This window comes from Micromonospora sp. R311 (assembly GCF_056780015.1).
In genome coordinates this window covers 1-43867 of sequence record NZ_JBSWCE010000047.1, presented here as the reverse complement: position 1 = coordinate 43867, position 43867 = coordinate 1, and the positions used below count along the sequence as shown (strand labels likewise).

General features: G+C 73.7%; 40 protein-coding genes. 16 read left to right on the top strand and 24 right to left on the bottom strand.

Going from position 1 to position 43867, the window contains the following annotated elements:
• Positions 1 to 73: 73 nt before the first annotated feature.
• The 6 genes from AC1WTP_RS30265 to AC1WTP_RS30240 all read right to left on the bottom strand — a co-directional run bounded on the left by AC1WTP_RS30265 (position 74) and on the right by AC1WTP_RS30240 (position 4676).
• Positions 74 to 652, bottom strand: a complete 579-nt coding sequence (locus AC1WTP_RS30265; protein ID WP_481652652.1) for a hypothetical protein — start codon at positions 650 to 652, stop codon at positions 74 to 76.
• A gap of 44 nt (positions 653 to 696) precedes the next feature.
• The gene (locus tag AC1WTP_RS30260; protein ID WP_481652651.1) at positions 697 to 1488 is read right to left on the bottom strand and encodes an SDR family oxidoreductase; all 792 of its coding nucleotides are present in this window, start codon (positions 1486 to 1488) and stop codon (positions 697 to 699) included.
• A complete protein-coding gene (locus AC1WTP_RS30255) occupies positions 1485 to 2486 on the bottom strand; it encodes an LLM class F420-dependent oxidoreductase (RefSeq protein WP_481652655.1) in 1002 nt (333 codons plus the stop codon). The genes AC1WTP_RS30260 and AC1WTP_RS30255 overlap by 4 nt, the downstream gene beginning before the upstream one ends.
• A gap of 124 nt (positions 2487 to 2610) precedes the next feature.
• Positions 2611 to 2940, bottom strand: a complete 330-nt coding sequence (locus AC1WTP_RS30250) for a nucleoside triphosphate pyrophosphohydrolase family protein (protein WP_481652650.1) — start codon at positions 2938 to 2940, stop codon at positions 2611 to 2613.
• Between the two features lie 126 nt (positions 2941 to 3066).
• Positions 3067 to 3735: a response regulator gene (locus tag AC1WTP_RS30245; RefSeq protein ID WP_481652649.1), complete on the bottom strand. Its 669-nt coding sequence runs from the start codon at positions 3733 to 3735 to the stop codon at positions 3067 to 3069.
• A complete protein-coding gene (locus AC1WTP_RS30240) occupies positions 3732 to 4676 on the bottom strand; it encodes a sensor histidine kinase (RefSeq protein WP_481652648.1) in 945 nt (314 codons plus the stop codon). The genes AC1WTP_RS30245 and AC1WTP_RS30240 overlap by 4 nt, the downstream gene beginning before the upstream one ends.
• Positions 4677 to 5044: 368 nt before the next feature.
• On the opposite strand from AC1WTP_RS30240, the gene AC1WTP_RS30235 reads away from it, so the two are divergent.
• Together AC1WTP_RS30235 and AC1WTP_RS30230 are read left to right on the top strand one after the other, a co-directional pair.
• Positions 5045 to 6028, top strand: coding sequence for a hypothetical protein (locus AC1WTP_RS30235; RefSeq protein WP_481652647.1), 984 nt, complete (start codon positions 5045 to 5047; stop codon positions 6026 to 6028).
• Entirely contained in the window at positions 6025 to 6900 is an 876-nt protein-coding gene (locus tag AC1WTP_RS30230) for a DUF1028 domain-containing protein (RefSeq protein ID WP_481652646.1), read from the top strand. The genes AC1WTP_RS30235 and AC1WTP_RS30230 overlap by 4 nt, the downstream gene beginning before the upstream one ends.
• 119 nt (positions 6901 to 7019) lie before the next feature.
• Here AC1WTP_RS30230 and AC1WTP_RS30225 read toward each other — a convergent pair whose 3' ends face one another.
• Positions 7020 to 7688, bottom strand: coding sequence for a maleylpyruvate isomerase N-terminal domain-containing protein (locus tag AC1WTP_RS30225; RefSeq protein ID WP_481652645.1), 669 nt, complete (start codon positions 7686 to 7688; stop codon positions 7020 to 7022).
• Between the two features lie 132 nt (positions 7689 to 7820).
• Between AC1WTP_RS30225 and AC1WTP_RS30220 the strand changes: the two genes are divergently transcribed.
• Positions 7821 to 8279: a YbhB/YbcL family Raf kinase inhibitor-like protein gene (locus AC1WTP_RS30220; RefSeq protein ID WP_481652644.1), complete on the top strand. Its 459-nt coding sequence runs from the start codon at positions 7821 to 7823 to the stop codon at positions 8277 to 8279.
• Positions 8280 to 8282: 3 nt separating this feature from the next.
• Here the strand turns inward: AC1WTP_RS30220 and AC1WTP_RS30215 are convergent, their stop codons facing one another.
• Positions 8283 to 9170 (bottom strand): phosphatase PAP2 family protein, encoded by an 888-nt coding sequence (locus AC1WTP_RS30215; protein WP_481652643.1) that lies wholly within the window; start codon positions 9168 to 9170, stop codon positions 8283 to 8285.
• 136 nt (positions 9171 to 9306) lie between these two features.
• Between AC1WTP_RS30215 and AC1WTP_RS30210 the strand changes: the two genes are divergently transcribed.
• The gene (locus AC1WTP_RS30210; RefSeq protein ID WP_481652642.1) at positions 9307 to 10020 is read left to right on the top strand and encodes a DUF3159 domain-containing protein; all 714 of its coding nucleotides are present in this window, start codon (positions 9307 to 9309) and stop codon (positions 10018 to 10020) included.
• 282 nt (positions 10021 to 10302) lie between these two features.
• Here AC1WTP_RS30210 and AC1WTP_RS30205 read toward each other — a convergent pair whose 3' ends face one another.
• The gene (locus AC1WTP_RS30205; RefSeq protein ID WP_481652641.1) at positions 10303 to 13203 is read right to left on the bottom strand and encodes a glycoside hydrolase family 48 protein; all 2901 of its coding nucleotides are present in this window, start codon (positions 13201 to 13203) and stop codon (positions 10303 to 10305) included.
• Between the two features lie 951 nt (positions 13204 to 14154).
• Here AC1WTP_RS30205 and AC1WTP_RS30200 point away from each other — a divergent pair.
• Positions 14155 to 15648 (top strand): GH1 family beta-glucosidase, encoded by a 1494-nt coding sequence (locus AC1WTP_RS30200; RefSeq protein WP_481652640.1) that lies wholly within the window; start codon positions 14155 to 14157, stop codon positions 15646 to 15648.
• Between the two features lie 105 nt (positions 15649 to 15753).
• On the opposite strand, the gene AC1WTP_RS30195 is transcribed toward AC1WTP_RS30200, so the two are convergent.
• The 3 genes from AC1WTP_RS30195 to AC1WTP_RS30185 form a co-directional block, all read right to left on the bottom strand.
• Positions 15754 to 16179 carry a roadblock/LC7 domain-containing protein gene (locus tag AC1WTP_RS30195; protein ID WP_447136264.1) on the bottom strand — a complete coding sequence of 142 codons (426 nt, stop codon included), beginning with the start codon at positions 16177 to 16179 and terminating at the stop codon, positions 15754 to 15756.
• Positions 16176 to 18671 carry a sensor histidine kinase gene (locus AC1WTP_RS30190; RefSeq protein WP_481652639.1) on the bottom strand — a complete coding sequence of 832 codons (2496 nt, stop codon included), beginning with the start codon at positions 18669 to 18671 and terminating at the stop codon, positions 16176 to 16178. Before AC1WTP_RS30190 ends, AC1WTP_RS30195 begins: the two co-directional genes overlap by 4 nt.
• A gap of 99 nt (positions 18672 to 18770) precedes the next feature.
• Positions 18771 to 20153, bottom strand: a complete 1383-nt coding sequence (locus tag AC1WTP_RS30185) for an FGGY family carbohydrate kinase (protein WP_481652638.1) — start codon at positions 20151 to 20153, stop codon at positions 18771 to 18773.
• A gap of 253 nt (positions 20154 to 20406) precedes the next feature.
• On the opposite strand from AC1WTP_RS30185, the gene AC1WTP_RS30180 reads away from it, so the two are divergent.
• A complete protein-coding gene (locus tag AC1WTP_RS30180) occupies positions 20407 to 22368 on the top strand; it encodes an anthranilate synthase family protein (protein ID WP_481652637.1) in 1962 nt (653 codons plus the stop codon).
• A gap of 85 nt (positions 22369 to 22453) precedes the next feature.
• On the opposite strand, the gene wrbA is transcribed toward AC1WTP_RS30180, so the two are convergent.
• Positions 22454 to 23071, bottom strand: a complete 618-nt coding sequence (gene wrbA, locus AC1WTP_RS30175; protein ID WP_481652636.1) for an NAD(P)H:quinone oxidoreductase — start codon at positions 23069 to 23071, stop codon at positions 22454 to 22456.
• A gap of 143 nt (positions 23072 to 23214) precedes the next feature.
• On the opposite strand from wrbA, the gene AC1WTP_RS30170 reads away from it, so the two are divergent.
• Positions 23215 to 23703, top strand: a complete 489-nt coding sequence (locus tag AC1WTP_RS30170; RefSeq protein ID WP_481652635.1) for an N-acetyltransferase family protein — start codon at positions 23215 to 23217, stop codon at positions 23701 to 23703.
• A gap of 186 nt (positions 23704 to 23889) precedes the next feature.
• Here the strand turns inward: AC1WTP_RS30170 and AC1WTP_RS30165 are convergent, their stop codons facing one another.
• The 3 genes from AC1WTP_RS30165 to AC1WTP_RS30155 are packed head-to-tail and all read right to left on the bottom strand — an operon-like array spanning position 23890 to position 25463.
• Complete coding sequence (locus AC1WTP_RS30165; RefSeq protein ID WP_481652634.1) at positions 23890 to 24258, bottom strand: DUF3037 domain-containing protein; 369 nt, start codon at positions 24256 to 24258, stop codon at positions 23890 to 23892.
• Entirely contained in the window at positions 24255 to 25013 is a 759-nt protein-coding gene (locus AC1WTP_RS30160) for a HipA family kinase (RefSeq protein ID WP_481652633.1), read from the bottom strand. The genes AC1WTP_RS30165 and AC1WTP_RS30160 overlap by 4 nt, the downstream gene beginning before the upstream one ends.
• Positions 25014 to 25070: 57 nt before the next feature.
• The gene (locus AC1WTP_RS30155) at positions 25071 to 25463 is read right to left on the bottom strand and encodes a hypothetical protein (RefSeq protein ID WP_447136272.1); all 393 of its coding nucleotides are present in this window, start codon (positions 25461 to 25463) and stop codon (positions 25071 to 25073) included.
• Between the two features lie 207 nt (positions 25464 to 25670).
• On the opposite strand from AC1WTP_RS30155, the gene AC1WTP_RS30150 reads away from it, so the two are divergent.
• Together AC1WTP_RS30150 and AC1WTP_RS30145 are read left to right on the top strand one after the other, a co-directional pair.
• Entirely contained in the window at positions 25671 to 26735 is a 1065-nt protein-coding gene (locus tag AC1WTP_RS30150; RefSeq protein WP_481652654.1) for a winged helix DNA-binding domain-containing protein, read from the top strand.
• Positions 26736 to 26924: 189 nt separating this feature from the next.
• Positions 26925 to 27671: a YsnF/AvaK domain-containing protein gene (locus AC1WTP_RS30145; protein WP_481652632.1), complete on the top strand. Its 747-nt coding sequence runs from the start codon at positions 26925 to 26927 to the stop codon at positions 27669 to 27671.
• Between the two features lie 51 nt (positions 27672 to 27722).
• Here the strand turns inward: AC1WTP_RS30145 and AC1WTP_RS30140 are convergent, their stop codons facing one another.
• The 4 genes from AC1WTP_RS30140 to AC1WTP_RS30125 form a co-directional block, all read right to left on the bottom strand.
• On the bottom strand, positions 27723 to 28931 hold the full coding sequence (locus AC1WTP_RS30140; protein ID WP_481652631.1) for an ABC transporter ATP-binding protein: 1209 nt from the start codon (positions 28929 to 28931) through the stop codon (positions 27723 to 27725).
• Between the two features lie 8 nt (positions 28932 to 28939).
• On the bottom strand, positions 28940 to 29776 hold the full coding sequence (locus AC1WTP_RS30135) for a carbohydrate ABC transporter permease (protein ID WP_481652630.1): 837 nt from the start codon (positions 29774 to 29776) through the stop codon (positions 28940 to 28942).
• A gap of 1 nt (position 29777) precedes the next feature.
• Entirely contained in the window at positions 29778 to 30776 is a 999-nt protein-coding gene (locus AC1WTP_RS30130; protein WP_481652629.1) for a carbohydrate ABC transporter permease, read from the bottom strand.
• A gap of 76 nt (positions 30777 to 30852) precedes the next feature.
• Entirely contained in the window at positions 30853 to 32139 is a 1287-nt protein-coding gene (locus AC1WTP_RS30125; protein WP_481652628.1) for an ABC transporter substrate-binding protein, read from the bottom strand.
• Positions 32140 to 32372: 233 nt separating this feature from the next.
• Here AC1WTP_RS30125 and AC1WTP_RS30120 point away from each other — a divergent pair, with 233 nt between their 5' ends.
• From AC1WTP_RS30120 to AC1WTP_RS30100, 5 genes are all read left to right on the top strand, one after another.
• Positions 32373 to 32951, top strand: a complete 579-nt coding sequence (locus tag AC1WTP_RS30120) for a DsbA family protein (RefSeq protein WP_481652627.1) — start codon at positions 32373 to 32375, stop codon at positions 32949 to 32951.
• Between the two features lie 273 nt (positions 32952 to 33224).
• A complete protein-coding gene (locus tag AC1WTP_RS30115; RefSeq protein ID WP_481652626.1) occupies positions 33225 to 33926 on the top strand; it encodes a VOC family protein in 702 nt (233 codons plus the stop codon).
• 187 nt (positions 33927 to 34113) lie between these two features.
• Positions 34114 to 34545 (top strand): RusA family crossover junction endodeoxyribonuclease, encoded by a 432-nt coding sequence (locus AC1WTP_RS30110; RefSeq protein WP_481652625.1) that lies wholly within the window; start codon positions 34114 to 34116, stop codon positions 34543 to 34545.
• A 46-nt stretch (positions 34546 to 34591) separates the two neighbouring features.
• Complete coding sequence (locus AC1WTP_RS30105) at positions 34592 to 34867, top strand: hypothetical protein (RefSeq protein WP_447136281.1); 276 nt, start codon at positions 34592 to 34594, stop codon at positions 34865 to 34867.
• Between the two features lie 155 nt (positions 34868 to 35022).
• On the top strand, positions 35023 to 35457 hold the full coding sequence (locus tag AC1WTP_RS30100; protein ID WP_481652624.1) for a TIGR03668 family PPOX class F420-dependent oxidoreductase: 435 nt from the start codon (positions 35023 to 35025) through the stop codon (positions 35455 to 35457).
• A gap of 66 nt (positions 35458 to 35523) precedes the next feature.
• Here AC1WTP_RS30100 and AC1WTP_RS30095 read toward each other — a convergent pair whose 3' ends face one another.
• The 4 genes from AC1WTP_RS30095 to AC1WTP_RS30080 form a co-directional block, all read right to left on the bottom strand.
• The gene (locus AC1WTP_RS30095; protein ID WP_481652623.1) at positions 35524 to 36435 is read right to left on the bottom strand and encodes a TIGR03619 family F420-dependent LLM class oxidoreductase; all 912 of its coding nucleotides are present in this window, start codon (positions 36433 to 36435) and stop codon (positions 35524 to 35526) included.
• A gap of 928 nt (positions 36436 to 37363) precedes the next feature.
• Positions 37364 to 38074, bottom strand: coding sequence for an HAD family hydrolase (locus AC1WTP_RS30090; protein ID WP_481652622.1), 711 nt, complete (start codon positions 38072 to 38074; stop codon positions 37364 to 37366).
• 52 nt (positions 38075 to 38126) lie between these two features.
• Positions 38127 to 38834 (bottom strand): TetR/AcrR family transcriptional regulator, encoded by a 708-nt coding sequence (locus tag AC1WTP_RS30085; protein WP_481652621.1) that lies wholly within the window; start codon positions 38832 to 38834, stop codon positions 38127 to 38129.
• A gap of 84 nt (positions 38835 to 38918) precedes the next feature.
• Positions 38919 to 41624 (bottom strand): MGH1-like glycoside hydrolase domain-containing protein, encoded by a 2706-nt coding sequence (locus AC1WTP_RS30080; protein ID WP_481652620.1) that lies wholly within the window; start codon positions 41622 to 41624, stop codon positions 38919 to 38921.
• A 42-nt stretch (positions 41625 to 41666) separates the two neighbouring features.
• Between AC1WTP_RS30080 and AC1WTP_RS30075 the strand changes: the two genes are divergently transcribed.
• Both AC1WTP_RS30075 and AC1WTP_RS30070 read left to right on the top strand, forming a co-directional pair.
• Positions 41667 to 43598, top strand: coding sequence for an amylo-alpha-1,6-glucosidase (locus AC1WTP_RS30075; protein ID WP_481652619.1), 1932 nt, complete (start codon positions 41667 to 41669; stop codon positions 43596 to 43598).
• A gap of 138 nt (positions 43599 to 43736) precedes the next feature.
• Positions 43737 to 43867 (top strand): glycogen/starch synthase (locus AC1WTP_RS30070; protein ID WP_481652653.1); only part of this gene is annotated, 131 nt, incomplete at its 3' end.

Sequence of the window (43867 nt, the reverse complement as noted above, 5' to 3'; positions counted from 1 at the left end):
CAACAAGACCGGCGCACCCGTCACCCGGTCACTGATCGCCTACGACCACTGACCGGGATTCGGAACTACTCGTCTAGGCCTTCACCGTCGAGGTGGCACCCGGGCGCGAGGCGTCGTGGGCGGGATCACCCGCCGATCTTCCCGGTGCCGTCGCGCGAACGTCGTCCCACGTCCACACCGAGCGAAGCCCGATCGCGTCGTGTCCCGACAGTTTGCGCGTCGTCGCCAGGTACCGTGCGGCGAGTTGGCCGAGGGCCTTGCGTTCCTCGCGGTACTCGTCCCTGGTCCAGCGGCGGGACATGGCACATTCCCAGAGTCGGTCGACCTCCCGGTCGAGGCTGGGCACCAGGGCGGTGCCGGCCGGCGAACCGACGAGCAGCACGGCGTACATGGCGCTGTTCCAGGCGACCGTCGCCTCCCGGTAGTGCTCCATCGCGGCCGACGCCTCGTCGCTCCGCTTGTCCTCCAGGTAGGCGAGGTTCATCAGGCGCCGGACCAGGGACTGGAGCGCCGACAGCAGGTCGATCGCTGCCTTCAGCTCCGCGTCACGTCGCCACCGGGTCCGATCGTGCCGGACGGTCGCCAGAGCCACGAGCAGCCCACCGGCGATCGCGAGCACACCCCCCACGAGTGAGCCGAGGACAGCCTCCATGGCGTCCAGTGTGCAGCCGCGACACAAGGCGGGCGACGACGCCCTCAGGCGCGCAGGCGGCGGACGAGTTTGCGCAGGCCGGCCTGCCAGCCGTCGGGATCCTCGGCGCGGCGGCGGGCGTATCCGGCGACCTCGGGGTGCGGCAGGATGAGGAAGCGCTCCTCGGCCAGCCCGGCGATCACCGCGTCGGCGACGTGGTCGGGGGTGAGGATCGCGCCGGACGCGGCGATCACCCGCGCGCCGAGGTGGCCGGCGGCCAGCCCGTCGGCGAGCATCGGGGTGTCCACCCCCTGCGGGCAGAGCGCGCTGACCCGCACGCCCTGGTCCCGGTAGGTGACCGCGAGCCACTCGGCGAAACCGACCGCGGCGTGCTTGGTGGCGGTGTACGGGGCGTCGCCGACCGCGGTCAGCACGCCCGCCGCCGAACACGTGGCGAGCAGGTAGCCGCCGCCGCGGGCCAGCATCCCGGGCAGCACCGCCCGGGCGGCGTAGACGTGGGCGAGCACGTTCACCCGCCAGGCGCGCTCCCAGTCGGCGTCGGGCAGTTCCACTCCGCCGCCGGTGGCCACGCCCGCGTTGGCGCAGAACAGGTCGATCCGGCCGTACCGCCGCTCGGTGTCGGCGACCAGCGCGCGGACCTGCCCCTCGTCGGTGACGTCGAGGGCGGCGGGGTGGGCGACCGGGCCGATGCCGGCGGCGACCGCCTCGGCCGCGTCGGCGTCGAGGTCGGCCACCACCACGGCGGCGGCGCCCTCGGCGGCGAACCGGCGGGCCAGCGCGGAGCCGATCCCGCCGGCCCCGCCGGTGATCACGGCGATCCGGTCGGTCAGGTTCATCTCCGCACCTCCCGCCCGCCGGCCGCCGGGACCGGGGCGGGGCCGAGCCGGCCGATCAAATCGGTCAGCGCGGCCGCGCCGCCGGCGGTCAACTCGGGCGTGGGCAGCAGCGCCAGCACCGGCACGTCCACCCCGGCGTCGGCGTAGCGGGCGACCTGGTCCCGGCAGTGCTCCGGTGAACCGTGCAGCACCAGCGCGTCGACCACCTCGTCGGGCACCGCCGCGCCGGCGCCGCGCCGGTCACCGGCCGCCCAGGCCCGCCACATCGGCCCGAGCACCTCCTCCCGGCCCAGCCAGCGGTGGAACTCGGCGTACGCCGGGACGGTGAGGTAGCTGGTGATCAGCCGGCGGCCCAGCGCGCGGGCGTGCGTGGCGTCCTCGGTGGGGCAGACGAAGATCCGGGTGACCACCTCGAAGCCGGCCCGCCGCTCGCCGACCTCGGCGAGCGCCCGGGGCACGTCGTCGGCGGCCAGCCAGTTGAGGATGACCCCGTCGGCCTCGGCGGCGGCCAGCCGCAGCATGCCGGGGCGCAGCGCGGCGAGCAGGACCGGTGGCGGCACGGCCGGTGGCCGCTCCAGGGCGAACCGGCGGACGGTGAAGGTGTCGAACACCGCGTCCACGGTCTCCCCGCCCAGCGCGGCCCGCAGGAAGCGCAGCACGTCCCGGGTCCGCCGGAACGGTTCGGTGAACGGCACGGCGTTCCAGTCCCCCACCACCACCGGCGAGGAGGCGCCGATGCCGAGCGCGAACCGGCCGGGCGCGGCCTCGGCGAGCGCGGCGGCGCTCATCGCGAGCAGCCCGGGGCCCCGGGTGAACACCGGGGTGATCGCGGTGCCCAGGCGCAGCCGGGGCTGCCAGGCGGCGGCGAGCGCCAGCGGAGTGAACGCGTCGGCGCCGTTGACCTCAGACGACCAGACGTCGGTGAACCCGGCCTTCTCGAGGACGGCGTAGACCGCGGCGTGGTCGGCCAGCGGGATCCCGCCCAGCGGCACCGTCATTCCCCATCGATTCGTCACCGGTCGATCGTGCCCGCTCGCCGCGACCCGGATCAAGATTCCGCTCGCCGGTTTCCCGCTTGCCGGACGGCACCGCGGCTTGACGACCACATAGACGAACCCCGGCTCAGCGGTTGTCGCCGCTGCCGCCGAGCACCCCACGGCCCTGGCGGCTGGCCAGCTTGGCCAGGTTGGCCGTCGCGATGTCGTCCAGCGACAGGTCGAGGTAGTCGGCGAGCACCGCCACGTACCAGAGCACGTCACCGAGTTCCTGGGCGATGTCGGCCCGGTCGATCCGCGACTCCTCGCTATCGAGGTCGCGGACCCACTTCTTGAACTTCTCGGCGATCTCACCCGACTCGCCGACCAGCCCGAGCACCAGGTGGAGCAGCTCGTTCCTCTTGTCACGTGGGGCGGCGGTACGGAGGGCCCCACGCTGATACTCATCCAGGTCCATGGCCGGCCAGTATGCCTCCCACCCGACCGGCCGGGCCCGACTACGGCCGCAGGAAGGCCGCCGGCGAAAGCACAACCGCGCGATCTTCTGCCTGGCCGTGGGCCGGAATCATGCGGTGGGCCAGGATCAGTCGAGCAGGCCGGCCTGGTGGGCGAGGATCGCCGCCTGCACCCGGTTGGCGAGGTCCAGCTTCGCGAGGATCCGGCTGACGTGGGTCTTCGCCGTCGCCTCGCTCATGTAGAGCGTGGCTGCGATCTCGGTGTTCGACAGACCGCCGCCGACAGCGACCAGCACCTCCCGTTCCTTGTCCGTGAGCACGGCCAGCCGCTGCTCGGCGTCGCTGTGCCGGTCCGGCGTCGGCTCGGCGAATTTCCGGAGCAGCCTGCGGGTGATGCGTGGGGAGATCATCGCGTCGCCGCGCGCTGCGCTGCGCACCGCGGCGAGCATGTCGTCGGCCGAGGCGTCCTTCAGCAGGAATCCGACGGCGCCGTTGCGCAGCGCGGTGTGCACGTACTCGTCGAGGTCGAACGTGGTGAGCACGACGACGTACGGCGGCGGGTGGAGCCGGGCCATCCGCTCGGTCGCCGTCAGCCCGTCGCCTCGGGGCATCCGGATGTCCATGAGCACGACGTCGGGCTGGAGCGTCCGTGCGAGGGCGACGGCCTCGACGCCGTCGGACGCCTCGCCCGTCACCGTGATGTCGGGTGCCGCCTCCATGATGGTGCGCAGCATCGCACGCACCATCCACTCGTCGTCGACGAGAAGAACCCTGACCGGACTGATGGGAGAGGTCACCGCTCCTCCCCCCGGGAGATCGGCACCTCGGCGATCACCTCGAAGCCGCCGTCGGAGGTGGGGCCCGCGGTGAACTCGCCGCCGACCAGCCGCACCCGCTCCGCCAGCCCGAGCAGCCCGTGGCCGCCGACCGGCAGTGAAGCATCGGTGACGTGCCGCCCCCGTCCGTTGCTGACCGACACTCGCAGCAGTTGCGGGGTCTGCTGGATGCGTACCCGGGTCCGTGCTCCCGGTGCGTGCTTGTGCACGTTGGTCAGCGCCTCCTGGACGAAGCGGTAGGCCGTGTGGTCCACGATCAACGGGGGCCGTTCTCCCGCCGGGTTCGCCACGTCGAGGGTGACGGGGATGCCGATCCGTCGGGACTCCTCGATCAGGCCGTCCAGATCGGCCAGTCCCGGCTGCGGACTGAGCGGGGCCTCGTCGTCGTTGCGCAGGACGGCCACCAAGGAGCGGAGTTCGGCGAGGGCCTCGCGTCCGGTCGCTCCGATCTGTTGTCCGATGGTGACGGCTTCCTCGCCCTTGGCAACCTCCAGCGCCGTGGCCTGCAGCACCATCAACGAGACCCGGTGCGTGACCAGGTCGTGCATGTCACGGGCGATCTGAGCCCGTTCGTCGCTTCGGGCGCGGGCAACGCGCTGCTGCTGCTCACGTTCGATGCGTTCGGCCCGCTCCCGGATGCGTTCCACCAGTTCGTGCCGGGTGCCGACGTACATGCCCAGAAGCGCCGGCGCGACACACACCGCCATGCTGATCGGAATCGCACCGTCGGCTCCGGCGAACTGCCAGATCGGGATGCCCACGAGGACAGCGGATGCCAGCGTACCGGCGGTGACCTTGGGCCATGCGGTGGTGCGCTCGGCGAGCGTGTACAGCGCGACCGCGACGGCCGTATGAGCTGGCACGAGAGCGTTCGCCAGCAGTGATCCCGCCAGCGCGACCACCGGGAGCCTGCGCCGCCACCCGGTCAGCAGCCCGACTCCCACGGCGAGCGGGACGCCGAGCCAGAGCGGCGGGAGGCGGTCGTCGAGTCCGGCAAGAGTCGGCCCGAAGAAGTCGGTGCCGAACTCGCCTGTCGCCGTGAACACCGCGACGACGAGCGCCACTGCCGTGTCGGTCACAGGGCGGCGGGACCAGGGCACCGCCGGGTGCGGGTCGTGCGCAGTCATCGTGCTCCAGGCTAGGCACTCCCGCTGGTGTGCCGCGTCAGCAGAAAGTTGTACCCGACACCGGGGAATCTCGGCCGATCCAATGATCCGCATTCCCGGATCGGCCGACGTCCGGGCACGCGACGACCGGCAACGCTGGTCGCATGGTCATCCAAGAACGGCTCGGCCGGTGGCTCGGCCCCAGAAACCTGCAGTTCGCCTTCGGGGTCTTCGCACTCCTCGCGGGGGCCTTGATCGCACTGCGGCAGGACGCCCACCATCCCCTGTTCCAGACTGCCGGGACAGCGGGGTACGCAGTTGCCGCGGTGCTCTCCTTCGGGACCTGGTACGCGCTCGGCCGCGCGGCGGGCGCCGGCCGGGCCCGGCGGATCCTGATCGTCTTCCACCTGCTCTTCATTCCCGCGCAGTTCCTGTTCCTGCTCGCCCATCAGCTGCCGTGGCTCGGCATGCTGCTGTCGGCAGTGATCACGGTCGGGCTGAAGCCGCGCTTCCCCCGGCTCGGACGGATGTCGCGCAAGGTGTGGCTGACGCTGCACATCGGCATCGGCGTCGGCTGGCTGGGCATCTCCCTCGCGATGCTCACGCTCTCCGTCGTCGGGGTCACCACCGACAGGCACGAGGTGCGGCATGGCGCCTACGTGCTCATGGACACGTTCAACCTCGCGCTGGCGATCCCGAGCGTCTTCCTCGCGATCATCACCGGTGTGGTGGTATCGCTCGGCACACCCTGGGGGCTGGTCAAGCACCGCTGGGTACTCGCCAAGTTGATCATCGCGCTCAGTCTGCCGGTCCTCGCCACCTTCGAGGGCCCGTGGATCGACGAACTGGTGGCGCGCAGCGAGGACCCGGTTGCCGAACCCGGCGGCACCGGAATCCTGCTGGTCGGCGCCATGGCGCTGTTCCTCGCCCTGCTCTGGACCGCGACGATCCTCTCCGTCTTCAAACCCGGCGGCAGGACGCGCTGGGGGCGCGGCGAGCACCCGCGAGGGCGGCCCTCGGAGACCGCCGTGGCAGTGGGCACCGTTCAGCCGGTCGCCGACAGCCCGCCGGCGGCGGCGACCCCGCCGTCCAGAGCATCCAGAACCGCCGATGCGTACCCGCCAAGAAGCGCTAGCCTCCACGCGTGACCTTCTCGATCGTCGCCCGCTCCGCCGACGGCCGCCTGCACGGCGTGGCGGTGGCCAGCAAGTTCCTCGCCGCCGGGGCGCTCGTCCCGGCCGCCGAGGCCGAGGTCGGCGCGCTCGCCACCCAGGCACACGTCAACCTCGCCTACCGGCCGCAGGGGCTGACCATGCTGCGCACCGGGGTCGCCGCGGCCGACGTGGTGGCCGGGCTGGTCGCCGCCGACCCGGACCGGGCCCATCGCCAGCTCGGCGTGGTCGCCGCCACCGGCCCGGGCGCGACCTTCACCGGCGAGCAGTGCCACAACTGGGCGGGCGGCCAGGCCGGCGACGGCTGGGCGGCGCAGGGCAACATCCTGGCCGGCCCGCACGTGATCGACGCGGTGCGGGACGCCTGGCTGGGCGGGGGCGTGCTGCCCTTCCCCGACCGGCTGCTCGCCGCGCTGCGCGCGGGCGACCAGGCCGGCGGTGACCGGCGGGGGCGGCAGAGCGCCGGGCTGCTGGTGGTCGAGCGCGGCGGCGGGTACGGCGGCACCAGCGACGTGCTGATCGACCTGCGGGTGGACGACCACCCCGACCCGGTGACCGAGCTGGGCCGGCTGCTCGCGGTGCACACCATGCTGTTCAGCCGGCCCGACCCGGCCACCCTGCTCGACCTGACCGGCGCGGTCGCCGCGGAGGTCGGCGCGCTGCTCACCACGCTCGGCCACCCGGTCGACCCGGCCGACCCGGAGGCGGCGCTCTTCTCCTGGGCCGGCATGGAGAACCTGGAGGAGCGGCTGGTGCCGGGGCGGATCGACCCGCTGGTGCTGGACCACCTGCGCAAGGCGGTGCCGCAGGTGCCGGCTCCCCGGGCGGCGGCGGATCCGCTGGCCTGACGCCTGCGGGCGGCCAGCGACGCGGGCCGCCGGCCGGATCGCTTCGGCGCCGCGTCGCGGGGCGGCAGCGTTCCCGGCCGCACCGACCGGATCACCGGCGGTCAGCCGGGGGAGCCGGGTCAGCCGCCGAAGGACAGCCAGCGGAAGTCGGCGGCCTCGACGGCGGCCCGCTCCCGGTCGGTGAGGTCGGCCCGGCCGGTCGCCTTACGGATCAGCGTGAGCCGGTCCCAGCCCAGCTCGGCCGGGACCGGGCGGCCGCCGGTGAGCAGGTCGGCGACCACCTCCGCCGCGGTCGGGGTGAGCCACGGCCGCCGGTCCAGCGCCGCTGCCAGGTCCAGGCCGTGCACCGCGACCTCCACCACCCGGGTACGCAGGAACTCGCCGAGTTCCATCGCGTCGCCGTGCCGGGTGCGCACCACCCGGCCCGGCGGGGCCGCGTCGACCGCGTCGAGGGTGGCACGCCAGGCCCGGTCGACGTCCGCCACCAGGGCCGCGCCGTCGAGTTCCCGGGCCTCCCGCCGGCCGGCGTCGACCCGGTCGGCGTCCACCGCCGGGGTGAACTTGGCGGCGCCGTAGTAGCCGGCCGCGTCCACCTCGGCGCGGGGCGGGGCCGGCGCGGCGAGCATGTCGGCCAGCCGCCCGACGCCGGTACGCACGTGCGCGAGCAGCTCCCGCACGGCCCACGGCCGGCAGTCGGTGGGCCGGTCGAAATCCGCCTCGTCGAGCTCGCGCAGCACCTCGCCCAGCCGGACGCACTCGTCCCGGAACGCGGTACGTACCGTCTCCACCCGATTCTCCCCCGTCGCCGCCGGCCGCCCGTACCTTCGCACAGGCGCCGCGACCGTCCGGGCCGCACCCGGCCGTTTCGGCGCCCGCCCGGCGGGTACGCGCGACCGGGCCGACGGAGAGGAGCATCAGGGATGGCCGGGATCATGATGCGCAGCACCGCGTTCAACGACCACGACCGGCTGCCGGATCGCTTCGCTCGGGACGGCGACAACGTCTCGCCGCCGCTTCAGTGGGCGCAGGTGCCGGAGTCCGCGGTCGAGCTGGTCCTCTTCGTCGAGGACCCGGACGCGGGGAAGACACCGTTCCTGCACTGGCTGGTCACCGGGATCTCGCGGACCTCGGACGGCTCGCCGGAGGGCGGCGTGCCCCTGGGCGGCCGGGAGTGGCCCAACGGCTTCGGCGAGACCGGCTGGGGTGGTCCGCAGCCGCCGCGGGGCGACGATCCGCACCGCTACTTCTTCCGCCTGTACGCGCTGGAGCGGCCGTTGGAACTGCCCGACTCACCCCAGGTGCCCGACGTCTACCGGGCGCTCACCGACAAGGAATTCGCCAGCGGCACGATGGTCGGGACCTACTCCCGCTCGCGCTGAGCGTCAGCCCGGGCGGCGTGGCACCAGCCGGTGCACGGCGGTGAGCACCAGCGCCATCACCAGGCCCATCGTTCCGGCGATGCCGGCGGCGCTGCCGGCGTAGCCGATGAACAGTGGTCGCCGGGACAGCTCGTCGGGTGGGGTGGCGCGCAGGTCGACCAGCCAGGAGAGAGCGAGCGCGCAGGCCACCACCGCGAGCGCGCCGCCGATGCCGAGCACCGCGGCGGCGACCCGGTGCCCGTCGGCCGACTCCACCCGGGCCTGTTCCCGCTGGGTGACCAGGAGCAGCAGCCCGGCCAGCGCCGCCCAGACGCCGACCACCAGGAACGCCGCCACGGCGTCGCTGGGCCGGTGCCAGCCGGCGGAGAGGGTCGCCACCCCGGCGATCGCGGCGTAGCCGGCGCCGAGGAACGCGCCGAGCGCCCGGATCGTGCGGGGCAGCACGAGCACCAGCGCCACCGCCACCGAGGCGGCGACCGTGGCGTGCCCGCTGGGCAGGCTGTTGCCGGCGTACGCCCGTTGCAGGTCGATGCCGTAGTCGGGCCGGTCCAGGCCGTGCTTGAGCAGCTGGGTGGTGATGTTGGCGCCGACGATCAGCAGGGTGGCCGTGACGGCCAGGGCGATCCGGCCCCGGATCAGCGCGATGAAGCCGATCACCGCGGTGGTCGCCAGCAGGGACACCACCGACATGGCGTTGAGGATCCGGTCCACCGGCCCGTCGATGCGGTCCTGGCCGATCCGGTTGCCGGTCAGCGCGACCGTGTCGACCCACTGGCCGATGCCGGTGTGCACCGCGATCCGCCACACGACGAGGAAGGCGGCCGCCTGGACGATGGCCATCACGACCAACCAGACCGCCGTCCCACCCCTTGCCGTCGTGCGCACCCGCACACGGTAGCCGGGCCGCTGCCGCGGTCCGGCGACAGCCCGCAGGCCGGCACCCGATCGATCAACCACACCGCGACGGGTACCCGGTGGACGGTGGTGACAACCGCACTAGGTTGGGGCGGACGGGAGGAGGTGACGGGTGGCCAGCGGACCGGAGCACACCACGCCGTCCGGGGAGCGGTCGGAGGTGCCGGCGAAACGGCCCGAATCGCTCGCCGAGCTGCTCGGCGGCCGCCGCGGCGCGGTCGACGCGACCCTGCCGCCGGTCGCGTTCGCCGCCGGTTGGCTGCTCGGCGGGCACTCGCTCTGGGCCGGGATCGGCGCGGCCGTGGTCGCCGGCACGGTGATCGCCGGCTGGCGGTTGCGTCGCGGCGACCGGCCGCGCTCGGTGCTGGTCGGGCTGCTGGCCGTCTGCGTGGCCGCGCTGATCGCCCTGCGGACCGGCCGGGCCGAGGATTTCTTCCTGCTGCAACTGCTGTCCAACGGGGCGAGCGCGCTGGCCTGGACGGTGAGCATCGCGGTGCGGTGGCCGCTGCTCGGGGTGGTGGTCGGGGTGGCGCTGCGGCAGCGCGGCCGCTGGCGGCGGGACCCGGCGCTGCTGCGCGCGTACGGGCGGGCCAGCTGGGTCTGGGCGGCGAGCTACGTGCTGCGGGTGGCGGTGTTCCTGCCGCTCTACCTGGCCGGGCAGGTGCTCGCGTTGACGGTGGCCCGGGTGGCGCTGAGCTGGCCGCTGGTGGCCGCCTCGCTGGCGGTGAGCTGGGTGGTGGTGCGCCGGTCGCTGCCGGAGGGGCATCCGGGGCTGCGTCACCCGGTGGACCGGGCCGACGAACTGGCCGGGGCACCGGAAAAGTAAGGGAGAGGCCGCCACGGGGGGAGCGGCCTCTCCGGTGAGGTACGTTACTCCGTCCCGGTCGCGCGCGTGATCCCGTGACGGCCTCTTTTTCCGGCCTTTTTCGGTGTCCGCGACTGCCCGGGCGGTGGGGTGGGCCGGCCGACCCGCTGCGTCGGCCGGATGGCCGGCCCACCCCGGCCTGACCGTGGGTGTCAGGCCGCCTGCCGACCCGGGTGCCCACGTTCTCCTGCCACCCGGTCGGCCTCCGGGTGGGCGGTCTGGCCGCCCACCCGGAGCGCCGGTTCAGCCGTTCGGGAACAGGTGTCCGTAGTCGGCGTACGCCATGGCGACGTCGGCCTGGGCCCAGAACCGGTGGTAGTTGAAGGTCGGCTCGGCGCCGCCGTTGAGGTACGCCTGGACCTTGGGCCAGGCCGGGTCGTTCTTGTAGAAGGACCGGATGTCGACGAAGCTCTTCCCCGGGGCGATGGCGTCGCCATTGGGCATGGTGCCGGTCCAACCCGGCGGGACGTAGAGGCCCTGGCCGGTGCTGGCGTCGTAGACGTCGTCGAAGCGCCGGTAGTCGCCCCGCTTCTCGGTGGTCGAGACGCCCTGGGCGTCGCTGGCCGCGTGCAGGGCGTCCAGCAGCCCCTTGGCGGTGTTCTTCGCCGCGGTGTTGCCCGACTTCGCCGCGTACGCGATCAGCGTGCGGGCGTAGGCGGCGGCGACGCCGACGTCCTGGCCCTTGGTGGTGACCTGGACGTGCAGGTTGGTGTTGGGCTGCGGGTTGGTCGGGTTCCAGGTGGTCGGCTGGCCGCTCCAGGTCATGTCCGACGGGATCGACCAGTTGGCGCCGAGCGTGGTGTTGGCGATCGCCCACGGCACCCACTTGTCCAGCAGCGCCTTGGCCTTCGCGTTGCCGGTCTGCAGGTAGAGCTCGGCGATCCGCTGCATCGACCAGGCCTGCATGCCGAACCACTGGTTGGACGGCGGGTCGTTGTAGACCGGGTCGACGTCGTAGAACATGCCGTAGAAGGTGGAGGTGCCGGCCGGCGGCTGGCCGTAGTGCCCGCCCCAGCTGTTGGTCGCGCCGCCGGCGATGCCGCCCTCGGCGGACTGGAGCCAGGTGTAGAACTCCAGCTGCCGCTCGAAGCTCTTGGTCCAGTCGGCCACCGCGGTGGGCGACTTCGGCTTCAGCTCGGCCACGTTGGTCAGCGCCCAGGCCGCGAACGGGTTCTGGTAGCCGAAGTGGTTGTGACTGGAGCCGATCCGCCAGGACCAGTTCTGGTTCGTCTCGTACGCGCCGCCCCAGGCGTAGTACCAGGACATCAGGTAGTGCGCGGAGTCCTTGCCGGTGCCGGCCGGGCAGGCGGTGGCCCCGACGCAGTTGCCGATCTTCTTGAAGTACTTGTCGAACATGGCGTAGCGCAGGTAGTCGCCCATCTTGGCGGCCTTGGCCACGGTGGCCGCCACGTCGGCCGCCTTGCCCTGCTCCCGGGCCCAGGTCAGCGCCCAGTACGCGGCCTGCACGGCCCGCGCGTCGGCGTCCGGCGCGTTGGTGTACTTCCACTGCTTCGCCGGCGCGTTCGACTCGGTGATGAACAGGTCGAGGTAGCCGTACCGCCCGCCGTGGGCGAAGGTGTCGCAGGACGGCTGCGGCACGGTCTCCCACACCGACTCCTGGGTGCCGCGCTGGAAGGTGTTGATGTACGCCGGGCGGCTGGTGCCGTCGCCGCACCGGCCGTAGCCGTAGGTGTTGTCCACGTCGAGCAGCCAGTGCATGCCGTAGATGTCGCCGGTGCCGTAGGTGGACTGCAGCTCGCCGCGGAGCGGGTCCTGGCCGACCGGCACCGACGGCTCCAGCCGCGACGGGTACTGGCTGGGCAGGTCGTGCTCGGCGGCGTACTGCGGGGTGCCCGCCGCGCCGGCGGTCGGCTGGTCGGCGTGCGACGGGATGATGTACTTCTCCATCACCGTCCAGGCGTTGTTGAAGGGTGCCCAGTTCTGGGTGACCCGGCCGTACTGGGCCTCCAGCCACAGCCAGAAGCTGAACGCCTCGGAGGTGGTCTCGTGGCCGTGGTCGGGCGCCTCGACGATCAGCGTCTCGATGGAGTGGTACGGCACGCCCTCCGGGCTGAAGTACCCGGAGTTCTTGATCTTGCCGTACTGCGCCAGGAAGCGCTCGACGTACTCGTTGTCGCCGCCGCCCGGGGTGTCGTTGTCGATCTCGGTGACGGTGATGGCGAGCGGGGCGTACCCGGTGGCCGAGGCGGTGACGGTGGCGGTGCCGCCGGCGGTGTCGGCGTCCTCCGCCGCCGCGACGGTGACGGTCACCCCGGTGCTCCAGTTGGTCGGGGTCAGCGTCGCGGTGGCGGGCGAGACGGTGATGTCCGCGTCCCCGGTGCGGGCGAGGGTCACCGGGACGTTGCCCGGCGGGGCCGCGCTGAGCTTGAGGTTGACCGTGGAGCTGCCGCCCTCGGCCACGCTCACCGAGGACGGGGTGGCCACCAGCACCGGTCCGCTGGCCGGGGTCACCGTGAAGGAGCGCTCCGCGGTGGCGGTCAGGTTCGCGTTGTCGTACGCCTTGGCCTGCACGGTGTAGTCGCCGGCCGGCAGGTCCTCGAGGGTGTAGCCGTACGGGGCGGTGGTGTCGGTGTTGACCAGCAGGCCGTTGCGGTAGAACTCGACCTTGCTGATGGTGCCGTCGGGGTCGCTGGCGGTGGCGGTCAGCGGCACGTCGGCCGGCGCCTCGAACGGGCCGGCGGGCACGCTGAGCCCGACCGTCGGCGGTTGCTGCGGCGTCCCGCCGCAGGTGACCCCGTTGACCGAGAAGGAGGTCGGCTTCGGGTTGCTGCCGCTGTACGAGCCGTTGAAGCCGATGCTGGTGCTGGCGCCGGTGCCCAGGTTGCCGTTCCACGCCTCGTTGGTGGCGGTGACCTCGTTGCCGCTCTGGCTCCACCGGGCCGACCAGCCCTGGGTGACCCGCTGGTCGCCGGGGAAGGCGAACCGCAGGGTCCAGCCGTTGATCGGGTCGCCGAGGTTGCGGATGGTGACGTTGGCGGTGAAGCCGGTGTTCCAGTCGTTGGTCGCGTAGACCACGTCGCAGGCCGGGGCGGCCTGCGCGGCGCCGGCCGGCAGGGTGACCCCGCCGACGGCCAGCGCGGTGACCGCGACCATCGCCAACCGGCGACGTCGTAGCTCTCTCATGTGCGCGGTGTCTCCTCGGACCAGGCCGGGGGCGGAAACCCCGGCGGGGGCGCCCGCCCCGGTGACGGGGCGCGGCGCCCGGGGATGGTGGTGGCCCCGGCCCGGGCGGGGGTGCGGCGGGGCGGCGCCCGTACGGGCGGCGTTCACCGGCTGGGTCGGGTGCCGTGCCGGACCTGCCGGATGCCCTCGGCGACCCGCGCTCTCGCGAACTGGCTCCGCGACGCGGTCGATCGACAGTGTGTCATGGAAGCGCTCCCACAACAAGCGAGAGCCTCGACGACCAGTCAGATGTTTCGATCTCGTTTAGGGGCTTTCACAAAGCGGTGACGGGCGTTACAGTCGCAAGCATCGTCGATGGGAGCGCTTCCATCGACAGGGTTCCACGAAGAAGATCGACCCGGAGCGAGTCTGCGGACGGCCCCGGGAAACCAGCCCGACGGCTGACGGCGGGCCAGCCCGGACGCCGCCGCCAGCCATCACCCCGCCAAGTGGAGGGAGGTGGATCCGCAAGCCACTCGCGTGGCCCGGCTCCCGCGCGACACGCACGACAGGACGCCAATTCCGTCCGTGCGTGTTACTGCACCGGTGGGGACGGGGGTTGCCCTCCCCCGTCCCCACACTAAACCCCCGTACACGACGGGAAAAGAGGCCGACCGGACCGGCCGCGACGCCGGCACCAGCCGGCTCGCCCGCGGTCCGCCCACCCCGTCGGTTCCCCGCCCCGGCACCCTCGGCCCCGCCGGCACCCCGGCCGGCGCGCCCGCGCGCGCCCCGGGCCGTCCGCGGCACACCCACCGGTGCCCGCCGCACCTCCCGCTCCGCCACCCCCGTCGCCGCCACGGCCCGGGACCCCGTCCCGCCCGGCCGGCGGATGACCGGCTGGCAGCGCCTGACTATGCTGGGAGCGCTCCCGGCTCCCGGCGGCGGCCACGCACCTCACGAGGAGAATCCATGTCGACACTCACCCGGCGGCACCTGCTCGGCCGCGCCGCGCTCTCCGCCACCACCGCCGGCACCGGGCTGGGCACCACCACGACCGCCGCCGTGGTCGGCGCCACCGGCGGCTGCGACGACCCGGCCGACGGTGATCCGCACCGAAAAACCCGCACCGCCGACGCGCCCGCCGGACAGCTGCGCTTCCCGCCGGACTTCGGCTGGGGCGCGGCCACCTCGGCGTACCAGATCGAGGGCGCGGCCAAGGAGGACGGCCGCGGCGAGTCGGTGTGGGACACCTTCAGCCGCACCCCCGGCCGGGTCCGCAACGGCGACACCGGCGACGTGGCCGCCGACCACTACCACCGCTGGCGCGACGACCTCGACCTGATGCGCGACCTGGGGCTGCGCAGCTACCGGTTCTCCATCTCCTGGCCGCGCATCCAGGCCGACGGCACCGGCGCGCCGAACCAGCGGGGGCTCGACTTCTACCGCCGGCTCGTCGACGGGCTGCACGAGCGGGGCATCGCACCGATGGCCACGCTGTTCCACTGGGACCTGCCACAGGCCCTCCAGGACGCCGGCGGCTGGGAGAACCGGGACGTCGCCCACCGGTTCGCCGACTACGCCGACGCGGTCTTCCGCGCCCTCGGCGACCGGGTGCCGGTGTGGCTGACCATCAACGAGCCGAAGACCGTGGTGCAGAACGGCTACCTGTCGGGGCACCACGCCCCGGGCCGGCAGGACCCGGCCGCCGCGTACCTGGTGGCCCATCACCTCCAGCTCGCGCACGGGCTCGCCGTCCAGGCGCTGCGCGCCGCCGGGGGCACCGGCCGCATCGGCCCCGCCTTCAACCTGCACCCCTGCTACCCGGCCGACGACACACCGGCCGCGGCCGCCGCCACCCGGCTCTACGACGGCTACGAGAACCGGCTCTACCTCGACTCCGTCCTGCGCGGCAGCTACCCCGAGGACGTCCTGGCCGACCTCGGCCCGGACAGCCGGATGGTGCGCGGCATCCGCGACGGCGACCTGGCCGTCATCTCCGCCCCGGTCGACCTGCTCGCCGTGCAGTACTACACCCCGATCTACGTCACCGCCGACGGCGGCACCGTCCGCCGGTGGCCCACCTCGGAGGCCGACTGGCAGCAGATCTACCCGGACGGCATGTACGACATCCTGACCCGGGTCACCCGCGACTACGGCCCGATCCCGCTCACCGTCACCGAGAACGGCCTGCCCACGCCGGACGTGCTCGGCGCCGACGGCACCGTCGACGACGCCGGGCGGATCGACTTCCTCCGCGACCACCTGGCCGCCGCGCACCGGGCGATCACCGCCGGGGTGCCGCTGGAGAGCTTCCACGTCTGGTCGCTGCTGGACAACTTCGAGTGGGCCGAGGGCTACGACCAGCGGTGGGGTCTGGTGTACGTGGACTACCCGACGCAGCGCCGGGTGCTCAAGCGCAGCGCCCACTGGTACCGCACGGTGATCGCCGAGAACCGCCTCTGACCGTCGCGACCACCCACCCGGCCCCGGTCGGCGGGGGCCGGGTGGGACCCGGGGGCGCGCGCCGCCGGACCCGGCACGGGGTCCGGGGGCGCGCGGCCCGCCCGGTCAGCGGGGCAGCGCCTGCTGCAACTCCGCCCGCAGCGCCGGGGTGAGCATCTCCCCCGCCTGCTTGGCCAGCCGCGCCATCTCGTACCCGACCACGCCGATGTCGGCGTCCGCGCCGGCCAGGGTGGCCAGGATGGAGCCGTCGCGTACCTGCATGACCAGGAAGTAGCCGCGTCCCATCTCGACCACCGTCTGCTTGACCACGTCCCCGTCGAACATCTGGGCCGCGCCCGCGGTGATGCTCATCAGGCCCGAGGTGACCGCGGCCAGCTTGTCGGCGTGGTCCCGGGGCAGGTGGTCGGAGATGGCGATCAGGAGCCCGTCGGAGGAGACCACCACCGCGTGCGCCACCCCCGGCACCCGCTCCGCGAACGCGCTGACCAGCCAGCTCAGGTCACGGGCCTCCTGGCTCAAGGTCGTCGTCACTGTCGTCCCCCTTCGGTGGGTACGCCGCCGCGCGGCATCGGTATCTCTGTGGTTTCCTCGGCCTCGGCCCGGCGTACGCCGCTGTAGAGCCGCGACAGCATGCCGCCCACCGCCTCCGGGTCCGGGTCGTGCCGGGTGACCGGCTGCTCCGGCCGGGCCGACCGGGTGACCGCCGACAGCTGCGCCATCGGCACCCGCACCGGCAGGCCCCGCGAGTTGGTGCCGCCGGTCAGCGGAACGGTCGGCGGGACGGGACCGCCCTCCCCGACCGCGATGGGCGCCGGCCCCTGGCGGGACCACCAGCCGCCCCCGCCCGGCTCGGCCGCCGGGGCGAGCACGTCCTCGGCCCGTACGGGCATCGGACGGGCCGACCGGGGCACGGCCGGATCGGGGCGCCGCCCGGCCACCGGCAGCTCCACCGGACGGGCCCGGCTCGCGGGGCCGGACACGGCGGTGAACAGCCGGGACCCCACCGGCGGGTCCAGCTCCGGGCCCGGATCGGGAGCCAGCAGCTGGCCCGGCAACCGGATCCGGGCGGTCAGCCCGTCCGCGCCGCCGTGCAGCCGCACCTCGACCCCGTGCCGGGCGGCCAGGTGGCTGACCACGAACAGACCCATCCGCTCGACGGTGGCGACGTCCGCCGCCGGCGGCCGGGCCAGCACCCCGTTCGCCTCGGCCAGCGCCGTCGGGCTCATGCCGAGGCCCTGGTCGGCGATCTCGATCAGCGCGCCGGTCCCCTCGGGCGACGCGGTGACCCGGACGGCGGTGTCCGGCCGGGAGAAGGCGGTGGCGTTCTCCAGCAGCTCGGCGAGCAGGTGCACCAGCTCGCCGATGGCGTGCCCGACGACGTACAGGTCGGCCACCGCCTCGTGCCGCACCCGCTGGTACTGCTCGATCTCGGCGCTGGCGGCCAACAGCACCACGCCGAGGCGGACCGGCCGGTTCCACCGCCGGGTGGACTCGGTGCCGGCCAGCACCAGCAGGCTCTCGTCGTTGCGCCGCATCCGCGCGGCCAGGTGGTCGAGCTTGAACAGGTTCTCCAGCTGGACCGGGTCGTCCTCCTCCCGTTCCAGGTCGTCGAGGAGCTCCAGCTGCCGTTCGACCAGGACCTGGCTGCGCCGGGCGAGGTTGACGAACATCGCGTTGACGTTGCGTCGCATGGTGGCCTGCTCGACGGCGACGCTGACCGCGCTGCGGTGCACCGCGACGAACGCCTCGGCCAGCTCGCCCATCTCGTCGAGCGAGCGGACCACGGCCGGCGCCACCTCGATGGCCGGCACGCCCCCGGTGACCGCCCGCAGCCGGTCGAGGGCGTCGGGCAGCTCCACCTGGGCGATCCGCAGCGCCTGGCTGCGCAGCAGCCGCATCGACCGGGCGACCGAACGTCCGACCAGGACGGAGATGAGCAGCGCGAACAACAGCACCGTGACGATCGCGCCGGCCACCAGCAGGGTGGTGCGCAGCTGACCGGCGCTGGCGTCGTCGGCCTGCCGCACCGCGTCGTCCACCACCGACACCTCGAACTGCCGCAGCAGATCCTGCCGGTCCTCGCTGGCCGCCCACCACTCCGGAGCGGGCAGCACCTCCGGCTCCCCGCCGCTGGGCAGGCTGCGCTCCTCGAGCCGGGTGGCGGCGAGGAACGCCGGATCCACCGAGGTCTGGTCGTAGCGACGGATCTGCTCGTCGGTGGCGGCGACCCGGAACGCGCCGAGCGCGGTCAACTGCTGAGCCCGCAGGTCACTCAGCGCGACCTGGTCCTCCACGTCGTACCGGCCGGCCCGGGCGGCCTCGTAGAGCTGGGCGCGCACCCGCGAGGAGAGCTCCTTGACCCGGGCGAGCTGCACGTAGCGCAGCACCGCGTCGCTGAGCGCCGGGTGCTCCTCGCCGGGCGACGGCTCGGCGAGCAGGTTGAGCAGCACGTCGATGGCCCGGTGGTAGTTGCTCAGGATGGTGTCGCTGCCCAGCACCGCCGGCGGCACCGCGGCTCTGATGTAGACCACCTGGTCGTACGCCTCGAGCGCCTCCGAGTAGGTGACCCGCCAGGACGCGTCGGCGTCGGTCAGCGGTTCGGCCGCCCGGCGCAGCTCCCGCATCGCCTCGTCGGAGGCGTTCTCCAGCGGCTTGAGCGCCTCGATGGCGACGTCCCGGTCGCCCCCCGACCCGACCCGCCGCAGCTCGGCCAGCTCACCGGCGACCCGGTCCCGCTCCTGCTGCAGCCGGTGCACCGCCGCGGTGATCTCCCGGCCGATGCCCACCTGCTCGGCGAAGTCGCTCAACGCGGTGGTCCGCCCGACCAGCGCGCGGGTCTGCACGCCGGCCAGCACCAGGAACGCCACCGACGGGATGACCAGCACGGTGGCGAGCTTGGTCCGCATCCGCCAGTCGCGCAGTCGGAACGGCGATCGGCGCCGGTGCGGCACGACGCGGACGTCGAACCGGCGCCGGCGGTGGCTGGACACCGCGCCGTGCGCCCGGTCCGGACCTGCGCCCACACATGCCTCCTACGTTTCTCGCGTCCGCCGCGAGCCGGGGAGCGCAGTCCATCCAACCAGCCCCGGGAGCTGTGTCAACGGCTCCGGCTGAGGACCGGATCAGGAAGGTGAGGGCCGCTCATCCGTCCGGCCGATGGTGGCCGCCGTGACCGGGTCGCCGATCCGCCCCACCGCGACCAGCGCCGCGCCGGTCGCACCGACCTCCGGGTTGCGCTGGTGCCACACCGGACGGGGCGCCAGCGCGGTGGCGAACGCCTGCCGCCACCACAGCGAGGCGGTGACCGCGCCACCGCCGAGGACCACCTCGACCCGGGTGTCGATGGTGGACTCCAGCACGGCGAGGTCGTCGGCGACCAGGCCGCACAGCCCGCGCATCAGCGCGGCCAGGATGTCCACGGCGGTGGTGCCGAAGCTGAGCCCGTGCAGTTCCCCGGACCCGGCCGGCGCCAGGCCGGGCGGCCGGTCGCCGCCGAAGCGGACGTTCGCCCGCTGGGTGCCGCCGTCGGTCGGCACCAGCGCCAGCGCGGCGTCCAGCTCCGCTCCGACGGGCAGCCGCAGCTCCCGGTTGGCCCAGGCGAACAGGTTTCCGCCGGAGGAGTACGCGGCGCCGGTGACCACGTGGTCGTGGTCGACCCGGTAGCGCCAGAGCTGCTGCGGCAGCGGGGGCAACTCGGCTCCGGCCGGAACCCGCTGGACCACCCGGACCGCCGCCGACGTGCCGACGGTCACCGCCGCCCGGGTGGGGTCGACGCAGCCGGAGCCGACGTTGGACGCCGCGCCGTCGCCGATCGGCGCGACCCAGCGCGCCTCGGCCAGCTGCGGCCACCGGCGGGCGCACGGCGGCCGCAGCCGGCCGCGCCAGTCGGCGGAAGCCAGCTCCGGCAGCTCGCCGGGCCGGACGCCGGCCAACTCGCAGGCCTCCGCGTCCCACCGCAGCGCGCGCAGGTCGAGCAGCCCGGTGCCGGACGCCTGGGAGATCGACATGGGCGCGGCGTCGAGCAGCTGGCCGAGCACGTACTCGACCAGGCCGCTGAAGCCGGCAACGGTTGCCGAGGTGTGCTCCCGCAGCCAGGGCAACCGGGCCGACCAGTAGCCGCGGTGCCACCAGGTGCCGGTGCGCTGGTGGTATGCGCCCGGGTCGACCGGGCCCGGGGCGCCGGCGGCCGGCTCGGCGCGGGTGTCCAGCCAGGTCAGCACCGGCCCGAGCGGAGCGCCGTCGGCGGCCAGCGGGACCACCGAGTGCCACTGCCCGGAGACGGCCACCAGGCCGATGTCGCGCAGCCGGCCGTCGGCCGCCAGCTCGTCCAGGCACTCGACCAGCCGCTCCAGGTAGCCGGTGGCGTCGAGGGTGCCGGTGCCGTCGTCGCCGACGGCCAGGCTCACCCGGCGCCGGGCCAGCGCACCGGGCACCAGCCGGGCCTCCGGGTCCAGCACCAGCCCGCGTACCGACGAGGTGCCCAGGTCGAGAGCGAGAATGTTCATCGCCGGTCAACGTACCCGCTGGGCTGGGTGGCAAAGCGCCGGCGAAGCCGGCGTACGCCCGATCGGCTTCCCGCCGGCCGGGCGGGCGCGTAGGGTGGTCGCATGCCCGCGCGACTGTCCTGCTGGTGGCCCGCCGATCCGGCGGCCATCCCCCGCGCGTAGCTTTCCCACGCGGCCGCCCGTCGAGGCGGCCGCCGGTCCTCTCCGGCCCCGGGCCGTTCCGTCGGACGGCTCCCCGGCCCGAGGAGAGACCATGAGCCACCTGCCCGACCTGCTCGCCGCCGTCGCCCGCGGCGCGGACCCCGGCCCGTTCGCGCTGATCCGGCGGGAGGGCGCCGACCACCTGGAGCTGTACGCGGGGCCGGTCCGCGCGGTCGACCGGCTCGCCGACGTGCCGCTGCCGGCCGGGGCCCCCGGGCCCCGGACGCTGGCGCTGGTGCCCTACCGGCAGGTCACCGAGCGCGGCTTCGCCTGCGTCGACGACGGGATGCCGCTGGAGTGCCTGCTGGTCGAGCGGCACGGGCGGGTGCCGCTGGCCGAGGCGCTCGCCGCGCTGCCGGCCACCCCGGTGGTCACCACCGACGCCGGGTTCGACATCGACGACGACGAGTACGCGGCCACCGTGGGCCGGGTGCTGGCCGAGGAGATCGGGCGGGGCGAGGGGGCGAACTTCGTCATCCACCGCACCCTGCGGGCCACCGTGCAGGGCCCGCCGCTGCGGGCGGCGCTGGCCGCGCTGCGCCGGCTGCTGCTCGACGAGCGCGGCGCGTACTGGACGTTCGTGGTGCACACCGGCAGCCGGGTGCTGGTCGGGGCGAGCCCGGAGCGGCACGTCAGCGTCGACGACGGGCTGGTGATGATGAACCCGATCAGCGGCACCTTCCGGCACGCCGGCACCACCCCGGACCGCGCCGCGCTGCTGCGCTTCCTCGCCGACCCCAAGGAGGTCGAGGAGCTGTACATGGTGCTCGACGAGGAGCTGAAGATGATGGCCACGGTGGCCGAGCGGGGCGGCCAGGTGGTCGGGCCGTACCTGAAGGAGATGTCGCACCTGGCGCACACCGAGTACCTGCTCGCCGGCCGCGGCTCGAAGGACGTCCGCGAGGTGCTGCGGGAGACGATGTTCGCGCCGACGGTCACCGGCAGCCCGATGGAGAACGCCTGCCGGGTGATCGCCCGGCACGAGCGCACCGGGCGGCGCTACTACGCGGGCGTGCTGGCCCTGCTGGGCCACGACGACGCCGGCCGGCAGACCCTGGACGCCCCGATCCTGATCCGGACCGCGGAGATCTCCCCCACCGGTGAGCTGCGGGTGCCGGTGGGCGCCACCCTGGTGCGGCACTCCACCGCGGCCGGCGAGGTGGCCGAGACACACGCCAAGGCGGCCGGGGTGCTCGCCGCGCTGGGGCTCGGCCCGGCGGCGCCCGCGCCCGGCCCGCAACCGGACGACGACCGTTCCGGCTCGGCGCGTCCGGCGCCGCGCCGCGACCCGGAACAGCCGCTCGCCGAGGACCCCGAGGTGCGGGCCGCGCTCGCCGCCCGCAACGCGCCGCTGGCCCGGTTCTGGCTGGACCAGCGCGCGCCCGGTACGGCCGGCCGGCCCGGGCTGGTCGGCCGGCGGGCGTTGATCGTGGACGGCGAGGACACCTTCACCGGCATGCTGGCCCACCAGCTCGGCGCGCTCGGCCTGGCGGTGACGCTGCGGCCGTGGCACGCCCCCGGCCCGCTCGACGGGTACGACCTGGTGGTGGTCGGCCCCGGCCCGGGCGACCCGGCCAGCGCCACCGAGCCGAAGATGCGTGCGCTGCGCGGGCTGCTCACCGGGCTGCTCACGGACGGCCGGCCCACCCTGGCGGTCTGCCTGGGCCACCAGCTGCTGGCCGGGTTGCTGGGGTTGGCCCTGCACCGCCGGGACGCGCCCTACCAGGGGCTGCAACGCGAGGTGACGGTCTTCGGCGTGCCGCGCCGGGTCGGCTTCTACTCCACCTTCACCGCCCGGGCCGGCGCCGACCGGCTGGCCACCCGGTACGGACCGGTGGAGCTGGCCCGGGACGAGGCGGACGGCGCGGTGCACGCGCTGCGCGGACCGGGCTTCGCCGGGGTGCAGTTCCACCCCGAGTCGGTGCTCAGCCCGGACGGGCTGGCCGTCCTCGACGAGCTGCTGACCGAGCTGCTGGCGGTGACCCGGGCGCTGCCCGCCGCCGAGCCGGCATAGCGGTGGGCGTAGCGGGGTAGGGCTGGCGGTGACGGCGGTCCGGACGGGTCGAGAGCCGCCGCCCGGGCCGCCGGCCGCCGTCCGGTCAGCCGGCCAGGCCCTTCTTCACCGCGGCGCCGAGCTGCACGGCCCGCCTGGCGGTCAGCGCGGCCGCGCCCAACGCCAGGTTGTCCGGGGCCGTCTCCGCGTTGTTGCTGGTGTGCGAGGCGCCGTACGGGTTGCCCGCGGCGAACTGGCTCGGTTCGGTGTAGCCGGGGGTGACCACGATCCCGCCCCAGTGGTAGAAGACGTTGAACATCGACAGCAGGGTGGACTCGTGCCCGCCGTGCGCGGTGGCCGTCGAGCAGAACCCCGAGTAGACCTTGTTGACCAGGGCGCCCTGCGCCCACAACGGGCCGGTGGTGTCGATGAACTGCTTGAGCTGGGCGGCCATCACCCCGTACCGGGTCGGCGTGCCGAAGATCGCGACGTCGGCCCAGGAGAGGTCGTCCAGCTGCGCCTCGGGCACGTCCTGGGTCTCCATCGCGTGGGCGTGCCAGCCGGAGTTGGAGCGGATCGCCTCGTCCGGCGCCAGCTCGTGCACCTTGCGCAGCCGCACCTCGGCGCCGGCGTCGCCGGCGGCCTCGCACACCGCCTGCGCCATCTGGTACGTGATGCCGGTCGCGCTGTAGTAGATCACCGCGACCTTGGTCCGGTCAGCCATCGCAGTCCTCCTCGTCTCGGATCAGCTCCGGCGACTACCCGGTACTTGCCCGGACAAACCGGGCCGGGCGGGGCGAGGGCGCGAAGGAACGCGCAGCTCACCCCGGGTGGGGCCGGGCCGCGCGGGCCGGCGATGCTGGACCCATGGAGATCAGACCCGCCACCGCCGACGACTGGCCGCTGGTCTGGCCGTTCCTGCGCGAGATCGTGGCCGCCGGAGAGACCTACACCTGGCCCCGCGACGTCGACGAGGAGCGGGCCCGGGCGATGTGGCTGGTGCCGCCCCCGGGCCGCACCCTGGTCGCGGTCGACCCGGACGGCAGCGTGCTCGGCTCGGCGAAGCTGGTGCCCAACCAGCTCGGGCCCGGCGACCACGTCGCCAACGCGAGCTTCATGGTCGCCCCCGCCGCCGCCGGCCGCGGGGTGGGGCGGGCGCTCGCCGAGCACGTGCTGGCGCTGGCCCGCGCGGAGGGCTACCGGGCCATGCAGTTCAACGCCGTGGTGGCGACGAACACCCGCGCGGTGGCGCTCTGGCGCTCGCTCGGCTTCGAGGTGGTCGGCCGGGTGCCCGAGGCGTTCCGGCACCCGCGCCTGGGCTTCGTCGACCTGCTCGTCATGCACCGTCGACTGTAAACGCTTGCCCTGGCTCAAGATTTCCGCAAGTTCCGATGCGAACCGGCGCCGATCCGCCCGCCGGCCGGGATCCTGATCGCACCGGTGCCGGCGCGACCCGGCACTGCCGCCGCACCGGGGAACCTGAACGGGGGATCGCGCTCCGCCGGCAGCGTGGCTGGCGTAGCGCGATCAGGGGAGCCGACCTCAGCGGACCAGCTTCTCCATCAGCCGGTCCAGCTCGGCCGCCGGATCGGCGGTCAGGCCGGTGTGCACCGGCCCGGTCTGGATCATCGTGCTGCGCGGGGCGGCCAGCCAGTGGAACCGCTCCCCCAGCCGCATCCCCGCCGACGGGCCGTCCCCGGCGCAGGTCCGGTCCCAGGAGCGCAGCACCGCGGCCACCGCGTCCAGGTCGACCTCCGGAGCCAGCGCGCGCACCCGGTCGGCGTCCAGATGGGTACGCGCGCCCAGGAAGTCCCGCTGCTGGCAGTAGAGCAACACCCCGACGTTGATCTGCTCGCCACGCTCCACCCGGGGCACCAGCCGGATGACCGCGTACTCGAAGGGCTCCCTCACGCCGCCCTCCCCGGTGGCAGCCAGTCGGCGGTACGCGCCACCCGGCGGCTCAGGTGGTCCACGTACGCCGTCCGGGCCACGTCCGCGGAGTCGAAGTCGGCACCGGTCAGCCACTCCTCCGGCACCAGGGCCAGCACCTCGGTCAGCAGGTCGCGGGTGACCCGCGGGGCCAGGTCGGCGTCCGCCTCCGCCAGCGGGCCGGCGTAGGGCGCCAGCACGTGGTCGTCGGCCCGGTACGGCCGGCGCACCGCCGCCTCCGCCCGGGGCCAGTTGTGATGGAAGTAGAGCGACGCGCCGTGGTCGATCAGCCAGAGCTCCCGGTGCCAGACGAGCAGGTTGGGGTTGCGCCAGCTGCGGTCGACGTTCTCCACGTACGCGTCGAACCAGAGCACCCGGGCGGCGAGTGCCGGCTCGACCGGGTGGGCGACCGGGTCGTAGCCCAGCGCGCCGGGCAGGAAGTCCATGCCCAGGTTGGCGCCGCCGCTGTTGCGCAGCAGCTCCTGCACCTCCTGGTCGGGTTCCGCCCGGCCGATCACCGGGTCGATGTCGAGCACCACCAGGGGCGGCACGGCCAGGCCCAGCCGGCGGGCCAGCTCACCGCAGATCACCTCGGCGACCAGCGCCTTCGGCCCCTGCCCCGCGCCGCGGAACTTCGCCACGTACGTGCCGAGGTCGTCGGCCTCCACCACGCCGGGCAGCGAGCCACCCTCGCGCAGCGGGGTGACGTACCGGATCCCGGTGACCTCGCGGAGCACGCGACCACCCTAGTCGGCGCGGGCGGGGACCTGCGCGCGACGGTCCGGCCGGCGCGGTCAGTCGAGCTGGTCGCGCAGGTCGTCGACCTGCTGTTGCATCCGGTCCACCGCGGCCTCGTTGTTGAGGAAGGTGGTGATCCCGGCGGCGAAGGCCAGCCCGATCAGCACGGCCAGCGCGCTGAGCACCAGGCCGCCGATCGCCACGCCCCGTCCGGTCACCCCCGGCCGGCCGGCCATCTTCAGCCCGACGATGCCGAGCACGACGCCGATGATGCCGAGGATCAGGCCTGCCCAGGACAGGATGACGGTGAGCACGCTGATCAGGGCGGCCACCCCGAAGACGAGGGCGAACGTGGCCGCCGCGCTGGTCTTGGCCGCCGTGCCGGTCCGGCCGCCCCCGGTCCGGGTCGGTGCGCCGGCGCCGCGCACCGGCTCGCTGGACGCAGTCATGTCGCTCCCTTCGGGCGCGCGGGGCGCGCCTGTTCCGGGGGGCGGCATCCCCACTGCCTCGGCGGTTATGCCTGTCGGCGAGGAGAAGGAGGGCGCCGGCGCGGAGTCCTTCCGGAAGCGTCGGTGCCGGGACCTAGGCTGGCGCTCACCCGATCCGAGAGGGCAGACCCCGTGCAACTCACCGCGACCGACGCGCTGGCCCTGCGGATGACCAGTCTGCTGCTGCGCCCGCATCCGACCGCCGCCCCGGACACCGTGGCCGGCGTGGTGGAGTGGTTCGGCGCCATGCAGGCACAGGACCTGGCCAGCGGCATGTGGTCGCTCGGGGTCCGGCTGCCCGCGCTCGACCACGCCGCCGTGCACGCGGCGCTGGAGCGACGGGAGGCGCTGCGCACCTGGCCGATGCGGGGCACCGTGCACCTGGTGCCGCCGCGCGACGCCCGGTGGATGCTGGAGCTGACCGGCGTACGCTCGCTGGCCGGTGCCGCGACCCGCCGGGCGCAGCTCGGGCTCACCGAGGCCGACGCGGAGCGCGCGGTCGACGTGCTCGGCGCCGCGCTGGCCGGCGGCGGCCGGCTGACCCGCGCCCGGTGCCTGGCCACGTTGGCGGCCGCCGGCATCGGCACCGCCGGGCAGCGCGGCTACCACCTGCTCTGGTACGCGAGCGTGCGCGGGGTCACCTGCCTCGCGCCGAACGTCGGCACCGAGCAGACCTTCGCCCTGCTCGACGAGTGGGCCCCGCGGCCCCACCGGCCCGACCGGGACGAGGCGCTGGCCGTCCTGGCGCACCGCTACGTCCGCGGGCACGGGCCGAGCACCGACCGGGAGTTCGCCGGCTGGACGGGCCTGACCCTCACCGACGCGCGCCGGGGTCTCGCCGCGGCCGGCGACGCGCTGGCCCCGGTACGGGTCGACGGGGTGGCGATGCTGGTCGACGCGGCCCTGCTCGACGCGCCCCGCGAGCCGCTGGACGACCTGCTCGTGCTGCCCGGATTCGACGAATACCTGCTCGGCTACAAGGACCGCTCGCTGATGCTCGACCCCGCGCACAAGGACGCGATCGTGCCCGGGGGCAACGGCGTCTTCCAGCCCACGGTGGTCCGCGACGGGCGGGTGGTCGGCACCTGGAAGCGCAGCGTCGGCCGGGACCGGGTCACCGTGACCGTGCGCCCGCTGGCGCCGCTGGCCGCCGAGCGGGCCCGGGTCGAGCGGGCGCTGGCCGGCTACGCGGCCTTCCTGGGGTTGCCGCTGCGGGTGGACTGGCCGGCCTGAGCCGCCGCCGACCGGACGAGGGCGGCCGTCCCTGCACACGTCCGCGAACGGCTGCTGGTCGGCAGCCCACGCACCTCTTCCGCCCCACCGGCCCCAGCTGTCGCCCGGCGCTCCTATCCGGCGTGCCGGTGAGGCATCCGCTCCGGCCGGTCGGGTATCCGCCGAGTGACACAGAGGGAGGTACGGTCCATGAAGCTCAACGCACAGCAGGTCAGTTCGCTGTACGGACAGAACGTCACGGACCGGTCGGGGTCGAAGATCGGCAGCGTGGGCCAGATCTGGGCCGACGCCGCCGGTGAGCCGACCTGGGTCAGCGTAAAGACCGGCGTGATGGGCAAGAGGGAGTCGATGGCTCCGCTGCAGAAGGCCCGGATCGCCGACGGCGGACTCGCCGTCGACTACGACAAGTCGACCGTAAAGAACGCCCCCGCCGTGGACGCCGGCACCGACGAGCCGCTCAGCACGGCGCAGATCGACCAGCTCTACCGGCATTACCAGCTCGCGCCGCAACCTGCTCCGGCCGCTCCGCCGGCCCGGGAGCGCGGGCGCGCGCCGGGTGCGGGTGAGGACCTCATCCGGTCCGAGGAGCGACTGCGGGTCGGCACCGAGAGCCAGCCCGCCGGCACCGCGCGGCTGCGCAAGTACGTCGTCTCGGAGAACGTGCACACCACCGTGCCGGTCGAGCACGACGAGGTGTACGTCGAGCGCGAGCCGATCACCCCCGCGGATGCCCGCAACGTCCGCGGCGACATCGGCGAGGCCCAGCAGGAGATGCCCCTGCGTGCCGAGCGGCCGGTCGTCAGCAAGGAGACGGTCCCCGTGGAGCGGGCCCGCCTGGCGAAGGACGAGGTGGTCGACCAGCGGGCCGTCGACGAGCAGATCCGGCGGGAGCAGATCGAGGCCGACATCCCGGAATCCAGCCGGCGGCGTCGCTGACCTCGGACGACGGGCGGGTGGGTCGGTTCGACCCACCCGCCCGCGCGGTCGTCAGTCGGCGAGGGCGCCGGCCGCCCGCCCCTCGTGCAGGGTGAGGTTGCGCCCGTTCGACGGGTCGAACAGGTGGATCTTCTCCAGGTTGAACCAGACCCGCCGGGTCTCCCCCTCCACCACCGGAGACTCCGCCGACAGCCGGGTCACCAGGTTCGCCCCGGCCCCGGTGAAGTCGGAGGCGCCGGCGTCGGCGGCCAGTTCCTCCAGCTCGGCGGCGGTGGCCCGCTCCCCCTCGACGGTGAAGTAGACGTACTTGTCGGAGCCCATCGACTCGACGATCTCCACCGGCGCCTCGAACTCCATGCCCCGGCGGCGGGTGTCCTCGTCGACCAGTTCGGCGTCCTCGAAGTGCTCCGGCCGGATGCCGAGGATCAGCTCGCGCGACGCGCCGGCGTCCGCCAGCTGCCGCCGGACCCGGTCGCCGAGCGGCACCTCGCCCAGCGCGGTCCGCAGCGTGCCGTCCTGCACCGCCGCGTGCAGGAAGTTCATCGACGGCGAGCCGATGAAGCCGGCCACGAAGAGGTTGCGCGGGTGGTCGTAGAGCTCCTGCGGCGGGCCGACCTGCTGCACCGCGCCGCCGCGCATGATGACCACCCGGTCGCCGAGAGTCATCGCCTCGGTCTGGTCATGGGTGACGTAGACGGTGGTCGTGCCGAGCTGCTTCTGCAGCCGGGACACCACCGTGCGCATCTGCACCCGCAGTTTGGCGTCCAGGTTGGACAGTGGCTCGTCCATCAGGAACGCCTTCGGCTGCCGGACGATCGCGCGGCCCATCGCCACCCGCTGCCGCTGCCCACCGGAGAGGTTCGCCGGCTTGCGGTCCAGCAGCGCGGTCAGTTCCAGGACCTTCGCCGCCTCCTCGACCTTGGCGTTGATCGTCTCCTTGTCCAGCTTCGCCAGCCGCAGCGGGAACGCCATGTTCTCCCGGACGGTCATGTTCGGGTAGAGGGCGTACGACTGGAAGACCATGGCGATGTCCCGGTCCCGGGGCGCCTTGTCGTTGACCCGCTGGCCGCCGATACGCAGCTCCCCGGAGCTGATGTCCTCCAGCCCGGCGATCATGTTGAGGGTGGTGGACTTCCCGCAGCCGGAGGGGCCGACCAGGATGACGAACTCGCCGTCGGCGATCTCCAGGTCGACGTCCTGCACCGCGACGGTCCCGTCCGGGAACTTCTTGCTCACCTTGTCGAGCACGATGTCAGCCATGACTACACCTATCCCTTGACTGCGCCGGAGGTCAGGCCGGAGACGATGCGGCGCTGGAAGAAGAGGACGAACAGGATGATCGGAATGGTGATCACCACGGCGGCGGCGCAGATCGCCCCGGTGGGGTCCTCGAACTGCGACTCGCCGGTGAAGAACGACAGCGCCACCGGCACCGTCCGGGACCGTTCGGTGGAGGTCAGCGAGATGGCGAAGAGGAAGTCGTTCCAGCAGAAGATGAAGACCAGGATCGCCGTGGTGAACAGCCCCGGCGCGGCCAGCGGCGCGATCACCCGGCGGAACGCCTGGGCCTGGGTCGCCCCGTCCATCTTCGCCGCCTTCTCCAGGTCCCACGGGATCTGCTTGAAGAACGCCGACAGCGTGTAGATCGCCAGCGGCAGCGCGAAGGTGATGTACGGCAGGATCAGGCCCGGCCAGGTGTCGAAGAGGCCGAGCTGCCGCTCGATGTCGAACAGCGGCGACACCAGCGACACCTGCGGGAACATCGCGATCAGCAGGGAGACGCCGACCAGCAGCCGCTTGCCGGGGAAGTCCAGCCGGGAGATCGCGTACGCGGCCATGGCGCCGAGCACCACCGCGACGACGGTGGCGATCAGCGCGATGCCGATCGAGTTGACCAGGGCCCGGACGAACTGGTCCGTCGCGAATATCGTCCGGTAGTTGTCCAGCGTCCACTCCCGGGGCCAGAACCTGCCGTCGGTGAGGGTGGCCGGGGTCTTGAACGACAGCGACGCGATCCACAGCACCGGGATCAGCGCGAAGACGACCACGACGACGTCCAGCAGACCCCAGCGGAGCCGGGTCCGGGTGGTGGTTTCGACAGCCATCTCAGCGCCTCTCCCCGTCGTCGCTGCCGGGGGCAGCGGTACCGAACAGCTTCACGAAGACGAAGGCGATGATCGCCACGGTGAGGAAGATCAGCACCGACATCGTCGACCCGATGCCGAGGTTGAGCCCCCGGATCAGGTTGTTGTAGGCGAGCATCGACACCGACGAGGTCTCGTTGCCGCCCGCGGTGAGCACGAAGATGTTGTCGAAGACCCGGAACGCGTCCAGGGTGCGGAACAGCAGCGCGACCAGGATCGCCGGCTTCATCACCGGCAGCATCACCTTGGTGAACCGCTGCCAGGCGGTGGCTCCGTCGGTGGAGGCGGCCTTGAGCAGGTCCTCCGGAACCAGCGCCAGCCCGGCCATCAGCAGCAGCGCCATGAACGGGGTGGTCTTCCAGATCTCGGCCAGCATGATGATCGCCAACGAGCTGGCCCGCTCGGTGAGCGGCGCGCCCTCGCTGAACAGGTTGGCCAGGTAGCCGGTGCCGGGCGTCCAGGCGTACCGCCAGGAGAAGGCGGCGACAACCGTGACGATGCCGTACGGGATCAGCGCGGCGGTGCGGACGATGCCCCGGCCGACCAGCGTGCGGTGCATGATCAGCGCCAGTCCCATGCCGAGCACCAGTTCGATCACGACGGTGACCACGGTGATCAGCGCGGTCACCCCGAACGCCGTCCACCAGAACTCGTTGGTCAGCACCGTGACGTAGTTCTCCAGGCCGATGAACTCGCGCTGGTCGGGGAAGCGCAGGTCGAAGCGCTGGAGTGACAACCAGACCGAGTAGAGGATCGGGTATGCCGTCACCAGCACCATGACCAGCGCGGCCGGCGCGCAGAGCAGCCAGCCCAGCCGGCGCTCGGCCTTCTTGTTCTCACTCAGCGGCGGCTTGCGCCGGCCGGCCCGCTGTGCGGGCACCGCGGCGTGCCGGGCGCCGGAGCGGGTCGCGGTCTCCTCGGCCGCGACGTCCGCCCCGCCGGGGGTGGCGTTGACGCTCATGACGCCCCCTCCCGACGGTCGGCGACGCCATGAGGCTCCACGGCGTCGAGCTGGTCGGTTCGCTCGCTGCGCTCGCTCACGGCAGGACTCCCTTGGACTCGAGGGCGTCGGCGATGGCGTCGCGCAGTTCGTCGGCGGTCCGCTGCGGGTCGATCGCCGACGGCGGCGAGAGGATCGCCGACATCACGGTGGAGATGCTCTGGTACGCCGGGGTCAGCGGGCGGGTCGCCGGCTCCTTGAGCTCCTCCAGGATGGTCTCCTTCATCGGGTACGCCTCGGCCATCTCCGGGTCGGCGTAGACCCGCTCGATGGTGGGCGGCACGCCGTCGTTGACCGCGGAGAACTTCTGGTTCTCCGCGTTACGGATGCACTTCGCCGCCTCGAAGGACTCCGCCGGGTGCTCGGAGTAGGCGCTGACCGCCATGTTCACCCCGCCGATGGTGACCTTGCTCGGGGTGTTCTCGTCGATGCCCGGCACCCGGGCCCAGGCGACCTGCTCGGCCAGCTCCGGGTTGGCCTCCTGCATGGCCGGGTAGACGAACGGCCAGTTGACCTGGAACGCGCCGTTGCCGGACTGGAACTCCAGCCGCACCGGGTCCTCGGTGGCGTTGCTGAACGACGGCGACGTCACGCCCGACGTGGCGAACCGCTGGAGCTGCTCCAGCGCCCGCACGGCGCCCTCGTCCATCGCGGCCCGCTTGCCGTCGTCGCTGAGGATGTGGCCGCCGGCGCTCTCGGCGAGGGTGTTGTAGAGGACCACCAGGCCCTCGTACTGGGCGCCCATGGTGAGCACCTGGTACGGCTTGCCCTGCTGCTTCAACTGCTGGGCGGCCGAGATCATCTGGTCCCAGGTTTTCGGGGCCTCGGGCACCAGGTCCGTGCGGTACCAGAGCAGCTGGACGTTGGTGTTCTTCGGCGCGGCGTAGAGCTTGTCCTGGTAGCGCGCGGTCTCCAACGGGCCGGCGAGAGTGCCCTGCTCGACCTCGGCCCTGTCCTGCCCGGTCCACTCCAGAATCCAGTCGGCGCTGGCGAACTCCTGGGTCCAGGTGACGTCGAGGCCGAGCACATCCATGCCGGTGTCCTGCGCGGCGAGCCGGCGCACCATCTGCACCCGCTGGTCGTCGGCCTGGCGCGGCAGCACCCGGTAGGCGATCCGGTACCGGCCCTGGGCCGCCGCGTTGCAGTTGTCCACCACCTTCTGCAGGTTCTGCTCCGGCGGGTAGTACAGGTTGATCGTCGGTACGCCGTCGTCGCCGCCGGTTCCACAGGCCGCCATGGGCGTCACCAACGTCAGCGCCGTGGCCGCCGCCAGCGCGCGCACGCGTGGCCGGCGCCGGCGCCGGGTCCCGTCGGGATCGCTCATCATCCCTCCCCTCGTGTCGGCCAACAGCCGGGGAGACACACCGTGCCCCGGCGCACGGCGAGACGGTCGGGACCCTGACCAGCGAGTCATCGGTCCCGGACGTTTCGTGGCCCCAACACTGCCCGACCTGGGAAGTCGCGAAACCTGGCGTGATGAGACGGTGACAAAGCAAACATCGGTGTGGCGGGGATCACCGCGCTGCGGGCCGGCTCGGCGGCGCTTACCCTCGGGCGATGGACGCCACCTTCTTCTTCGACCCCGCCTGCCCGTGGACCTGGCGCACCTCGCGATGGATGGTCACCGTCGCCGACGCCCGTGGCCTGCGCGTCGAGTGGCGGGCCTTCAGCCTGGCCATCCTCAACGAGGGGAACGTCCCCGCGGAGTTCGCCGACGTGCTGACCGCCTCGGGCCGGGCGCTGCGGCTGGTCGAGGCGCTGCGCGCGGACGGGCGCCCCGACGACGTCGCCCGGTTCTACGCCGAGGTGGGCGCCCGCAGCCACGACGCCGGCAACCCGCTGTCGCCGAAGATCGTGGACGCGGCCGTCGAGGCGGCCGGCCTGAGTGACGCGGCGGCGGCGCTCGACGACGAGCGCTGGGACGCGGCGGTACGCGAGTCACACGAGTTGGCGTACGCCTCGGCCGGGCCGGACATCGGCTCGCCGGTGCTGATGGTGCCCGGCGCCGAGCGGGGCATGCACGGGCCGATCCTCACCGAGGTGCCCGGCACCGACGACGCCCTGACCATCTGGGACTCCCTGCTCCCCCTGCTGCACCTGCCGGCCTTCCACGAGATCAAACGCGGCCGCCGCTGACCGCGTCCCGCGCCGCACCCCGTTGCGGCGCCCTCCCGCGCTCCGGCGCTCGGCCGCTCGGGGCGCTCCGGTACTCCGGTGCCCCGGCGCTGCGGCGCTGCGCGCTGTGCGCTGTGCGCTGTGCGCTGTGGCCCAGGATCCAGGTAATTTCGGGGAAGTTGTCGTATCCCGCGCCCTCGCGAGACCGCAACTTCCCCGAAGTTGCGCAGGGTCCTGGCGAGTCGCCCGCGGAGCGGGCGGCGGGGTGGCGGGTGGGGCGGGGATGATGGGCGCATGATCGCTCGTTTCAAGGACCTCTGTCTGGACGCCGCCGACCCGCGCGCGCTGGGCGCGTTCTGGGCCCGGATCCTCGACGGCGAAGTGGTCGACACCGGCGACGGCGACACCCGGGTCGACCCCCGTGCCGGCGCCGGCGCGGAGTCGATCTGGGTCAACCGGGTGCCCGAGCCGCGTACCGTCAAGACCCGGGTGCACCTCGACCTGCGGCTCGCCGACGCGGAACCGGCGGCGCTGCTCGCCGCCGGGGCGCGGCTGGTCCGCGAGCCGGACGCGGAGATCAGCTGGTGGGTGCTGGCCGACCCGGACGGCAATCTGTTCTGCGCCCTCCCACCCCGGGCGGGGGCCGGGCCGGGCCCGATCGCGCTGATCGTAGACTCGGCCGACCCGGTCGCCCAGGCGGGGTGGTGGGCCGGCGTGGTCGGTGGCGAGGTGCGGGCCAGCGAGCGGGGGCACGCCGCGGTGCTGGGCGCGGCCGGCTTCCCGTGGCAGCAGTGGATCTTCGACCCGGTGCCGGAGCGCAAGATCGTGAAGAACCGGATGCACTGGGACGTCGACCTGACCGACCCGGAGCCGACCGCGCTGATCAAGGCCGGTGCGACGCTGCTGCGCGAGCCCGACGAGGCGATCAGCTGGTGGGTCCTGGCCGACCCGGAGGGCAACGACTTCTGCGCGTTCGCGCCCCGTCCCACCCAGTGAGCGGCGATGCTATCCAGCGACCGCCCGGTGGACTAGCGTTTCCATAGCTCCGCAGCCAGCGCGTTCGCCGCCGACGTCGACACGCCTCCGGCCGACCCCAGCCCGTCCGATCGGTTGGTTCTCGCGGGAACTTCCCTCTGCCGGTCCACCGGTTGGGCAGGATCGTCCCCAACGAGGAGGTGCCGTCGTGCAGGACACCCGCGCTCTCGCCCTGACGTTCGAGGTGAGCGGCCTGCCACCGGTCAAGACCGAGGCGCTGTCCATCTTCGCCGCCGGACACCGGCAGGCGACGAGGGTCCGCGCCCTGCTCCAGGCGGCCTGCGACGCGGCCCAGCGCACCGGCTGGACCCCGCTGTCCGGGCCGATCGAGGTGGACGTGGTGCTGCGCTGCCCGCCCGGGCACCGCACCTCCGACGCCAGCACCCTGCTCGGCGGGGTGTGCGCGGTACTCCAGGACAAGAAGCGGGTGGCCACCATCGGCCTCGCCCACCTCGGCGTCCTGGTCGACGTCGCCCTCTACGACGACGACCGGCAGATCCGCCGGCTGTCGTACGTGGAGGAGCCGGCGGAGGAATTCTCGTACCAGGTGCGGGTCGCCGCCGTACCGAACGTGGTTTGACCGACGGCCGCGGTGGGGTACCGCGGACGCCGACGAAGGGAGCGCCATGTCGGAGCCACATGTCACGCTGGACCCCCGCGGGCTCGATCCCGTGCAGCAGAAGCTGCGCGGCCCGCTGGAGGATCAGCTGACCTCGGCGCTGCGGGCGGCCACCGAACGGGTCCGGGCCGGCTATGCCGGCGAGCCGGTCGAGCAGGTCTGCCAGCGGCTGCTCGACGAGACCCGGGCCGGCCTGCACCCCGACATCGCGGCCGGCTTCGAGCCGGACATGGACGAGTTCTGCCGGGTGGCGGTGGCCATCGTCCGCGGCGGGGACGCCTGACGGCCACGGGCCGTCGGTTCCCCCGGCGGCACCTTCCGCGGCGGCGCTCCGACGGCGACCGGGGTCGACCCGCCAGCCGGGCACCGCCGCCAACTCGACGCTTCAGTCGGCGGATGTCGGCACTCTCCCCGCCGGGCTCGGCTACGGTCTGGCCTGTGCAGGCCCACGAACTCCGGGGCCGGGTCGGATCGGCCCGGGTGGCCCGGCTCGCCACCGTCCGGCCCGACGGCCGCCCCCATCTGGTGCCGGTCTGCTTCGCCCTGCTCGGCGACGTGGCGTACCACGCCGTGGACGAGAAACCCAAGCGCCACCGGCAGCTGCGCCGGCTGGTGAACATCCAGGCGACGGAGCACGCCTGCCTGCTCGTCGACGAGTACGACGAGGACTGGTCGACGCTGTGGTGGGTCCGGCTGGACGGTCACGGCCGCCTGGTCGGGGACCCGGCGGAGGAGGCGGCCGCCCGGGCGGCGCTGGCCGCGAAATATCCGCAGTACGTGGCGCGCCCACCGGACGGGCCGGTCGTCGCGGTCACGGTGACCCGATGGTCGGCGTGGTCGGCGGCCGGAGGCGCGGTGGAGTTGACCGGGTGAACGCCTCGGCCGCGGACAAGCCCGCCCGCTGAACGGCGAGCCGACCGGTACCGCCCGGTTCCGGGGTCAGCCCGCCGGGGCGAGCGCGTCGAGCACCTCGTCGGCGCGGCGCAGCGACACCTGCGGGTCCGCCGAGGGTGAGCCCATCTCGGGGTCGAAGTTGAGGTCGACGAAGAGTTCGGTGACGCCCGCCGCGGCGAGCCGGCCGAAGTCCGACCGGATCTGCTCGAGCGTGCCGGTGAGCGGCGTACGGTCGGCCGAGCCTGCCGGGCGTACCCGCACGGCGCCCCGGCAGACGAACCGCAGCGAGCGGGGGTCGCGCCCGGCATCCGCCGCCGCCGCCCGCACCGTCGCGATCGCCTCGGCGATCCCCGGCAGGTCGGCCTGGCTGCCACTGATCCAGCCGTCGGCGAGCCGGCCCGCACGGCGCAACGCCGCGGGTGCCTGACCGCCGAGCAGGATCGGCGGATGCGGTCGCTGCACCGGCTTCGGGTCCATCCGGGTCGGCGGAACCTGGTAGAACTCGCCGCGATGCGCGATGACCTCGTCCTGCCAGAGGCTGCGCAGGACGGTGACGAACTCGGCCGCGCGCCGGCCCCGCCGGCGCCGGCTCGCGCCGGTCGCCTGGTACTCCTCGTCCGACCAGCCGAGGCCGAGCCCGACGTCGAGCCGTCCGCCGGCGAGGATGTCGAGGGTCGCGGTCTGCTTGGCCAGCACGACCGGGGAGAGGAACGGCATGTTGAGCACCGCGACGCCGAGCCGGATCCGCGTGGTGTGGGCGGCGAGGAAGGCCAGCGTGGTCAACGGATCGTGGACGCTGTGGTACGTCTCGCTCCAGCCGAGGTCGGCGGGGGCCAGCAGACGCTGGAACGTCCACAACGAGTGGTATCCGAGCAGTTCCGCGCGCCGGGCGACGTGGACCATGTGCTCCGGGGTTGCCCATGAGCCGGAGACCGGCGGGGCGAATCCAATCTCCACTCCGGCACGCTATCCAGTGCCGCCCCGGTCGCGCGCGGAACCCGCCATCGTCGACCTGCCCGGCGGGCGGAGCGGCCGAAGCGCCCAGCCGCAGCTACCCGTCGTCAACGCTGCCCACGTCGGGCCCAGCCGCGCTCCCGCCCGCGCAGAAGAGCGTCTCCGTTCCATTCACAGCTGATTGGCACTTCCGGCGCCGCGCGGCTTGCCCCGGAAAGGGTGAGGAACATCGGCTCTCGAAATCGGCGGGTCGGTGTAACGGAAATGGCCCGGCCGACGCAGCGACCGCCGCAATACCGCGTCGAAACGAAAAACGGGTCAGGACCGGGTCCGCAACTCCCCGGTCCTGACCCCCAGCCGTCCGGCGTGGTAGCGAGCTTCGCCAGATTGGACGCGCGGGCGTGGCACGCCGCCCACGCCGGCCTCAACCCGACGAGCCGGCCCGCCTGCACTCAGCTCCACGGTGCCCAGCTACCGGACTTCGGTGCGCCCCCGACTCACCCCGAAGAGCCGTGAGCGCCGGATCAGGTTAGGCGCGTTTCTCCGGCCCGGACAAGGCGCGCCGGGCGCCGTGGAGGGTGATTGATATCAACGTTGAAAACCGGCATGTCGGCGTAACACGGCGGCCGGGACGAACGCTATTTCCGGTCGGAGCGACCTCTGCGCCACCGCTCCGCCAGACGGGCCGCCACGCCGCCCGCCAGCACATGCAGCAGCCGTACGCCGGTGGCGGCCGGCAGCAGCGCCACCCCGCCCAGCGGCGACCGCGACCGCCCGGAACGCCGCCGGCCGGGCGGCCGGCGGCGGTGGCACCCCCACCCTGCCATGGCGGCGCACCAGGTCGAGCGCGAACCACCCCACCGAGCAGGTCAGCGGCATCGGAGTCGCCCGCTGCCGGCGGTCAGCTGGCCGGTCGGCCCGTCGCACGTGGTCAGAAGTGCTTCAGCAGGTCGGGGAAGGCGGTCAGGTGCAGCACGCCCGGGTCGGCCGGATCCAGCTCGTCGTGCTCCAGCACCCAGGTGTTCTCGTTCGGGATGAACACCGCGTTCATCCCGGCCGCCCGGGCCGGCAGAATGTCCGACTTCGGGGAGTTGCCGATCATCCACCCGCCGGCCGGGTCGAAGCCGTGCTCGCGGGCCAGCCAGCGGTACGTGTCGACGTCCTTCTCCTGGACGATGTGCGCGGCCCGGAAGTGGTGCAGCAGCCCGGAGGCGTCGAGTTTGCGCTGCTGCTCTGCCCGGTCGCCCTTGGTCAGCAGCAGCAGCGAGTGCCGGCCGGCGAGCTCGTCCAGCGCGTCCGCCACCCCGGGCATCAGCTCGACCTGGTGCTCGACCAGCGCCACCGCCAACTCCTGGATCTCCCGGCGCTCGGCCTCGGTGGCCGGCCGCCGGCGCAGCCGCTCCAGGCACTCGCCGAGGCTGTGCAGGAAGACCTTGCTGCCGTAGCCGTGCACGGCCGCGTTGGCCCGCTCGATGTCGTCCAGCACCGCCCGGATCTCGACCCGGTCCAGGGTGGGGTGGTCCAGCCACGCCAGGAAGTCGTCGATCACCCGCTCGAAGAGCATGTTGTTCTCCCAGAGCGTGTCGTCGGCGTCGAACACCAGCACCTGCCCCGGGGACACCGTAGCGCCGCCACCTGTCATGCCCGTTCCCCTCCCGTGCCGGGCCCGGCGGGTCGCCACGGCCCGGCCGGGACTATAGGGCAGACCCGCCGGCCCGCCCAGGGACTTTCCCGCCCGCCCGGCGCGGGGCCGGCGCCAGCGCGACGTCCAGCAGCCGGGCGGCGATCATCTCCTCCCGCTGCTCCTGGGCCTCCGGCCGCAGCCGGCCGCCCCGGGTGAGCATGACCATCCCGTGCAGCAGGCTCCAGCCGAGTTCGGCGAGGGTGTCCGCGTCCCGGCCGGCGGCCAGCGGCGCCACGGCGGCGCGCAGCTGCCCGAACGCGGCCGCCGGGGTCACCGGCGCCCGGTCCGCGCCGAGGGTCAGGTCGGGGGTGTGCGCGAGCATCGCGTCGTAGACCTCGGGATTGGCGTACGCGAAGTCGAGGTAGGCGGAAACCACGGCGGACCAGGCCCGGCGGGGGTCGCCGGCGGCCGCCCGGGCGGCGGTGAGCGCGGCGGCCAGGTCGGCGAAGCCGCGCACCGCGACCGCGGCCAGCACCGCGTCCCGGTCGGTGAAGTGCCGGTAGAAGCCGCCGAGGTCGACGCCGGCCCGCTCCGCCAGCCGCCGGGGGGTCACCGCCGTCCAGCCCTCCGCCTCGGCCAACTGCCGGGCGGCGGTGACGATGGCCGCCGCCTCGCCCCGCTCGGCCTGGCCCCGGTCGGTGCGGGCCGCGGCACCGCCCTGCTCGCCGGGGACGGCCGCCTCGCCCGGGTCGGCGTCCCCGTCCTCTGGTTCGGACACTTCGCCGAGGGTAGTGGCGGCCACGGGCGGCGAACGGTCGGCGACGGATTGGCGACTGTTCGCCGTCGCGACACGATCCCCTGGTCAGCGGCGCAGGGTGAGGATCAGGTCGGCGACCAGCGCGGTCCAGCCGGTCTGGTGCCAGGCCCCGAGCCCCGCGCCGTTGTCGCCGTGGAAGTACTCCGGGAAGGCGATCAGGTCCCGCCAGTCAGGGTGGGTCTGGAAGAGCTGGCAGGCGCCGTAGATCGGCCGGCGACCCCAGCCGTCCCGGGTGAACAGCGAGATCAGCCGGGCGGAGAGATCGTCGGCGATCTCGTCCAGCGTCCGCTTCACGCCGGACCGGGTGGGGTACTCCACCCGCAGGTCGTCGCCGTAGAAGGCCGCGTAGTCGCGCAGCGCGGTGATCAGCAGGAAGTTGGTCGGCATCCAGATCGGCCCGCGCCAGTTGGAGTTGCCGCCGAACAGGCCGCTGGTCGACTCGGCCGGCTCGTAGCCGACGCAGAACTCCTGGCCACCGAGGGTCACCGCGAACGGCTTGTCCAGGTGCGCGCGGGAGAGCGTGCGCAGGCCGTACTCGGAGAGGAACTCGTCGGGGTCGAGCATCCGGGCCAGCAGCCGGACCACCTGCTCCGGGCCGACCATGGACAGCAGCCGCTGCTGGCGGCCGTCCGGGGCAAGCCGGCGGGCCCCGATCACGTCGGCGTACTCCGGGCGGTTGGTGAGGAACCAGCGCAGCCGGGCGCCCAGCTCGGGCAGCCGGTGCAGGGTACGCGCGGGGAGCCGGGTGACCGCGGCCAGCGGCAGCAGTCCCACCACCGAGCGGACCTTCAGCGGCACCTTCGTGCCGTCGGTCAGCCGCAGCACGTCGTAGAAGAACGCGTCCTCGTCGTCCCAGAGCCCCTGCGAGTAGGCGGCGGCCGCGATGTACGCGAAGTGCTCGAAGAACTTGGTGGCGGTGTCCACCCAGGTGCGGTCGTGCTCGGCCAGCACGATCGCGATGTCGAGCAGGTTGAGCGCGTACATGGCCATCCAGCCGGTGCCGTCGGACTGCTCCAGCACGCCGGCCACCGGCAGCGCGGCCGACCGGTCGAACGGCCCGACGTTGTCCAGCCCGAGGAAGCCGCCCTCGAAGACGTTGTTGCCGCCGGTGTCCTTCCGGTTGACCCACCAGGTGAAGTTGAGCAGCAGCTTGTGCATCACCCGGGCCAGGAAGTCGTGGTCCCGGCTCCCGTCGATCTCGAAGACCTTCAGCGCCGCCCACGCGTGCACCGGCGGGTTCACGTCGCCGAACGCCCACTCGTACGCGGGGATCTGCCCGTTGGGGTGCAGGTACCACTCGCGCAGCAGGAGCAGCAGCTGCTCCTTGGCGAAGCCCGGGTCGACCCGGGCGATGCTCACGCAGTGGAAGGCCAGGTCCCAGGCCGCGTACCAGGGGTACTCCCAGGGGTCGGGCATGGAGATCACGTCGAAGCTGGTCATGTGCCACCAGGCACTGTTGCGCCCGTGCCGGCGGCCGGGCGGCGGCGCGGAGCCCGGATCGCCCTCCAGCCAGCGTTTGACGTCGAAGTGGTAGAACTGCTTGCCCCACATCAGCCCGGCGATGGCCTGCCGGGCGACGAGAGCCTCGTCCGGGGTGGCGGCGGCCGGGATCACCCCGGCGAAGAAGCGGTTCGCCTCCGCCCGCCGGGCCCAGACCACCGCGTCGAAGCCGTCGTCCAGGTCCGCCGGGGGCGGCGGGGTGCCGCCGGGCGGCGGGGCGGTACGGGTCAACCGCAGCCGGATCTGCCGCTGCTCGCCGGCCGGCACGTCCAGCACGTAGTGCAGCGCGCCCTTGGTGCCCTCGCCCGCCGGGTTCACCGTCGGGGCGCCGTTGACCACGTGGTCGTTGATGCCGTCCTTCGGGTAGCGGGACCGGCCGGGCAGCCCCCAGAGCCGCTCGGCGTTGGTGTCGTTGTCGCAGAGCAGCGGGGTCGGCGCGCCGTCGCCCTCCAGCAGCAGCTGGCCGAGCACCCGGTGCTCGCCGACCAGCCGGGAGCCCTCGCCGACCAGGCGGGGGATCCGGTCGCCGCCGGGCAGCCCCCACGCCCAGGTGTTGCGGAACCACAGGGTGGGCAGCAGGTGCAGCCGGTCGTCCCGGTCGCCCCGGTTGGCGACCGTGATCACGATGCACAGGTCGGTGGGGGACGCCTTGGCGTAGTCGACGGTCACCGCCCAGTACCGGTCGTCGTCGAAGATGCCGGTGTCGACCAGCTCGTACTCGGTGTCGTCCCGGCCGCGCAGCGCGTTCACCGCGACCAGTTCGTCGTACGGGAAGGCGGTCTGCGGGTAGTGGTAGCGCCAGCGCATCCAGGAGTGGGTGGGCGTGGAGTCCTCGTACCACCAGTAGTCCTTGGCGTCCTCGCCGTGGTTGCCGCCGTCACCGCCGAGGCCGAACATCCGCTCCTTGAGGATCGGGTCCCGCCCGTTCCACAGCGCGAGGGCGAAGCAGAACGTCTGCCGGTCGTCGCAGACGCCGGCCATGCCGTCCTCGCTCCACCGGTAGGCTCGGGACCGGGCGTGGTCGTGGGGGAAGTAGTCCCACGCCGTGCCGTGTTCGCTGTAGTCCTCCCGCACCGTCCCCCAGGCCCGCTCGGACAGATACGGACCCCATGCCCGCCAGTCCTGCTCCCCCGCGTCGGCCTGGGCGAGCCGGATCCGTTCGGGGTCGGGCGCGGGCGCGTTCGACAGCGGCACGTCGGTGATCACGTGCACATCTTCGACGCCGCCGGGGTACTCCACCACAGCGGCCATTCTCGTCGTGGCGTGTTACACCCCGCCGCTGGTGGAGGAAAGTTGATCGACATTCGCTTCGGCGCGCAGGTCTGCGGGGAGCTGACCAGCGGCGCGACCCGGGAGTGGCTGGTCGCCGACGGCCTCGGCGGGTACGCCATGGGCACGGTCGCCGGGCTGCGTACCCGTCGCTACCACGGGCTGCTGGTGGTGGCCGGCGAGACGCCGGCGTCCCGGCGGGTGGGACTGGTCAGCCTGGACCCGACCGTGCTGCTTCCCTCCGGCGCCCGGGTGCGCCTCGGCGCCCACGAGTGGGCCTCCGGGGTGGTCGACCCGTGCGGCTTCGAGCTGCTGGAGCAGTTCGCCCTCGTCGGCGGGGTGCCCCGGTGGCGGTGGCGGATCGGCGACGTGGTGATCGAGCGGGAGCTGGCCATGCGGCACGGCCACGGCTGCGTCGCGGTGGTGCACCGGCTGGTCGCGGGCGGCCCGGTGCGGCTGGAGCTGGCCGCGGCCTGCACCTGGCGGGACGCGCACGGCGAGCGTCGCGCCGACGGACCGGCGCCGCGGGTGGAGCCGGTGGCCGGCGGGGCGGTGATCGAGGGCGCGTTCCGCCTGGCCGGGCCGGGCTGGACCCCGGAGGGCCAGTGGTGGCGGGGGGTGCACCACCGGGAGGAGGCAGCCCGCGGCCTGCACCCGGACGAGGACCTCTGGTACGCGGGGCGCTTCGCCGGCACCCTGGACCGCCCGGGCGACACCCTGTCCGTGCTGGCCTGGGCCGGTGACCTGGCCGCGCAGCCGCCGCCGGCGACCGAGGTGGTCGCGGCCGCCCGGGCCCGCAACCGCCGGGTGGTGGCCGCCGCGCGCCCGGCCGACGACGTCGACGCCACCCTCACCCTGGCCGCCGACGCGTTCGTCATCCGCACCGGCCGGGGGCCGGACGTGGTCGCCGGGTACCCGTGGTTCGGCGCCTGGTCCCGGGACACGATGATCTCCTACGAGGGCCTCTTCCTCGCTACCGGCCGGGCCGAGGAGGGGGCCGAGCTGCTGCGGTCGTACGCGGCGACGCTGTCGGAGGGGATGCTCGCCAACACCGCCGACACCGGGCGGGTGGAGTACAACACGGTCGACGCCACGCTGTGGTTCCTGCACGCGGTACGCCGGCACGTCGCGGTCACCGGCGACACCGACCTCGGCGCCGAGCTGCTGCCAGCGCTGCGCGGGGTGGTCGACGCGCACCTGGCCGGCACCCGGTTCGGCATCGCCGTCGACCCGGCCGACGGGCTGCTCACCTCCGGCGCCCCGGGTGCCGCACTGACCTGGATGGACGCCCGGGTCCACGGGGTGCCGGTCACCCCGCGCGCGGGTAAGCCGGTGGAGGTCAACGCGCTCTGGATCAACGGGCTGGCGGGCCTCGCCGAGCTGACCGGGCTGGCCGGGCGGGACGCCGGCGATCTGCGCCGGCTGCACGAGCGGGCGGTCACCGCGTTCCGCGCGCGCTTCCCGGCCCCCACCGGCTGGCTGCACGACGTGGTCGACGCGCCCGCGCCGGCGTACCCGCTGGGCGCCGCCGAGCGGCACGACGACGACCTGCTCCGCCCCAACCAGCTGCTGGCCTGGTCGCTGCCGTACGCCCCGCTGGAGCCGGACGCGCCGGCGCTGCGCCGGATCGCCGCCGGGCTGCTCACCCCGCTCGGCCCGCGCAGCCTCGCCCCCGACTGCCCGGGGTTCGTCGGGCGGCACCGGGGCGGGCCGGCCGAGCGGGACGGGGCGTACCACCAGGGGACCGTCTGGCCGTGGCTGCTCGGCCCGTACGCCGACGCCTGCCGGCGGGCCGACCTGCCGGTCGACGACCTCTTCGTGGGGGTCGAGGCCCACCTCACCGAGTACGGCCTGGGGTCGGTGAGCGAGACGGCCGACGGCCTGGCGCCGCACCAGGCGACCGGCTGCCCGTTCCAGGCCTGGTCCGTCGCCGAGCTGCTGCGGGTCCGCCGTTAACGGTTTACACCTCTGCAACGACCGCGTCTCCGCTGGTTAGCCGGTCGGCCGCAGGATTGGATCCGATCCAGCCGCGACGACGGGCACCGGCGCAGGTGCCGGCCGGCGCGCGCCCGGAGACAACTCCAAGGGGGCCGCATGTCACCTGACGCCGACGTGATCGACATCCACCCTGCCCGGCACCAGCGCGTGCTGATGCTGTCCTGGGAGTACCCGCCGGTGCTCGTCGGCGGCCTCGGCCGCCACGTGCACGCCCTCTCCGTCGCCCT

Bases quoted from the DNA above. Each gene is read 5' to 3' on its own strand.
- AC1WTP_RS30255 (WP_481652655.1), bottom strand. From the start codon at position 2,486: ATGACGGTGCCGCTGGGCGGGATCCCGCTGGCCGACCACGCCGCGGTC.
- AC1WTP_RS30250 (WP_481652650.1), bottom strand. From the start codon at position 2,940: ATGGACCTGGATGAGTATCAGCGTGGGGCCCTCCGTACCGCCGCCCCA.
- AC1WTP_RS30125 (WP_481652628.1), bottom strand. From the start codon at position 32,139: ATGAGCGATCCCGACGGGACCCGGCGCCGGCGCCGGCCACGCGTGCGC.
- AC1WTP_RS30080 (WP_481652620.1), bottom strand. From the start codon at position 41,624: ATGGCCGCTGTGGTGGAGTACCCCGGCGGCGTCGAAGATGTGCACGTG.
- AC1WTP_RS30265 (WP_481652652.1), bottom strand. From the start codon at position 652: ATGGAGGCTGTCCTCGGCTCACTCGTGGGGGGTGTGCTCGCGATCGCC.
- wrbA (WP_481652636.1), bottom strand. From the start codon at position 23,071: ATGGCTGACCGGACCAAGGTCGCGGTGATCTACTACAGCGCGACCGGC.
- AC1WTP_RS30090 (WP_481652622.1), bottom strand. From the start codon at position 38,074: ATGACAGGTGGCGGCGCTACGGTGTCCCCGGGGCAGGTGCTGGTGTTC.
- AC1WTP_RS30170 (WP_481652635.1), top strand. From the start codon at position 23,215: ATGGAGATCAGACCCGCCACCGCCGACGACTGGCCGCTGGTCTGGCCG.
- AC1WTP_RS30145 (WP_481652632.1), top strand. From the start codon at position 26,925: ATGAAGCTCAACGCACAGCAGGTCAGTTCGCTGTACGGACAGAACGTC.
- AC1WTP_RS30260 (WP_481652651.1), bottom strand. From the start codon at position 1,488: ATGAACCTGACCGACCGGATCGCCGTGATCACCGGCGGGGCCGGCGGG.
- AC1WTP_RS30185 (WP_481652638.1), bottom strand. From the start codon at position 20,153: ATGAACATTCTCGCTCTCGACCTGGGCACCTCGTCGGTACGCGGGCTG.
- AC1WTP_RS30155 (WP_447136272.1), bottom strand. From the start codon at position 25,463: ATGACTGCGTCCAGCGAGCCGGTGCGCGGCGCCGGCGCACCGACCCGG.
- AC1WTP_RS30220 (WP_481652644.1), top strand. From the start codon at position 7,821: ATGGCCGGGATCATGATGCGCAGCACCGCGTTCAACGACCACGACCGG.
- AC1WTP_RS30150 (WP_481652654.1), top strand. From the start codon at position 25,671: ATGACCAGTCTGCTGCTGCGCCCGCATCCGACCGCCGCCCCGGACACC.
- AC1WTP_RS30140 (WP_481652631.1), bottom strand. From the start codon at position 28,931: ATGGCTGACATCGTGCTCGACAAGGTGAGCAAGAAGTTCCCGGACGGG.
- AC1WTP_RS30105 (WP_447136281.1), top strand. From the start codon at position 34,592: ATGTCGGAGCCACATGTCACGCTGGACCCCCGCGGGCTCGATCCCGTG.
- AC1WTP_RS30135 (WP_481652630.1), bottom strand. From the start codon at position 29,776: ATGGCTGTCGAAACCACCACCCGGACCCGGCTCCGCTGGGGTCTGCTG.
- AC1WTP_RS30115 (WP_481652626.1), top strand. From the start codon at position 33,225: ATGATCGCTCGTTTCAAGGACCTCTGTCTGGACGCCGCCGACCCGCGC.
- AC1WTP_RS30235 (WP_481652647.1), top strand. From the start codon at position 5,045: ATGGTCATCCAAGAACGGCTCGGCCGGTGGCTCGGCCCCAGAAACCTG.
- AC1WTP_RS30180 (WP_481652637.1), top strand. From the start codon at position 20,407: ATGAGCCACCTGCCCGACCTGCTCGCCGCCGTCGCCCGCGGCGCGGAC.
- AC1WTP_RS30130 (WP_481652629.1), bottom strand. From the start codon at position 30,776: ATGAGCGTCAACGCCACCCCCGGCGGGGCGGACGTCGCGGCCGAGGAG.
- AC1WTP_RS30120 (WP_481652627.1), top strand. From the start codon at position 32,373: ATGGACGCCACCTTCTTCTTCGACCCCGCCTGCCCGTGGACCTGGCGC.
- AC1WTP_RS30200 (WP_481652640.1), top strand. From the start codon at position 14,155: ATGTCGACACTCACCCGGCGGCACCTGCTCGGCCGCGCCGCGCTCTCC.
- AC1WTP_RS30205 (WP_481652641.1), bottom strand. From the start codon at position 13,203: ATGAGAGAGCTACGACGTCGCCGGTTGGCGATGGTCGCGGTCACCGCG.